The 56,476-nt window shown below is 69.0% G+C and carries 54 protein-coding genes and 1 pseudogene (2 of these 55 only partly in view); 25 read left to right on the plus strand and 30 right to left on the minus strand.

Annotation, left to right across the window (positions count from 1 at the left end; all coding sequences use genetic code 11):
- A protein-coding gene (locus MX571_RS06545) for a dihydrodipicolinate synthase family protein (RefSeq protein ID WP_247414782.1) crosses the window boundary here: on the plus strand, positions 1-111 show its 3' portion. Its footprint begins 756 nt before the window's first position; only the last 111 of its 867 coding nucleotides appear in the window; its start codon lies beyond the left edge, outside the window; it ends in the stop codon at positions 109-111.
- Positions 112-151: 40 nt separating this feature from the next.
- Here the strand turns inward: MX571_RS06545 and MX571_RS06550 are convergent, their stop codons facing one another.
- A complete protein-coding gene (locus MX571_RS06550) occupies positions 152-901 on the minus strand; it encodes a TOBE domain-containing protein (protein ID WP_247414783.1) in 750 nt (249 codons plus the stop codon).
- Positions 902-1,054: 153 nt separating this feature from the next.
- Between MX571_RS06550 and MX571_RS06555 the strand changes: the two genes are divergently transcribed.
- The 4 genes from MX571_RS06555 (at position 1,055) to MX571_RS06570 (ending at position 5,078) form a co-directional block, all read left to right on the plus strand.
- Positions 1,055-2,137: an extracellular solute-binding protein gene (locus MX571_RS06555; protein ID WP_247414784.1), complete on the plus strand. Its 1,083-nt coding sequence runs from the start codon at positions 1,055-1,057 to the stop codon at positions 2,135-2,137.
- A 36-nt stretch (positions 2,138-2,173) separates the two neighbouring features.
- The gene (locus MX571_RS06560; protein WP_247414785.1) at positions 2,174-3,433 is read left to right on the plus strand and encodes an ABC transporter permease; all 1,260 of its coding nucleotides are present in this window, start codon (positions 2,174-2,176) and stop codon (positions 3,431-3,433) included.
- Positions 3,430-4,389 carry an ABC transporter ATP-binding protein gene (locus tag MX571_RS06565; protein WP_247414786.1) on the plus strand — a complete coding sequence of 320 codons (960 nt, stop codon included), beginning with the start codon at positions 3,430-3,432 and terminating at the stop codon, positions 4,387-4,389. The genes MX571_RS06560 and MX571_RS06565 overlap by 4 nt, the downstream gene beginning before the upstream one ends.
- 176 nt (positions 4,390-4,565) lie before the next feature.
- Positions 4,566-5,078 carry a DUF7384 family protein gene (locus MX571_RS06570; protein WP_247414787.1) on the plus strand — a complete coding sequence of 171 codons (513 nt, stop codon included), beginning with the start codon at positions 4,566-4,568 and terminating at the stop codon, positions 5,076-5,078.
- Between the two features lie 22 nt (positions 5,079-5,100).
- Here MX571_RS06570 and MX571_RS06575 read toward each other — a convergent pair whose 3' ends face one another.
- Both MX571_RS06575 and MX571_RS06580 read right to left on the minus strand, forming a co-directional pair.
- Positions 5,101-5,757 carry a non-canonical purine NTP pyrophosphatase gene (locus MX571_RS06575; RefSeq protein WP_247414788.1) on the minus strand — a complete coding sequence of 219 codons (657 nt, stop codon included), beginning with the start codon at positions 5,755-5,757 and terminating at the stop codon, positions 5,101-5,103.
- A gap of 176 nt (positions 5,758-5,933) precedes the next feature.
- Positions 5,934-6,197: a DUF5808 domain-containing protein gene (locus tag MX571_RS06580; RefSeq protein ID WP_247414789.1), complete on the minus strand. Its 264-nt coding sequence runs from the start codon at positions 6,195-6,197 to the stop codon at positions 5,934-5,936.
- An 87-nt stretch (positions 6,198-6,284) separates the two neighbouring features.
- Between MX571_RS06580 and MX571_RS06585 the strand changes: the two genes are divergently transcribed.
- The 3 genes from MX571_RS06585 (at position 6,285) to MX571_RS06595 (ending at position 10,290) form a co-directional block, all read left to right on the plus strand.
- Complete coding sequence (locus MX571_RS06585; protein ID WP_247414790.1) at positions 6,285-7,508, plus strand: CDP-glycerol glycerophosphotransferase family protein; 1,224 nt, start codon at positions 6,285-6,287, stop codon at positions 7,506-7,508.
- A gap of 96 nt (positions 7,509-7,604) precedes the next feature.
- Positions 7,605-8,480: a glycerophosphodiester phosphodiesterase gene (locus tag MX571_RS06590; RefSeq protein WP_247414791.1), complete on the plus strand. Its 876-nt coding sequence runs from the start codon at positions 7,605-7,607 to the stop codon at positions 8,478-8,480.
- A gap of 250 nt (positions 8,481-8,730) precedes the next feature.
- A complete protein-coding gene (locus tag MX571_RS06595) occupies positions 8,731-10,290 on the plus strand; it encodes an HAD-IIA family hydrolase (RefSeq protein ID WP_247414792.1) in 1,560 nt (519 codons plus the stop codon).
- 45 nt (positions 10,291-10,335) lie between these two features.
- Here MX571_RS06595 and MX571_RS06600 read toward each other — a convergent pair whose 3' ends face one another.
- The 9 genes from MX571_RS06600 to MX571_RS06640 all read right to left on the minus strand — a co-directional run bounded on the left by MX571_RS06600 (position 10,336) and on the right by MX571_RS06640 (position 16,277).
- A complete protein-coding gene (locus MX571_RS06600) occupies positions 10,336-12,030 on the minus strand; it encodes a bifunctional N(6)-L-threonylcarbamoyladenine synthase/serine/threonine protein kinase (RefSeq protein WP_247414793.1) in 1,695 nt (564 codons plus the stop codon).
- 5 nt (positions 12,031-12,035) lie between these two features.
- Entirely contained in the window at positions 12,036-12,182 is a 147-nt protein-coding gene (locus MX571_RS06605; protein ID WP_247414794.1) for a 30S ribosomal protein S27ae, read from the minus strand.
- A gap of 1 nt (position 12,183) precedes the next feature.
- On the minus strand, positions 12,184-12,504 hold the full coding sequence (locus MX571_RS06610) for a 30S ribosomal protein S24e (RefSeq protein ID WP_247414795.1): 321 nt from the start codon (positions 12,502-12,504) through the stop codon (positions 12,184-12,186).
- A 93-nt stretch (positions 12,505-12,597) separates the two neighbouring features.
- The gene (locus tag MX571_RS06615) at positions 12,598-13,095 is read right to left on the minus strand and encodes a hypothetical protein (protein ID WP_247414796.1); all 498 of its coding nucleotides are present in this window, start codon (positions 13,093-13,095) and stop codon (positions 12,598-12,600) included.
- A gap of 170 nt (positions 13,096-13,265) precedes the next feature.
- Positions 13,266-13,790 carry a GTP-dependent dephospho-CoA kinase family protein gene (locus tag MX571_RS06620; protein ID WP_247414797.1) on the minus strand — a complete coding sequence of 175 codons (525 nt, stop codon included), beginning with the start codon at positions 13,788-13,790 and terminating at the stop codon, positions 13,266-13,268.
- A 52-nt stretch (positions 13,791-13,842) separates the two neighbouring features.
- On the minus strand, positions 13,843-14,040 hold the full coding sequence (gene spt4 / locus MX571_RS06625; protein WP_247414798.1) for a transcription elongation factor subunit Spt4: 198 nt from the start codon (positions 14,038-14,040) through the stop codon (positions 13,843-13,845).
- A gap of 2 nt (positions 14,041-14,042) precedes the next feature.
- Entirely contained in the window at positions 14,043-14,609 is a 567-nt protein-coding gene (locus tag MX571_RS06630) for a DNA-directed RNA polymerase (RefSeq protein ID WP_247414799.1), read from the minus strand.
- A gap of 2 nt (positions 14,610-14,611) precedes the next feature.
- The gene (locus MX571_RS06635) at positions 14,612-14,968 is read right to left on the minus strand and encodes a type II toxin-antitoxin system VapC family toxin (protein ID WP_368409041.1); all 357 of its coding nucleotides are present in this window, start codon (positions 14,966-14,968) and stop codon (positions 14,612-14,614) included.
- A gap of 28 nt (positions 14,969-14,996) precedes the next feature.
- Positions 14,997-16,277: a translation initiation factor IF-2 subunit gamma gene (locus MX571_RS06640; protein WP_247414801.1), complete on the minus strand. Its 1,281-nt coding sequence runs from the start codon at positions 16,275-16,277 to the stop codon at positions 14,997-14,999.
- Between the two features lie 871 nt (positions 16,278-17,148).
- Here MX571_RS06640 and MX571_RS06645 point away from each other — a divergent pair.
- Both MX571_RS06645 and MX571_RS06650 read left to right on the plus strand, forming a co-directional pair.
- Positions 17,149-17,403, plus strand: a complete 255-nt coding sequence (locus MX571_RS06645; RefSeq protein ID WP_247414802.1) for a hypothetical protein — start codon at positions 17,149-17,151, stop codon at positions 17,401-17,403.
- 43 nt (positions 17,404-17,446) lie between these two features.
- Complete coding sequence (locus tag MX571_RS06650) at positions 17,447-18,394, plus strand: DUF5787 family protein (protein WP_247414803.1); 948 nt, start codon at positions 17,447-17,449, stop codon at positions 18,392-18,394.
- 54 nt (positions 18,395-18,448) lie between these two features.
- Here MX571_RS06650 and MX571_RS06655 read toward each other — a convergent pair whose 3' ends face one another.
- The 4 genes from MX571_RS06655 to MX571_RS06670 all read right to left on the minus strand — a co-directional run bounded on the left by MX571_RS06655 (position 18,449) and on the right by MX571_RS06670 (position 23,370).
- Positions 18,449-18,955 carry a phosphoribosyltransferase family protein gene (locus MX571_RS06655; RefSeq protein ID WP_247414804.1) on the minus strand — a complete coding sequence of 169 codons (507 nt, stop codon included), beginning with the start codon at positions 18,953-18,955 and terminating at the stop codon, positions 18,449-18,451.
- Positions 18,956-19,046: 91 nt separating this feature from the next.
- A complete protein-coding gene (locus MX571_RS06660; protein WP_247414805.1) occupies positions 19,047-19,871 on the minus strand; it encodes an MBL fold metallo-hydrolase in 825 nt (274 codons plus the stop codon).
- Positions 19,872-19,873: 2 nt separating this feature from the next.
- Positions 19,874-21,307, minus strand: a complete 1,434-nt coding sequence (locus tag MX571_RS06665; RefSeq protein ID WP_247414806.1) for an ATP-binding protein — start codon at positions 21,305-21,307, stop codon at positions 19,874-19,876.
- Between the two features lie 95 nt (positions 21,308-21,402).
- Positions 21,403-23,370, minus strand: a complete 1,968-nt coding sequence (locus MX571_RS06670) for a flippase activity-associated protein Agl23 (protein WP_247414807.1) — start codon at positions 23,368-23,370, stop codon at positions 21,403-21,405.
- A gap of 298 nt (positions 23,371-23,668) precedes the next feature.
- Between MX571_RS06670 and MX571_RS06675 the strand changes: the two genes are divergently transcribed.
- From MX571_RS06675 to MX571_RS06695, 5 genes are all read left to right on the plus strand, one after another.
- A complete protein-coding gene (locus MX571_RS06675; RefSeq protein WP_247414808.1) occupies positions 23,669-23,875 on the plus strand; it encodes a hypothetical protein in 207 nt (68 codons plus the stop codon).
- Positions 23,876-23,949: 74 nt separating this feature from the next.
- Entirely contained in the window at positions 23,950-25,083 is a 1,134-nt protein-coding gene (locus tag MX571_RS06680; RefSeq protein WP_247414809.1) for a thiolase family protein, read from the plus strand.
- 247 nt (positions 25,084-25,330) lie between these two features.
- Complete coding sequence (locus MX571_RS06685) at positions 25,331-26,272, plus strand: ferritin family protein (protein WP_247414810.1); 942 nt, start codon at positions 25,331-25,333, stop codon at positions 26,270-26,272.
- A gap of 143 nt (positions 26,273-26,415) precedes the next feature.
- The gene (locus MX571_RS06690) at positions 26,416-27,639 is read left to right on the plus strand and encodes an outer membrane protein assembly factor BamB family protein (protein ID WP_247414812.1); all 1,224 of its coding nucleotides are present in this window, start codon (positions 26,416-26,418) and stop codon (positions 27,637-27,639) included.
- A 57-nt stretch (positions 27,640-27,696) separates the two neighbouring features.
- Positions 27,697-28,695: a BtrH N-terminal domain-containing protein gene (locus MX571_RS06695; RefSeq protein ID WP_247414814.1), complete on the plus strand. Its 999-nt coding sequence runs from the start codon at positions 27,697-27,699 to the stop codon at positions 28,693-28,695.
- Positions 28,696-28,732: 37 nt separating this feature from the next.
- Here the strand turns inward: MX571_RS06695 and MX571_RS06700 are convergent, their stop codons facing one another.
- The 3 genes from MX571_RS06700 to MX571_RS06710 form a co-directional block, all read right to left on the minus strand.
- Positions 28,733-29,164: a PaaI family thioesterase gene (locus MX571_RS06700; RefSeq protein ID WP_247414816.1), complete on the minus strand. Its 432-nt coding sequence runs from the start codon at positions 29,162-29,164 to the stop codon at positions 28,733-28,735.
- A gap of 88 nt (positions 29,165-29,252) precedes the next feature.
- Complete coding sequence (locus tag MX571_RS06705; RefSeq protein WP_247414819.1) at positions 29,253-31,169, minus strand: cation:proton antiporter domain-containing protein; 1,917 nt, start codon at positions 31,167-31,169, stop codon at positions 29,253-29,255.
- Between the two features lie 267 nt (positions 31,170-31,436).
- On the minus strand, positions 31,437-32,348 hold the full coding sequence (locus tag MX571_RS06710) for an MBL fold metallo-hydrolase (protein ID WP_247414821.1): 912 nt from the start codon (positions 32,346-32,348) through the stop codon (positions 31,437-31,439).
- A gap of 639 nt (positions 32,349-32,987) precedes the next feature.
- On the opposite strand from MX571_RS06710, the gene serS reads away from it, so the two are divergent.
- The 4 genes from serS (at position 32,988) to MX571_RS06730 (ending at position 38,422) form a co-directional block, all read left to right on the plus strand.
- Positions 32,988-34,370, plus strand: a complete 1,383-nt coding sequence (serS, locus tag MX571_RS06715) for a serine--tRNA ligase (protein ID WP_247414824.1) — start codon at positions 32,988-32,990, stop codon at positions 34,368-34,370.
- 142 nt (positions 34,371-34,512) lie between these two features.
- Positions 34,513-34,935 (plus strand): hypothetical protein, encoded by a 423-nt coding sequence (locus MX571_RS06720; protein ID WP_247414826.1) that lies wholly within the window; start codon positions 34,513-34,515, stop codon positions 34,933-34,935.
- Between the two features lie 341 nt (positions 34,936-35,276).
- Positions 35,277-37,463: an alkaline phosphatase PhoX gene (locus tag MX571_RS06725; RefSeq protein ID WP_247414828.1), complete on the plus strand. Its 2,187-nt coding sequence runs from the start codon at positions 35,277-35,279 to the stop codon at positions 37,461-37,463.
- Between the two features lie 173 nt (positions 37,464-37,636).
- A complete protein-coding gene (locus MX571_RS06730; protein ID WP_247414830.1) occupies positions 37,637-38,422 on the plus strand; it encodes a YihY/virulence factor BrkB family protein in 786 nt (261 codons plus the stop codon).
- A gap of 44 nt (positions 38,423-38,466) precedes the next feature.
- Here the strand turns inward: MX571_RS06730 and MX571_RS06735 are convergent, their stop codons facing one another.
- The 3 genes from MX571_RS06735 to MX571_RS06745 all read right to left on the minus strand — a co-directional run bounded on the left by MX571_RS06735 (position 38,467) and on the right by MX571_RS06745 (position 40,734).
- Entirely contained in the window at positions 38,467-39,252 is a 786-nt protein-coding gene (locus MX571_RS06735; protein ID WP_247414832.1) for a formyltransferase family protein, read from the minus strand.
- Position 39,253: 1 nt separating this feature from the next.
- Entirely contained in the window at positions 39,254-40,183 is a 930-nt protein-coding gene (locus MX571_RS06740; RefSeq protein WP_247414834.1) for a polysaccharide deacetylase family protein, read from the minus strand.
- A gap of 176 nt (positions 40,184-40,359) precedes the next feature.
- A complete protein-coding gene (locus tag MX571_RS06745) occupies positions 40,360-40,734 on the minus strand; it encodes a nuclear transport factor 2 family protein (RefSeq protein WP_247414837.1) in 375 nt (124 codons plus the stop codon).
- Positions 40,735-40,845: 111 nt separating this feature from the next.
- On the opposite strand from MX571_RS06745, the gene MX571_RS06750 reads away from it, so the two are divergent.
- From MX571_RS06750 to MX571_RS06760, 3 genes are all read left to right on the plus strand, one after another.
- Positions 40,846-41,367, plus strand: coding sequence for a DUF367 family protein (locus MX571_RS06750; protein WP_247414839.1), 522 nt, complete (start codon positions 40,846-40,848; stop codon positions 41,365-41,367).
- Positions 41,368-41,428: 61 nt separating this feature from the next.
- Entirely contained in the window at positions 41,429-42,721 is a 1,293-nt protein-coding gene (locus tag MX571_RS06755; protein ID WP_368408991.1) for an MFS transporter, read from the plus strand.
- On the plus strand, positions 42,718-43,569 hold the full coding sequence (locus MX571_RS06760; RefSeq protein ID WP_247414842.1) for a bactofilin family protein: 852 nt from the start codon (positions 42,718-42,720) through the stop codon (positions 43,567-43,569). The genes MX571_RS06755 and MX571_RS06760 overlap by 4 nt, the downstream gene beginning before the upstream one ends.
- Before the next feature lie 37 nt (positions 43,570-43,606).
- Here MX571_RS06760 and MX571_RS06765 read toward each other — a convergent pair whose 3' ends face one another.
- Positions 43,607-44,065 (minus strand): luciferase domain-containing protein, encoded by a 459-nt coding sequence (locus MX571_RS06765; protein WP_247414844.1) that lies wholly within the window; start codon positions 44,063-44,065, stop codon positions 43,607-43,609.
- Positions 44,066-44,165: 100 nt separating this feature from the next.
- A complete protein-coding gene (locus MX571_RS06770; protein ID WP_247414846.1) occupies positions 44,166-45,200 on the minus strand; it encodes a hypothetical protein in 1,035 nt (344 codons plus the stop codon).
- An 85-nt stretch (positions 45,201-45,285) separates the two neighbouring features.
- Between MX571_RS06770 and MX571_RS06775 the strand changes: the two genes are divergently transcribed.
- Positions 45,286-45,435, plus strand: a complete 150-nt coding sequence (locus MX571_RS06775) for a 50S ribosomal protein L40e (RefSeq protein ID WP_247414848.1) — start codon at positions 45,286-45,288, stop codon at positions 45,433-45,435.
- Between the two features lie 263 nt (positions 45,436-45,698).
- Here MX571_RS06775 and MX571_RS06780 read toward each other — a convergent pair whose 3' ends face one another.
- The 5 genes and pseudogenes from MX571_RS06780 to MX571_RS06800 all read right to left on the minus strand — a co-directional run bounded on the left by MX571_RS06780 (position 45,699) and on the right by MX571_RS06800 (position 51,584).
- Positions 45,699-46,682 (minus strand): AbrB/MazE/SpoVT family DNA-binding domain-containing protein, encoded by a 984-nt coding sequence (locus MX571_RS06780; RefSeq protein WP_247414850.1) that lies wholly within the window; start codon positions 46,680-46,682, stop codon positions 45,699-45,701.
- A pseudogene (pstB, locus tag MX571_RS06785) lies at positions 46,682-47,533 on the minus strand (phosphate ABC transporter ATP-binding protein PstB); the annotation flags it as partial. The gene MX571_RS06780 and the pseudogene pstB, both read right to left, overlap by 1 nt.
- A 130-nt stretch (positions 47,534-47,663) precedes the next feature.
- On the minus strand, positions 47,664-49,253 hold the full coding sequence (gene pstA / locus MX571_RS06790; RefSeq protein WP_247414854.1) for a phosphate ABC transporter permease PstA: 1,590 nt from the start codon (positions 49,251-49,253) through the stop codon (positions 47,664-47,666).
- Positions 49,250-50,332, minus strand: a complete 1,083-nt coding sequence (gene pstC / locus MX571_RS06795) for a phosphate ABC transporter permease subunit PstC (RefSeq protein ID WP_247414856.1) — start codon at positions 50,330-50,332, stop codon at positions 49,250-49,252. The genes pstA and pstC overlap by 4 nt, the downstream gene beginning before the upstream one ends.
- Positions 50,333-50,378: 46 nt before the next feature.
- Positions 50,379-51,584 (minus strand): PstS family phosphate ABC transporter substrate-binding protein, encoded by a 1,206-nt coding sequence (locus MX571_RS06800; RefSeq protein ID WP_247414857.1) that lies wholly within the window; start codon positions 51,582-51,584, stop codon positions 50,379-50,381.
- 351 nt (positions 51,585-51,935) lie between these two features.
- On the opposite strand from MX571_RS06800, the gene uvrB reads away from it, so the two are divergent.
- Positions 51,936-53,990: an excinuclease ABC subunit UvrB gene (uvrB, locus tag MX571_RS06805; RefSeq protein WP_247414859.1), complete on the plus strand. Its 2,055-nt coding sequence runs from the start codon at positions 51,936-51,938 to the stop codon at positions 53,988-53,990.
- Between the two features lie 21 nt (positions 53,991-54,011).
- Here the strand turns inward: uvrB and MX571_RS06810 are convergent, their stop codons facing one another.
- Positions 54,012-54,491, minus strand: coding sequence for a hypothetical protein (locus MX571_RS06810; protein WP_247414861.1), 480 nt, complete (start codon positions 54,489-54,491; stop codon positions 54,012-54,014).
- Positions 54,492-54,716: 225 nt separating this feature from the next.
- On the opposite strand from MX571_RS06810, the gene MX571_RS06815 reads away from it, so the two are divergent.
- Positions 54,717-56,476, plus strand: the 5' portion of a protein-coding gene (locus MX571_RS06815) for a ribonucleoside-diphosphate reductase subunit alpha (protein WP_247414863.1). The gene runs 742 nt beyond the window's last position; 1,760 of the gene's 2,502 nt are visible here — the first part of the coding sequence; it begins with the start codon at positions 54,717-54,719; the stop codon falls past the right edge of the window.

Raw genomic sequence — 56,476 nt, forward strand, 5'->3', positions numbered from 1 at the left:
CGCGACCGGGGCGCGCCAGCGGGCTACCCCCGGTCGCCGTTCGAGGACGTGGACGACGAGACGCGAGAGCAACTGACGGAACTCGTCGACGACGTCCTCGTGCTGGTCTGAGGCGGGTCGCCGGAGCCGTCGTCCGACCGTCGTTGCGACGTCACCGCTCGGGTGCGGGCGTCGCCCGCGTCGCCGTCGCCTTCAGCGTCGCGACGACCCGACTCCCTGGCTCCAGTCCGAGTCGGTCGACGCTGTCGACGGTGACCAGTGCCGCGAGGGTAGGCTCTTGCTCAGCGTCGCCGTCCGTGTCGTCGCTCGCTTCGCTCTCCACGTCGCCGCTGTCAGTCTCCGCCTCGACGGAGACCGTGACCAGTGCGACGGCCTCGCCACGGTCGACGCCCGTCACCCGCGCCTCGAACCGGTTGCGTGCGCTCGTCCCACCCGCTGCGGGAGCGTCGTCCGGGGCGTGGAGCGTGACGCTGTCGGCGCGAATCGTGACCTGCACGCGGTCGGTCTCCGGTGCGAGCGCCCGCATTCGCCCGGCGGCCGTCTCGACGGTGGCGAGTTCGCCGTCGCGGTCGACGACGCGGCCCGTCAGGATGGTCTCCTCGACGGCCGCCGTCCCGGAGAGCGCGCTCTGGAGTCGGTCGAACCGGGCGAGCAGGTCGCGGGCGTTCTCGGTGAGGTGACTCCCACCGCCGCCGGCACCGCCGCGCTGACGCTCGACCAGCGGCCCGAACGCAGCCTCCAGGTCGTCGAGTCGCTCGTGAGCGCGGGCGTACGACCGGCCGAGGGCGCTCGCCGCGGCGTTGAGCGACCCCTGCTCGTCGACCGCACGCAGGAGCGTCGCGTCGCGCTCGTCGAACGTCGTCCCGGCCTCGCGGAGTCGAGCGTCGAACCCCGGGTCCATGGCCGAACTGCGTCGTCCTGGGGGAAAAACCACCCGGCGCGACCGACGGGCCGGGGTGGCTGTCGGCCCGCTGCCGACGGTCAGTCGTGACTGTCGGCCCGTCGTGACCGTCGCAACCGTTAAGCGACTCCTCCGAGAACCACCGATATACCGATGAGGGAACAACGGACGGCGACCCGTCGCCGCGTGCTGGAGGCGGCCGGCACTGTGGGCCTCGCGAGCGTCGCCGGACTCGCTGGCTGTCTCGGCGGTGCCGCGCCGCAGGGTGAGACCGAGAGTCTGGCCAGTGGAGCCGGGACGGGGTCCGACAGTACGAGCGGCCGCGGCGGACGGGACTCGCTGACCGTGTTCCACGCCGGGAGCCTCTCGCCGCCGTTCTCGGCCGTCGAGGACGCGTTCGAGGCCGAACGCGGGGTCGCGGTCGACCGCGAGCCGAAGGGGTCGGTCGGGTCGACGAAGAAGGTGACCGAGCAGGGCCGTTCGGCGGACGTCCTCGGCGTCTCCGACTACCGGCTGCTGCGCGACGTGCTCGTCCCGGAGTTCGGCGACTGGTACGCCATCTTCGCCACGAACGCCCTCACCATCGCCTACACCGACGACTCGACCGGGGCCGACGAGATCGGTCCCGACAACTGGTGGGAGGTGCTCGCCCGCGACGACGTCACGTTCGCCCACAGCGACCCCGCCGTGGACCCGAACGGCTACCGGTCGGTGATGGCGATGCAACTCGGCGCGGTCGAGTTCCGGGGCGAACGCCTGTTCGACGAGTCCACCTCGAAAGCACTCCGCGAGAAGGCGCTCGTCCCCACCGGAACCGAGACGGAGCTGTTCGGACAGCTCCGGTCGGGGAAGCTGGACTACGCCTGGCAGTACCAGTCGGCGGAGGCGAGCCGGGACGTGAACACCGTCGACCTCCAGCCGGCGGTCGACCTCTCGGAGGCATCAGCCGAGTACGCCGACCACTACGCGAACGCCGCGGTCGAGGCCGGCGGCACCACCTACACCGGCGCGCCCATCGCCTACGGCGTCGCCGTCCCGGGTACCGCCGAGGCTCCCGACCTCGGCCGGGAGTGGGTCGAGTTCCTCGTCTCGGAGCCGGGACGCGAGATACTGGCCGAAAACGGGTTCTCGCCGGTCGCCCCGGCCGTCGTCCCGTCGTCGGTCGAGGGCGCGGTCCCCGAGAACGTGCTGGCGCACGCCGAAGCGCGCGAGACGCTCGGCCCGCTCCGGTTGTGAGATGAGACGGACGGCAGCGCCGACGAGGTGTGGGAGATGACCGCGACGGCCACCGGGAGTGGTGGGGCGGGGTTCCTCGGTCGCGGGTCGGTCGTGCTCGGCGTCCTCGCGGTCCAGGTCGTCGCGTTCGTCGCGGCGTACGCCGTCGACCGCCCGACGCTGTACGCGCTGTTCGCGCTCGGGAGCGCCGCCGCTCTGGTCGGGGTACAGGCCGGGTGGCGCGGGTTCGCAGCGGCTCTCGTCGGGACGGCCCTCGCGGGCCTCGTCGGCCAGCAGTTCGGGAGCGTCTGGATTCTCGTCGCGGGTCCGGTCGCACTGACGGCGGCCGTCGGGCCGACGCTGGCGGGCGACGCGTGGCGCGGCCTCGCGTTCGCCGTCGGCGGGACGGCCGTGCTCGCCGCCGCCGCGTCGCTGCTCGGGTCGCTCGTCCTCCTGGTGGCCGGCCCCGTCGTCCTCGCCGCGACCGTCGTCAGCGTCGACGGCGAGTGGGTCGGCGTCGCCGGGGCGACCCTCGGCACCGTGTTGCTCGTGGCGCTCGGACTCCCGCTGGCGCTGTTCGTCGCCGACCAGAACCCCGACCTCGTCGTCGAGCAGGCGCTCGACCCGGCGGTCCACACGATGCTCTATCTGACCGTCTACGCCCCGCTGCTGGCGGCGCTGTTCACGCTCGCCGTCGGCGTCCCGCTGGCGTACCTGCTGGCGAAGGGGTTCCCCGGCCAGAGCCTCGTCGAGACGCTCGTCGACCTCCCGCTGGTGGTTCCCCACTCTGTCGCGGGACTGCTCGTCCTGTTCGGCTTCGGCGAGGGGGCGGTGTTCCCCGACCTCCCGATTCTGGGGGCGATGCCGGGGCTGATTCTGGCGATGGCGTTCGTCAGCGCGCCGTTCGCGGTCAACGTCGCCCGCGAGGCGTTCGAGTCCGTCGACGCCCGACTGGAGTACGCCGCGCGGGTCCACGGCGCGTCGGGTGCGGACGCGTTTCGGCGCGTGACGCTCCCGCTGGCCGGTCGGGGCATCGTCACCGGCGGCCTGCTGGCGTGGGCGCGGGCGGTCTCCGAGTTCGGCGCGGTGGCCGTCGTCGCGTACAACGTCCGGTTCGACTTCCCTCTCCCGATAATCGGGACGCGGGAGACGAGCAGCCACGCGCCGGTCTACGTCTTCCAGACGTACACCGGCGGGTCGCTCGCCGAGTCGAACGCGGTCGGCTTCCTCCTGCTCGTGGTGAGTCTCTGTCTCTTCCTGGCCGTGCGGTGGCTGGCGTACGGCGGCGAGAGCGCCGCGTCGAGGGCGATGCCGTGAGCCTCGACGCCACCGTTCGGACGACGTTCACCGCGCCCGGTGCCGAGCCGTTCGTCGTCGACGCCGACCTCACCGTGCCGGACGGCGAGACGCTCGTCGTCCTCGGCCCCAGCGGGAGCGGGAAGACGCTCGTCCTCGAGACGGTCGCCGGCCTCCACGAGAACGGCGGTAACGTCGCACTCGACGGCCGCGACCTGACGGGCCTGCCTCCGGAGAAACGCGGGTTCGGCTTCGTCTTCCAGGACTACGCGCTGTTCCCGCACATGACCGTCCGGGAGAACGTCGCGTTCGGGACGCGCTACCGCGACACCGCACGCGACCCCGACGACCTGCTCGACTCGCTGGGCGTCGCCCACCTCGCCGAGCGCACGCCGCGGACGCTCTCCGGGGGCGAAGCCCAGCGCGTCGCCCTGGCCCGAGCGCTCGCGGTCGACCCGCAGGCGCTCCTCCTCGACGAACCGCTGTCGGCGCTGGACGTGCCGACCCGCGAGTCACTGCGCCGGGACCTCGCGGGCGTCCTCGACGGCGTGACGGCCGCGTACGTCACCCACGACCGGACGACGGCGCGGGCGCTGGCCGACCGCGTCGCCGTGATGCGCGACGGGAGGGTCGTCCAGACGGGCACCGTCGAAGCGGTGTTCGAGCGCCCCGCGACGTCGTTCGTCGCGCGGTTCACCGGCGCGAACGTGCTCCCCGCGTCGCTGGTCGGGGATGGCGACGAGCAGACCGGAGGCGAGTCGCGGTCGGTCGCCGTCCGTCCCGAACACGTCCGTCTCGACGGTGGCACCCTGAGGGCGACGGTGCGGAGCGTCGTCCGCGAGGACGGCGCGACGCGCGTCACGCTCGCCGCCGACGGCGTCGAGTTCGCCGCGTACACCGACGACCCGCCTCGGGTGGGGGCGTCCGTCGGGGTCTCGGTCCCCGAGGAGCGACGCGTCGTGCTGGACGACGCCTGACCCTCGCGTGCGGTGCCGACGGGCAGACCTGGCGTGCGCGGACGACCGGAGTGACTTTTCCTCGGGCCGTCCCAGTGAGCGTATGGAGTCGTGGGCGGCGCTGTTCGAACGGGCGGCCGAGTTCGGGGTCGACGAGGGCGAGGTACGGGAGACGCTCGACGCACTCCGGGACGACGATGAGTGACGAAGCGGCCGGTGCCGGTGAGAAGAGCGGGCCGCCCGAGAGCGTCCACGCCACCCGCGTCGTCGCGGACGCCGACGTGCTGGCGGCGGACCTGCTCGTCGGTGGGCCGTCGCGGGAGGCGCTGGACCTCGTCAGAGCGCACTCGTGGGTCGACCTCGTGGCGAGCGACGCGCTCCTCGCCGACGCCGAGGCGGTCGTCGCGGACCTCGCCGACGGGTCGCTGGCCGCCGACTGGCGCGAGCGGTGTGAAGACCTCCGCGTGGTCGTCGACCATCCCGACGGCGACCACCCGGCCGTCGCCTCGGCGCACCACGGCGACGCCGCCCACCTCCTCTCGCTGGACGAGGGTCTCCAGAGCGCGAGGGCGGGAGCGGCTATCCACGCTCACGTCGAGACGAGCGTGAAAGCGCCCGACGCGTTCGTCGCGCTGTTCGACCCCGAGTCGCTGTACCCGGCGCTGTTCGACGCGCCGTATCCGGGGCCGGACCGCGACCCGCGAGGGTAGTCGTCCCAGTTCGCTCCGGTCGCTACCGTTCGGCGTAGAACTCTGCGAACGTGGCCAGTGCCCGACCACGGTGGGAGATGGCGTTCTTCTCGGCGGCGCTCATCTCCGCGAGCGTCGTCCCGTCGTGCTCGAAGATGGGGTCGTAGCCGAACCCGCCCTCACCACGTGGTTCGACGATGCGCCCGCGGACTCGCCCCTCGAACAGTTTCACGGGGACGTCCCCGGCAACGACGGAGTCGGTGGTGCTGGCCGTCGCGCGGTCGTCGGCCGAGAGGTCGTGACCCCGTCGGTCGCCGTAGTCGACGGCGTCGGGCGTCGCCGCGAAGTCCTCGCCGTCGCAGTACGCGATGGTGCACTTGAACTGCGCCCGTGGCGTCTCGCCGGTCTCTTCGGCCCGGTCGCGCGCGAGGTCGCCCACTCGCTCGACGCCCAGCGTCTCCTCGACGTACGCGGAGTACGGGCCGGGGAAGCCGTCGAACCCGTCGACGAACAGTCCCGCGTCGTCGACGAGGACGGGGTCACCGACGTGAGCGTACGCCTCCCGCGCGCCGCGGGCCGCGATGGGCCCGAGGTCGTCGGCCTGGACCTCGGTGTAGTCGAAGTCGACCGCCCGGACCTCGTCGAGGTACTCCTCGGCCTCGCGGACCTTCCCCTCGTTCGTCGTCACGTAGTGGAGCATACGCGCCCTGCGGTCGGGGGGAGAAAAGCGGCGTCGATAGCCGACGCCCCCGACGCGGTCGACGTGCGCCGGGACGGTTCCCGCCGGCGGCGACGCTCGGCGGTGGCCGGTGGTCGACGAAGTAGAAGTACAGCGACGTACGCGTTCGGTCGCGTCCTGCCCGTCTCTCGGCGGCGTCAGTCGACGATGACTTCGACGGGTTCGTCCTCGGGCATCTCGTCCTCGCCGCGGCGCTCGGTGTACAGGAGGACGCCGGCGACGGCGAGGACGACCCACGCCCGCCAGTTCGAGAGGTTGAGGGTGTAGCCGATGCCGAACGGCTTCTCGACCAGCATCCCTTCGCCGGGCTGCCAGTACGAGGAGAACATCCGTCCGATGCTCGGCCGTTCGAAGTTGTACGGGACCCCGAATATCTCGCCAGTCTGTGACCTGTCTGCCATGGCGGCGTTACGGTGGGCGACGTTAAACCGTTTGCCACGAGCGCCGCGGGCGACGACCTACTTATTCACGCGTCACCTCTATAGGGTATGGCTGCCCGCCGCCGACGTTGGCTGGAGTACGCCCTCACTAGCATCGGCTCCCTCACCGTCCTCCTCGGCTGTCTCGGACACGCACTGACCGCCCGTCTCACCCGAATCCTCGGCCGGGACGACGACTGCTGGGTGTTCGGCGCACGGCGGGGGAGTGGGTTCGTCGACAACAGCCGCTACCTCTTCGAGTACGTCGCCGAGGAGCGCCCGGAGGTACGGGCGGTGTGGCTCTCGACGGACCCCGAGACCGTCGCCACCGTTCGCGAGCGAGGCTACGAGGCGTACCACGCGCGTTCGCTCAGGGGACGCTGGCTGACGCTCCGGTCCGGCTGTGTCGTCGTCACGCACGGTCTGCGCGACGTGTCGCTGGCGCTGACCGGCGGCGCGTTCGTGGCGAACCTGTGGCACGGCGTCCCCCTGAAGACCATCGGGTTCGACGCGGAGCTGGGCGAGCAGTCCTGGCTCCGCCGCCGTGCCCACCGCTTCGTCGCTGCTCGGAACGACCTCGTCGTCTCCCCGTCGCCGATGGCCGTCCACCAGATGGCGACCGGGCTGGGGGTTCCCCGCGACCGGGTTCGGGTCCTGCCGTACCCGCGCTACGACCCGCTCGTCGTCCCCGAGGCGGTGGAAGGGGGCACCGTGGACGCCGACGCCCACGAACGCCTCGCGGAACTCCGTGCCGAGGGCCGACTCGTCTTCTACGTCCCGACGTTCCGCGAGGAGGGAGCGGACCTCGGCGAGCGCGTCGACTTCGCCGCGCTGGACGGACTGCTGTGCGAGCAGGACGCCCACCTCGTCGTCAAACCCCATCCGTACGAACGGCTCGACCGAGCCACCGACCTCGACCGGGTCACGGTGCTCGACGCCGTGGACGACCTGTCGGCGGTGCTGCCGTTCGCGGACGTGCTGCTGACCGACTACTCGTCGGCGTTCGTCGACCACCTCCTCCTCGACCGACCGCAGGTGTTCTACGCTCCGGACCTCGACGAGTACCGCGCGGAACGGGGGTTCTACTACGACTACGAGTCGCTCGTTCCCGGCCCGGTCGCACCCGACGACGGGGAACTGGTGACGTCGCTGGAGGAGGCCCTGACCGAGGACCCGGACGCCTCGCGACGCCGTGCGCTTCGCGAGACGTTCCTGACGGACACCGGCGTGCGACCGTCGACGGTCGTCTTCGCGGCGATTCGGGCCGGACTCGACGACGGCGTGGTTACATAGCGCTCGGTACGTCACTCGACCACAGCGCTGGGACACGTAGTCGAACGTACATTAGATGGAGAAGATTAATATTCTGGACGTGTAAGGAGACACCAGATGCAGCGAGGCCGCTCGACGGCGGTACCGGAGTCGGTGGGAGAGTCCATCGCCACCAGCGGGACGGACGTCATCGCCCACCGTGGGTTCGCGGACGTCGCCCCCGAGAACACCCTCGCGGCGCTGGAACGTGCCACCGCGGCCGGGGACGAGGGACGACCGGCGATGGTCGAACTGGACGTGATGCCGTGTGCTAGCGGCGAACTCGTCGTGTTCCACGACGCGACACTCGACCGTCTCACGGACCCGCCCGCGGCGCTCGCCGGCCGGTCCGTCTGGGAGACGCCACTGGAGACGCTCCGCGGCCTCGACGTACTGGACAGCGGCGAGCCGATTCCACTCCTCCGCGAGGTGTTCGACGTGGTCCCACCCGACGTCGTGCTCAACGTCGAGTTGAAACACCCCGGCGTCCCGCCCGGGCCGACCGGTATGCTCACGCCGGAGGGCGTCGACCGGGAACGGGCACGCTGGCGACCGTTCGTCGAACGGGTCCTCGACGTCGCCGCCATCCACGACCACGACCTCCTGGTCTCCTCGTTCTTCGAGGGAGCCATCGCGGCGGTCCGGGACGTCGATCCGTCGGTTCCGGTGGCGAACGTGTTCCACGACGCCATCGAGGAGGGGTTCACCGTGGCCGACCGCCACGACTGCGAGGCGGTCCACGCGCCCTGGAACATGATCTACGGGACGCCCATGTTCAACGAGGAGTACGTCTCCGGACCGTTCGACTCCATCGACCTCGTGGGTCGCGCCCACGACGACGGGCGGGCGGTGAACGTCTGGACCGTCGAGACCGCAGAACAGGCCCGCTCCCTCCGCGACGCGGGCGTCGACGGCATCATGGTCGACGACCCGGCCGTCGTCGCGGAGAACTGACGCCCGGCCGGCCCGCCAGCTTTCGACACCCCGCCGATTCTCATCGGAGTCATTCACGAACGTTGTGTGGGGACGGGAACTGTGAGCGAGTATATGGAGATTGTCTCCGGATTTCCTGCCTTACTCCCGAATCTGACTCTCATCAGCGACTGATTATATCTATTTCTACGAATTCTCTATATAGCTGTATAGCAGGCCATATGCCTAAGGATACACATCCGTTTCGTCCGGGTGGAGGACGAGACCACACATGAACCACGCCGTCATCTTGGCCGCGGGTATCGGCTCGCGGCTTCGACCGATCACGTTGAGTGTTCCGAAGGGGTGCGTACCGGTCGCCGGGCGGCCGATTCTCGCCCACCAGCTACACGCCTACGCCGACGCGGGCGTCGAGAACGTCACCGTCGTCGCGGGCTACCTCGCCGACCAGACGCGGTCGTGCTGCCGGGCCGTCGCCGAGGAGCGCGACGACCTCTCGGTGAGCGTCGTCGAGAACGAACTGTACGCCAACACGAACAACCTCTACTCGCTCAACCTGCTCAGAGAGCGCCTGGCGGGCGAACCGTTCCTGCTCAGCAACGGCGACGTGGTGTTCGACCCGGAGGTCGTCGAGCGACTGCTCGCGGCCGACGGCAAGTCGGCCATCGCCTGCGACTACACGACGTACTCGGGCGAGGCGATGAAGGTGACCGTCGACGAGACCGACCACGTCGACCACATCGCCAAGGACGTCGAGCGAGGGGACGCCCACGCGACCTCCATCGACCTGTACCGCTTCTCCGGTGCGTTCTCGGCTCGCCTGTTCGACCGGGCCGAACGGCTGCTGGACGCGGAGTACGACGCGTGGACGGAGGTGGCCATCGACGACCTGCTCGACGAGTCGGCCGTCGTCCCGGCCAGTATCGGCGGGTCCGACTGGGTCGAGATCGACGACCACGACGACCTGCAGGTCGCGGACCGGACGTTCGGCGACGTCGCCCTCGACACGTTCGAGGCGGTGTTCTTCGACCTCGACGGCACGATCTACCTCGGCGACTCGCTGGTCGACGGCGCCGCGGAGGTCGTCGAGACGCTCCGCCGACGCGGCGTGAGCGTCTCCTTCCTGTCGAACAACTCCTCGGCGTGGAAGGACGACTACGTCGAGAAACTCGAGGCGCTGGGCATCGACGCGACGACCGACGACGTGGTACTGTCGACGGACGGCGTCATCGCCTACCTCGACGAACGGGACGCGGCCGAGACGTACGTCGTCGGCACCGACGCGATGCGCGACGCCATCGCCGACAGCGGGGTCCCCCTCGCAGCAGACGCGAGCGACGACCCGGAGTACGTCGTCGTCGGGTTCGACACCGACCTCACGTACGAGAAGGTCCGGGAGGCGACGCTCGCCATCCGGAACGGGGCGGAGTTCCTCCTCGCACACGGCGACACCGTCTGCCCGACGGCGGAGGGGTTCGTCCCCGACTGTGGCGCAATCGGTGCGCTCGTCGAGACGGCCGCCGGGCGCCCCCCGAAGCGCGTGTTCGGCAAGCCCGACCCGGAGATGCTGACGCACGTCCTCGCCGACGAGGGCCTTGACCCCGAGGACGTGGTGGTCGTCGGCGACCGACTGGAGACGGAGATTCGCCTCGCCGACACGCTCGGCTGTTCGTCGGTCTGCGTCCTGACGGGCGACGCATCGCGCACGGACGTCGCCACGAGCGAGGTCCAGCCGTCGGCGGTGGCCGTGACGGTCGGCGACCTCCGCGACTCGTTCCGAGGAGCGCCCAGGAGCGACGAGCGCGGTGAGTCCGTCAGCTACACCGACTGACGGCTCGCGTTGGAGGAGGGTAGACGTCGAACCGTTCGTCTCTTCTTACTGATACCGGCCACGGCCCTCGACGTCCCGCAGCTGCGCGAGCACCGCCTCGCCCGCGTCGCCGCCCGCCTCGCGGTACGCCGTCTCGAACGCGTCGAGCAGCGGCGCCGGTTCGTCGGCCGTCCCGACGACCGACCCCTCGAACACGTGGAGGTCCATCGCGTAGTCCTCGGCGTCGTCCGAGTGGTAGCCGAGGCCGAAGTCGACGAGCCACGTCCGCTCGCCCGTCCCGCCGTCGGGGTGGGTGCCGTCCTCCGCTCCCGTGCCGTCCGTCGGTCCAGCGCCGTCGGCCGCCGGGACCCTCACGTTCCGCGTCGTCGGGTCGCCGTGGACGAGCCCGGCGTCGTGCAGCGTCGCCAGGTGCCGACCGACGCTGGCGACGTGCGCCGGGTCGAGTCGGCCCGCGAGGTCCGTCCCGCCCACCCGTTCCATCGTGATGGCGGCGTCGCGCGGGTCCACGTCGCGGACGACGGGCGTCGAGACGCCCAGTTTGCGGGCGTCGTGGAGGAGGCGGGCCTCCGCCCGCGTGCGCTCGCGGCGGAGGCGAGCGTCGAGCGACGGGTGGCGGTACGTCTTCGGGTTCCGTGATTTTTCGACGACGTCGCCGAGCGTGACCGTCGCCTCGGCTCCGCGCTGGGTGGTCCCCTCGCGGAGCGCCGCGGTCCGCGACACGTCCTCGTCGCTGCGCCAGGTGACGGGCACGTCGTCGGGCCGCCAGTTCGGGCGCACACGGGAGTCCTCGACGGCAGTCGTGTCGCCCGCCGCGGCCATCGTCGCGCCGAGGACGGCTATCATCCCCGCGTTGTCCCTGAGGAACCGCGGCTCCGGGGCGTGGAACGACGCGCCGCGCTGGTCGCACATCTCGGAGAGCATCTCGCGAAGGCGACCGTTCTGGCCCACGCCGCCGCCGAGGACGAGTTCGTCGCTGCCCGTCAGCGACAGCGCCCGCTCTGCCACCTCGGTGAGCATCCCGAAGACGTGCTCCTGCAGCGAGAAGCAGACGTCCTCGACGGGTACTCCCTCGTCGACGGCCTGCTTCGCGGCGGACATGATGCCGGAGAAGGAGAACTCCATCCCCTTGACGACGTACGGCAGGTCGACGTACTCGCCGTCTTTCGCCGCCTCCTCGACCTTCGGGCCACCGGGATGCGACCAGTCGAGGTGGCGGGTGAACTTGTCGATGGCGTTGCCGACGCCGGTGTCCATCGTCTCGCCGAGCATCCGGTAGCGGCCGCCGTGGTAGCCGAGCAGGTGGGCGTTCGCGCCGCTGGCGTTCAGACAGACCGGCGAGGAGAACCCGGCCGACGCGCGCCCGATCTCGAGGTGGGCGAGCATGTGGTTGACGCCGACCAGCGGCACGTCAAGTCGCTGGGCGACGGTCCGGGCCGCGGTGGCGACGATACGGAGACAGGGGCCGAGCCCCGGTCCGCGAGAGAACGCGACGGCGTCGACCGGCGGACTCGGCGACTCGTCACCCTCCCGGTCGTCGGGTGCCGTTTCGCGGGCGTGGTCCAGCGCTTCGGCGACGACCTGCGGGACGGCCTCGCGCATGTGTTCGGCCGCCTCGCGCGGGTGGATGCCGCCGCTCTCTGGTTGGTAGGCGTCGGTGAAAATCCGCGTGGCGTCGGTCCCGGTGTCGTGGACGGCCGCGCTGGCCGCCCACGCGGTGCCTTCGATGCCGAGGACGCGCACGCTCCCTACTCGTCGTCCGTGTTCCACTCGGTGTAGCCGCACTTCCCGCAGTGGACGCGGTCGGAGTGCTCCGCGAGGAACGTGTCGCCACAGCGCGGGCAGGTCTGCTTGTCGGTGGTGCCGTCGTCGTTGTAGTAGGTGTTGCGTGCCATCTCAGGCCTCCTCTGCCTCGGCGTCGCCGTCGGCGTCCTCGTCGGCACCGATCTTGTTGCGGTCGAGCATGTACTCCTGCTCGACGTCGCTGGCTGCGTCGGCCGTCTCGTAGACCTTCGCGTAGCCGGCGGTCTTGCGCATGCCGAACTTCGTGTCGAGTTCGTGGACCACGACCTCGTCGGCGTCCTTGTTCAGTTTCGCGGCGAGCGAGTCGCGCACGGAGAGGCGCGACGGGGTCGCCTCGTCGTGGACGACCTCGAAGCGCACGTCGGAGCGGTGCAACATCGGGTTGCTCTCCTCCGAGATGACGTTGATTTCCATGGTTACGTTGTTCGACAATGCTCCTGTCGCGGCTAAAAGGATTTCGAGTCGGATAGCCCGCGAGGAGGACGGCCCTGCCAAGACGGCGACGCCCTACAGGAACAGGCGGATGTCGTCCAGCACGTCGTTGTCCTCCTCGTCCGGCAGGTCGAGTGTCGCGGGGTCGCGCCACGCGGCGGTCCAGTCGTGCCCGGCCTCCGGGTCGAGGTCGGTCGAGTCGACCGGTGAGGCGGCGAACACCACGTCGTGACTCGTCGTCTCCTCGCCGTCCTCGGAGCGATAGGTGCAGCGGCGAACCCGGCGGACGTCGTCGATGGTCGCCTCGACGCCGGTCGACGTCTCGACGATGTCGCGCGCCCCGGCCACGTAGTCGTCACCGGGGTCGACCACTGTGTAACACAGCGCCGGGAGGTCGACCGCCTCGTGTTCGAGGAGGCAGACGCGACCCGCATCGTCCGTGAGGCCCGCGATGGTCGTCCCCGCGGCGGACTCGAACAGGTCGTAGTGGTGCTGGTGGACTTCGGGGGATTTCTCGACGTACTCCACGTCGTCGCGGTCGCGCAGGGTCTCGGGGTCGGTGAGTGCGTCCATGGTGCGTGCGGTCACTCTCGACCCAGCCAGAAGTCGCCTGGAACGGCCGTCGAGAGCGCCGCCGCTATCGATTGCGTCAACTCGTAGAAGTATCCTCCGATTTTGTTTCGTCGGAGTTTTCTATGTAATAATTCGGATGCTGCCCACTTAACCGTTCCGGCGAGTGGGGGTCAGAGTCCGAGGACGTCGGCCGCACCGTCCCGGTCGCCCTCCATCTTCGCGAGGAACTCGCGCATCGCGGCACGGGTGTCCCCGTCGACGCGGACGTGGACCATCCCCTCGTCGGGTTGGCCGTAGACGACGCTCGCGCCGTCCGGTGCGACGGCGATGGCCGGGACCGCCGCGAGGTCCTCCTCGCCCTCGACGAGGATGAGCGTCGAGGTGTCGGTCTCCAGTGCGTCGGCGAGCGCCGCGAGGAGGTCCCGCGAGAGGGTCGCCGCGGGGTTCTCCACGTGGACGACGCTGTCGAACGCCTCGCTCTCGACGCGTTCGTCGGCGGGCAGCTCCGCCCGTTTCGTCTGGCCGTCGACCAGCGCGACGTCGGGGGTCGTCTCCCGCAGGAGGTGGTTCGTGACGACGTCGCCGACTGCCACGAGCGGCCGCCCCGCGTCGGTCAGCAGTTCCGCCGGGTCGGTGTGGAGCGGGCCGACCGGCTCCTTCAGTTCCGTCCGCAGGGCCTCCGGAAGCTGGAGCATCGTCAGGCCACCTCGGCCCGGTTCGTCCGGACGGCGGTGGCGCGGGCCACGGTCAGCGCACCTTCAGCGCGTACGCGCCGGGTTCGGTCACGCCCATCTCCTCGGCGATCTCGGAGCTCTCGGGGTGGGCGATGACGACGTAGCCCGCCCAGTCCTCGGTGAGCGAGGTCGAGCCACAGACCACACAGGACTGCTCCTCGCCGGCGTCCTGCACGCGGTGACACTCGCGGCAGACGAGTCGTGTCGCCATCCTCACTCACCCGCCGTGGCTTCCTGCTCGCGTTTCTCGCGGAGCCAGCCGTGCTTGCCGAGACCCGGCTGTTTCGCCGTCAGGCCGATCTTCGAGTCCCGCGGGTTGCGCTCGTCGATGCTCTTGGTGACGATGCGCGCCCGGACGGCGTCGCCGACGCCGAGCGTCTGGTTGGACTCGCGGGAGGCGAGCTGCTGGCCCTCCTCGTCGAACGCGAGGTACTCGTCGGAGATCTGGGAGACGTGGAGCAGCCCGTCGACGGGACCGATGCCGACGAACGCCCCGAAGTTGACGACCTCGACGACCTCCCCGTCGACGACCTCCTGCATGTCTGGGTCGAACGTGATGGCGTCGAACTCGGCCTGGTAGTAGACGCCCGGCTTCCCGGGGAGGACCGAGCCGTCGCCGATGTCGACGACGTCGACGACCGAGACGACGGAGCCGACCTGTTCGTCCATCCGGCCTTCGAGCTTGTCCTGCAGCAGTTCCTTCACCAACTGGTCGGACACGTCTGCGAGGAACCGTGGCGGCACCTCGACCGTGTCGCGGAGTCTGACCCTCTTGTACATGTTCAGTGGGTTGCGAGTTTGTTTCGGCCCCTTATACCGATTGCCTTGCCGGGAAGACGGTCACGGAGGGGGCCGTCTCTCGTGACCACGTACGCCACCGCGTCGCGCTCGGCCAGTTCGACCAGCGCGTCGTCGGCGTAGTCGGCGTCCGTCTCGACGACGCTACACCGCTCGACGAGGTCGCGGCCGACCGACGCGGCGGTCGCCTCCTTCCCGTTGCCGTCTGCGAGCTTCTCGAGTTCCATGACCACCGCACGCGGCGCGACGAGGTCGTACGCGCCTGCGCCGACGATGCGGTCGAGTTCGTCGAACACGCGCACGTCGCACTCGACCGGCATCATCAGCGCGCTGGTGTCCATGGCGACCTTCATGTCCCGTGTTCGTCCGTCACTCGGTGAGCGTCCCGACGCCGATGAGTCGCCAGCGCGTCCCCACGCGGCGGTTGATGGCTATCTTCGCGCCGACCTCGGCGCAGACGGGTCGCTTGAGGTTCACCTCGGCTTCATCCTCGCGAGCGCTCGTCACCGCGCCGACGGTTGTCGACGTCCCGACGGTGAGCATCAGCGGCTCGCCCGTCGATATCTCCTCGATCTCTTCGCCGTTGTCGAGCGGACCCTGTCCGCTCGACCCGCCCGCGGAGCCCTGGTTCACGCTGCCGACGAGTCGGTCGAGCAGTTCGACGTCCATCGTGAAGGAGTTCCACGTCGGCGGGAGACTGCCGGGCGGTCCGGCGACCTGCCCCGCCAGCGCGTCACCCTTCGTCAGCGACGGGTCGAGGCCCGTACCGACGCCGAGCAGACCGCCCGGTCCGACCTCGTCCACGATGTCGCCACCGGCCTGGAGCGAGCGGACGGTCGTCCGAATCTCGTGGTACTCGGCCTGGCCGCCCTCCTCGATACGGCGACCCGGCTGGAGTTCTATCTCGTCGCCCTTCTCCAGGCGGCCCTCGACGAGACTCCCTCCGAGGACGCCGCCCATCAGGTCCTCGAACGTCGTGCCGGGGCGGTTGATGTCGAACGAGCGGGCGACCTGCATCCGCGCGTCGGCGTCCGGGTCGCGCTCGGGCGTCGGAATCGCCTCCTCGATGGCCTGCATGAGGAGGTCCATGTTGACCTCCTGCTGGGCCGAGATCGGCACTACGGGTGCGTCCTCGGCGACGGTGCCCTCGACGAACTCCTGTATCTGTTCGTAGTTGTTCCGGGCCGTCTCGCCGTCGACGAGGTCGACCTTGTTCTGTGCGATGACGATGTTCTCGATGCCGATGATGTCGAGCGCCATCAGGTGCTCTGCGGTCTGTGCCTGTGGCACCGGTTCGTTGGCCGCCACGATGAGGACCGCGCCGTCCATCATCGACGCGCCCGAGAGCATCGTCGCCATCAGCGTCTCGTGACCGGGAGCGTCGACGAACGAGACGGTGCGAACGGGTTCGCTCTCCTCGCCGTTGTCGCACTCCTCGTCGACGGTGTAGCACTCCGGTTCGTCCATGCCAGGGCACCGACGGAACGTCGCGTCCGCGTACCCGAGGCGGATCGAGATTCCGCGCTTCATCTCCTCGGAGTGCTGGTCGGTCCACTCGCCGCTCAACGCCTGCACGAGCGTGGTCTTGCCGTGGTCGACGTGGCCGACCAGACCGATGTTCACCTCCGGTTGTCGGTGGTTCCCTGTCATATCGAGAGTAATACCGTGTAGTCCTGTCGTCGCGGATTTAAAGTTGCTGTTCTGGGGACCCGGCGGGTCCCCAGAATCAGTGAGACGAACGACAGTGAGTCTCACGTGATTCACGCGAAGAGCGAGTGGAACGAGCGATGAGTGTGAAATAGACCGGTCCGTAGAGCAGCCAGGACCGAAGGTCCCGCCCCGTTCTGGGGAGCGACCGAGCGAAGCGAGCGAGCGACCCAGAACCAGCGAGACGCGCCCGCAGGAGCGCGTCTCGCGCGGTTCCACGGAACGAGCGAGCGAAGCGAGCGAGTGACGTGAGCGTTGTCACGACACTCCCCAGAATCAGTGAGACGAACGACAGTGAGTCTCAGGCGACACACACGAAGAGCGTGAAACGAGCGATGAGCGTACGTCAGCGAATCGGTGGTTCGATAGCGTGATGAGAGCGACCGAGCGTCTCGCGCGCGATACCCGTGAGGGAGCGACCGAACGAGTGGCAGTGACTGTCTCAGTCAGACGACTTCTCGTCCAAGCCGTCGACGACTCGCGCCCCGGACAGGTCCACGTCGGAGAGCGAGTGAGACGGCCGTCGAACGCCCGTCAGACACCTCCACAACGCCTTTCACGGCGGTATCCGAGACGGCGAGTATGCCACCGCTGCGACCGCTGGCAGTGTTGCTCCTCGCCAACGTCACCGACGTGGTGGGCCGGGAGGAGGAGGACCTGCCCGGCGAGGAGATACCCGTAAGCGAGGAGTGACACGGCGACGAACCTGACCGAGACGTTCACCCGAGCGGACAGAAGAACAGTTTAGTTGGTCGGGCTACAGAAATGTAGTTCAGATAACAGCTTTTGTCGGGTACTGCGTACGCCTACCTGTATGAGTGCCCCAATCAGTCTCTCGGTCGCGGTCGGCAGCGAGCGTGGTACCGCCTTCGAACGGCGGGTCGTCGTCCCCGGTCAGGTCGTCGCGGCGGCCCTGCGGCTCCTCCAGTTACTGGCGGTCCTGCTGGTCCTCGTGGTCGCGCTGGCGGTCGTTCCGCCCGTCTTCGTCGGCATCGTCGCACTGGCGCTGCTGTTCACCCTTCCCGCCGTCGTCGCGACGCTGTTCGCCCGGTGGGCGGGTCGGCTCTGAGGGCGTCCACACGGTTTTTCTTCGACTCACACCAACGAGCGGTGTGCGCGAGTTCGGCTTCGAGATGCGCCTGTGTGCCCGGCTGGAGAGCGAGGGCCACCTCGTGAGTCGCCAGCTCGGAACCGGCACCCGGAGCAGGCGCATCGTCGACGCCGTCCTCGTCGACCCCGGCCCGTCGTTCGAGGAGCGGACACGCATCACCGACGCGACGATTCCCGCGGCGGCCATCGAGGCAGATGTGGGGACCGGCACGGCGCGCTACTGGCGGGACGTGCTCGACGACTACCACCCCGAGTTCGCCCGCGAGGTGGTCGAGGAGGCCGTCGAGGCGGGCTTCTTCGAACGCGAACGCCGGGGCGGCCGCGAGTACGTCCGGCAGACGACCCGCTACCCCGGCGACTGGTTCTCGCGACTCGTCGGCGTCGAGAACAAACCCGACCTCTCGCGACCGGGCGACCTGGAGACCCAGTTACGGAAGGACGTCTCGCTCGGCCTGCTGGACGAGATCGTGCTCGCGACGGCCTCGTACGTCACCGGCGCACACCTCAACCGCATCCCCGAGGAGGTCGGCGTCTGGCGCGTCGACCCCGACGACGGCCGGTACGAGGTCGTCCGCGAACCGACGCCGCTCGACCCGAGCGTGCCCGGCGTCGAGGTGGTCGAGGAGGGGCGAACGGAGACGCGCGTCGAGGTCGTCGACGCCGCCGAGAAGGCACGCCTGCGCCGTCGCGTCGCCGAGCGTGCCTACGGGAAGGGCTGGCGCGTCCCGGTTCCGGACTGCCCGCACGTCGAACTCCAGACGGTCGGCGGCGTCGGACCGGTACCGTTCTGCACGCGAGAAGAACGCGTCGTCGGCCCCGGTCGCGGCTGCCCGTGTGCCGAGGGCGTCCGCGACGTCGCACTCGACGACTACCGGGCGGCGACCTCGCCGTGGGTGCGCGACCCGCCGGGTGTCGTGCGACGGCAGTCCGGGCTCGACCGATTCCGCTGAGTCGTCCACACGGCTCGGGGGGAGAGGAGCGCCGTGAGGGAGAGCAGCCGTCGGCTACCTGACCGTCGAGACGTCGTACTGTTCGAACAGGTCGCGGGTCCGTTCGTCGCGATGGGCGTTCAGGACGCTCACGCCCGTGACCGACGCACCGGTCTCCTCGACGAGTTTGCACGCCGCCCACATCTGTCCGCCCGTCTCGATCCAGTCGTCGACGAGGAACACGCGGTCGTCCGGGCCGACGAGCTCTCGGGCGAGTTCGAGCGTCTTCGTCTCGCCGGAGTAGTCGGTCAACTGCCGTCGGTGGAGCTCCTCGTCTCGCAGCGGGAACTTCCCGCCCTTCCTGACCGGGACGAACCCACAGCCGAGGTCACGGGCGACTGCCGACCCGAGGACGAGCCCGAGCGCCTCGACCCCGCCGACGTGCGTGCAGTTCCCCGGCGCGGGTCGCCCGAGGTCCGTCACGAGGTTGTCGAACGCCTCCGGGTCGGCGAACAGCGGCGTCACGTCGTACCGACCCACGGCGTCGGTGTTCAGTCGACGGTGGTAGTACCCGTACTCCATACTGCCCTCTCGCGCTCGACCGTAAGGTTCGTTTCGGCCACAGAGGGGCGCTCGACGGGAGGAAACGGCAGTTCTCGCCGCAACGCCACCCCTACAGCGTGAACTGCTCGCCGTCGACCGCGACGTCCTCGGCGAACGCCTCCTCCGGCGTCGGGAAGTGCGAGACGTGGACGAGGCGGTACGTCTCGGGGGCGAGTTCCGCGGCCAGCGCCCGTGCGCCCTCGAACGTCATGTGCTTGGTGCCGAACGTCCGCGGCGTCCCGTCGTCGTCCTCGTGGGTGCCGCCGTGGGGGTGGTACTCGCAGAGCCGCGCGGGGACGATGCCGTCGACCAGCAGCAGGTCGGCGTCGGCGAGTTCCGCCCGCGAGTCGTCGGGGACGGCGTAGGAGGTGTCGCCGCTCACCGCGAGCGTCGCGCCCGTCTCGGGGTCCCGGACGGTGAGGCCGTAGCAGACCAGCGGCGGGTGGTCGACGGGGACGAGCGTCACCTCGAACCCGCAGGTCTCGAACGTCTCGAACGGCGACTCGGGATGGACCGTCACCCGGTCGAGGTAGTCGAACTTGCTCGACACGGTGTCGGCGACGCTCTCACCGGTCGCTGGGTCCGTCTCGTCGGCGGCGTAGACGGGCAGCGAGTCGAGCAGGCGGTAGGCGTTGCCCAGGCCGTCGAGGTGGTCGAAGTGGATGTGCGATATCACGGCCGCGTCCGGTAGGTCGACGTCGTCCCGGAGGAACTGGTGGCGGAAGTCCGGCGAGCAGTCGACGAGGAGCGACTCGCCGGTGCGTTCGTTCTCGACGTGGACCGAGAACCGAGAGCGCTCGACGTCACGGCTCCTCGCCGCCGAACAGGTGTCGCAGTCACACCCGACGGTCGGGGTCCCCGTCGTGTCGCCGGTACCGAGCAGCGTGACCTCCACGGTCAGTCGTCGGCGTGGTCGTGGGCGTGTTCCTCGTCGGCGTGGTCGTGCGAATCGTGGTCGTGCGCGTCGTCGTCCGAGTGGTCGTGGTCGTGACCGTCCGCGTCGACGCCGTTCCCGGCGATGAGGTCGGAGCTGTCGTCCATCATGTCGAGGTTCTTGAGGTTGTCGCGCTCCTCGAAGTCCGTGACGGCGTCGAGCAGGTCCTGCTGGGTGAGCGTCGTCCGCTCCTCGGTGAGCGCTTCGAGCACCGCCTCGCGGAGCACGAGTCGGAGGTCGCTGCCCGTCAGCCCCGACGTCTCCCTGGCCAGCGCATCGGGGTCGAAGTCGACGATGTCCATCTCGCGGGTGATGACCCGGAGGATGTCCGCACGCATCTGGTCGTCCGGCTTCGGGAAGTTGACGATCTCGTCGAACCGCCGCCACGCCGCCGAGTCGAGCTGGTTCGGGTGGTTCGTCGCCCCGATGAGCAGCACCTCGTCGCGGATGAGCGAAATCTCGTCGATGGACTTCAGCAGCGTGTTGACGGCGCGCTTGATGGCCGCGTGCTCGTCGGAGGAGCGCGTCTTCGCGACGAAGTCGAACTCGTCCATGAAGAAGATACACGGCGACAGGCGCTTGGCGACCATGAACGCCTTGTCGACGTTCTTCGCCGTCTCGCCGAGGTACTGGCTGGTGATCATCGACAGTTTCACCTCGACGAACGGCAGGTCGAGTTCGTGCGCCAGCGCTCGGGCGATGGAGGTCTTCCCGGTGCCAGGCGGGCCGACGAACAGCAGTTTGCCTATCTCGCGCAGGCCGATCTGGGCGAGGTAGTCGCGGTGTTCGATGGCCTTCACTATCTTCCCGATCTCGCCCATCTGGTCGTCGGTGAGCACGAGGTCGTCGAGGGTCATCTCGACCTCCTCGGGCGCGCGGACCTCCACGAGGTCGAGCATCTCCTCGTCGTCCTCGTCGAACATCTGGTCGAGCAGGCTGTCTATCCACACCCGGTCGGCGTGGACGGGGCGGTTGTTCGCGCGGGCGGCCTCGTAGTCCACGTCCTCGAACTCCTCCTCGAAGTACTGCGCGAGCGTCGGGTTCGCCATGAGACGCTCGTCGTCGGCACGTTCGGTGAACCACTTCTCTGCCATCCCCGTGTCGGTGAAGCCGATGGTCCCCGAGAACTCCTCGCGCTCGGTGAACATCAGGTCGGAGACGGCCTCCCACGGGTGGGCGAGGTCGGTCGCCTCGGCGACGGCCGTCTCGGAGGTCGAGAGCGGGCGTTCGATGCCGCCCGGTGCGGGGCGGCCGGTGGACTCGTCGGGCGTCGCGTCGGCGCTCCAGAAGGCGCGTCGATACGACGGCGGCAGGTCGCCCGGGTCGAGTTCGCGGTTCTCGCTGTAGACGTGCGCTGTCAACAGCAGTTCGACGACGTCGAGCGCCGGGGCGGTCATTTCCCGGAGAGTTACGTCTTGACCGCAATAAGACCGTCGGAGAGCGCCTGTCCTGCCGCCCGCACCGAACTCCTACACGTCGGCCGCAGCCGCCCTCAGCCGTACACCGGGTCGTCGAGCGACGGATGCCCCGACGACGCACTCAGCGACCCGTCCCCCGACGACGGGTCGAGTGCGTCGAAGACGCGCGACTCGACGTCGGCGTACTGCTGCCAGTCCTCCCGGACGAAGACGACGAACTCGCTGGAGTAGCCGTAGCGCTCGAACGTGTGCTTCTCGTAGCCGTCGAGGTACTGCTCGATGTCCGAGGCGTTCCCGCCGTCGTTGCCCGACCGGTTGGCCAGCGTGATGACGACGGGCGGGAGCGCCGACGGGTCGGTACGGCCGACGTCGTTCGCGCGGTGGCGACTGGTGACGCTGACGCCCGGCGAGCCCCGCCCCTCGGCGTACTGCTGTTGCTCGATGTACCACGCCATCGGGAGGCGGTCGAACCACTTCCCCGTGTTCCCCGGCTGGTTCGCCTGCGACTCCCGCGCCATGAAGAACTCCTTGCCGAAGTAGAGGACGTCCGTCCCCGCGTTCTCCCGAGTGATGGTCGCCACCTCGCCGTTCAGCAGCGTCTTCATGTCGCCCGTCGACGACTGGGCGTACTGGACGAGCTGGTTGTTCGTCGACTCGTGTTCGGGGACGTACACCTGCGTCCCGGTGGCGTAGCCGACCTGTGCGACGACGAGCAGGCAGACGATGGCGGCCAGGGCGACGCCCTCCCGGTCGTCGTCCGCGAACGCCTCCGCGCCCCAGCGAGCCACCAGCGCGAGGCCGACGGCGGCGGGGATGGCGAGGGCGACGACGGCGTGGACGGCCGCCCAGGGTGCCTTGATGTCCGTGGCGATGGGGTAGCCGAGCACCGAGAAGACGCCCCAGAACACCCCGAGCATGACGAGCGGCCGCGGGCCGCCCCCGCGGTACCGGTCGGCGAGGGTTCCGACCACCGCGAGCGCGGACACCGCCAGCGCGCCCGCCTCCATCGTCTTCAGGTAGTGTTCGAGGTACGGCAGGAACGGGTGGTCGTGGCTCTTCCCCCACTGGTTGGCGAACGACTCCCACGCGCCGAACGTCGCCTCGTCGAGGACGGCGACGAACGGGCCGGGGTCGCCGCCCACGAGCGACCCGAGCGACGAGTACAGGTCGAGGCCGCCGGCGCTGTACGGCGGCCCGTACCCGCCGCCACGTGGCGCGTAGAAGAACACGATGACGACGAAGAACCAGAGGACGAGTCCGACTGCGACGACGAGTGCCCGGCCGCCCCACCGGTCGATTCCTCCGAATCGGTGCCGGATTCGCTCGTCGTCGTCTTCGCTGATTCCGGCCACGCCGCGGCCGAGTCGAGCGAGCGTCTCCCGCGCCCGGACGCCGCGAGCGCGGTCCCTGAGGAGCATCGCGTCGAGGAGGAGGACGCCTGCGGCGAGCCAGCAGACGGGGTAGAGCAGCGCGTTCTCCTTCGCGGTCAGCGCGAGCGCCATCGTCCCGACGGCGACGAACAGCCAGCGAACGCGGCGCGTGTCGTACGCGCGGACGAACCCGCCCAGCGCCACGAGCATGAACGCCGCGACGAGCACGTCGCTGCGCATGAACCGCGAGTAGTAGAGCAACAGCGGGTTGAACGCGAGCAGAGCGGCCAGCGCGACGATTTCGGAGTCGCGAAGGCGCGTCCTGAAGAGGAGCGCCGCGAGCGGCATCGTGGCCCCGACCAGCGCGACGACGAGGCGCGCCGAGAAGTCCGTCGGGCCGAGCAGCGTGAACAGCCAGCCGTCGACGATGGGGAGGAACGGCCCGTGGATGATGGCCCGGTACTCGAACGTCCCCGTCTCGGCGAACCGGAGCGTCCAGTACGCGACCCGCGCCTCGTCCTGGTGGGCGATGCGGTTCCCGAGCCAGACGAGGCGCGCGACCAGTCCCACGACCACGATGAGGCCGACGGCGAGGAGCGCCGCGTTCGCGGGCAGTCGGTCCGTGATGGCTCCGTAGCGGTTCTCCCGGGTCGTCGCGGTGTCCGTCGCCATCGTCAGGGGTCACCTCGTGGGAGGGCCGGGGCGACAGCGGAGGGGACGTCTATCATGCCAGACCGTTTCACTCACCTCGGCAAGAATCCTTCTACATACCGTGGGTGCTCGGTTCGGCCGTCGCTGCGCGGACGCGACTCGTCTGCGCCGCGCCGACTGCTCGCTAACCGACCGGGTACCGACCCGGTTGCTACGAAGAAAGCTATACGTGGCATCGGACCGATAGCTCCGCCATCGAGACTGTCGGATGCCCGTGACGGCGGTCCTCGTGAGCGACCGACCAGTCGACAGCCCCTCTATGGCAGACAGAAACCGAGCGCTGCTCCTCTCGACCGTCAGCACCCTCGTCATGCTCCCCTGGTTGCTCGACGGCGTCGTCGACACCAGCGAGTTCGGACTGCTGGTCCCCGGCGTGCAACTCGTCGGCGGGCTGGTGATGGTCGCTATCTCGCTCTCCCTCTTCCGGGACGCCTTCGCGGACGACTCGTCGCGCTCCGAGCGCTGAGTCCCGAGTAAACTCCGGACGAAACAGCCGGAGTTCTGCCGCAATTTAAGTGTGAGACTCGCCTGCATTCCGGTATGGCCGACACGACACCCGTCGTCGTCAGAGCGTATCGAACTCCCTTCGGGAAGGAAGACGGCGCGTTCGCCGACGTGCGAAGCGAGGACCTGTCGATCCCGCTCATCGACGAGATTCTGGCCGACACCGGACTCTCCGGTGACGACGTCGACGACCTGATGTGGGGCTGTGCCCAGCAGCGAGAGGAGCAGGGCAACAACATGGCGCGCATCATCGCGCTCCTGTCGGACCTCGGCGAGTCGGTGCCGGGGACGACCATCAACCGCTGGTGCGCGTCGTCGGCGCAGGCCGTCGCCGGAGCGAGCGACGCGATTCGGGCGGGCCAGCGCGACGCCATCATCGCCGGCGGCGTCGAGAACATGTCGCGGGTCAAGATGGGCGCGAACACCCAGATGCACCCGCGGATGAACGAGGACTACAACCTCGCGGCGCTCCAGATGGGGATGACCGCCGAGGAGGTCGCCGAGCGCTACGACGTCTCCCGCGAGGACCAGGACGACTACGCGTTCCGGAGCCACCAGCGCGCCAGCGAGGCGACCACGTCCGGTCGCTTCGACGACGAGATCGTCCCCGTCGAGACCGAGGAGGGCACCGTCTCCGAGGACGAGGGCATCCGTCACGACGTCTCCCGGGAGAAGATGGACGAACTGCCGACCATCTTCAAGTCCGACGGGAGCGTCACGCCCGGCAACGCCTCCCAGATCACGGACGGCGCGAGTGCCCTTCTCGTCACGAGCAAGGCGTTCGCCGAGGACCACGACCTGGAGGTGCTGGCCGAAATCGGTAACAACAGCGTCGCTGGCGTCGAGCCCGAGGTGATGGGCATCGGTCCCATCCCGGCCGTCGAGGACCTGCTGGAGCGCTCCGGCCGCGACATCGAGGACTACGACCTCGTCGAACTGAACGAGGCGTTCGCCAGCCAGTGTCTCTACTGCCAGCGCGAACTCGGCATCGACGACGAGAAGTACAACGTCAACGGCGGCGCTATCGCGCTGGGCCACCCGCTCGGCGCGACCGGTGCCCGCCTCCCGGTCACGCTCGTCCACGAGATGATCAAGCGCGACGCCGAACGCGGCATCGCCACCGAGTGCGTCGGCTTCGGGCAGGGCATGGCCATCGAGTTCAGCCGGTAAGGCCTCGCTCCGACGCCTGCGCTGTCGCTCGCGACGACGACCATCACCGCCCTTCTTCGAGCGAGACCGTCGAGCGCCACCGACTGCACCACCCGCCGTCGAGCGCCACCGACGACCGACACGATTTTGTCACCACTGGTGGCTGAAACATCAATGCCCGACCGATTCACGTAAAAACGGCCTCGAATGCGCGGCGACCCACTCAATCACGGCCCCTGCGAGGTGTCGGGATGGTGCGTGACCACACATGACGAAAGTAGAGGACGCCACGCGGAACCTCCGACTCGACCGGGACGCGAAGGCACAGCAGTTCTTCGAACACGGCGTCTACAACCACTGGGACCCCTACCACGACATCGCCCAGGAGACCATCGAACGGGACCGTCAGACACTCGTCGACTACGACATCACCGAGGAGGAGTTCGAGGAACTGATGCTCGCGCTGGCGCTGTTCGGGGCCGGTGAGGAGGCCGTCACCGAGGACGTCGCCCCGCTGCTGCTCGCCCTCGACGACGTCGACAAGCAGATGTTCGTCGCCTCGCAGATATACGACGAGGCGAAGCACACGCAGTTCTTCGACCGAATCTGGCGCGAGATTATCGTCCCCGCCGCGGAGGCCCACGGCTTCGACGTGACATACCCGACGAACCAGCGCTTCTTCAACGACGAGTACGTCGAACTGTTCGACCGGACGGAGACGGCGATGGAGCGCCTCCTGACCGACGACACGCCCGAGAACCGCGTGAAGGCGTACTGTCACTACCACCTGGTCGTCGAGAGCGTCCTCGCCCAGACGGGCTACTACGGCCTCCAGTCGGCGCTGAGCGACCGCGGCGACGACATCGCTGTCGGGGACTTCCCGAACTCCGAGAGCGTCGTCACCGGTATCGGCTACATCCGCGCCGACGAGGGCCGTCACGTCGGGTTCGGGATGCACGAGATTCGGACCCACGTCCACGACGACGGCGTGGACGAGCAGGTCGTCCACGACACGCTGATGGACCTGATGCCGCTCGTGGCGAACACGCTCAGTCGGTTCGGCGCGGCCGTCGACCCCGTCGCCCTCGTCGACTACTCGCGCACCAGGTTCACCCGTCGGATGGAGGTGCTCACGGACGCGGAGGCGGAGATTCCCGACATCGAGACCCTCGTCGACCTCGACACCCAGGACTCCATGGCCGCCGACTGACCGCTCGACGGTCCTCCTTCGACCGACGCGCACCGCTCCGCTACCGCTTCGGCACCGCTGCTCGCGTCGGCCCTCCCGTCCACTGGCGGAGTGGGGCGTGTCGGAACGAAACGCCGAACTACGTCGGCCGAGAGACGATAGCCGTGCAGCAGTCCCTCCTCGACCCGGCGCGACGACCCGTCTCGCGGCGCGCGTTGCTCGCCGGGACGGCCACGGTCGCGTCCAGCGCGCTCGCAGGCTGCGCCGCGCTCGGGAGCGACGACCCCGTCGAGACGTACCGGAGCAGCCCCGACTGGCGGTTCGCGCGCCACGACACGTACAACAGCGGACACGCTCCCGTCGAACTCGGCAGTCCCGACGAGCGCTGGCGACTCTCCCTCGACGGGGCCGTGCGGACGGTGACGCTGGTCGGCCCCGACGGGTTCGTCGGCACCTCGGCCAGTGCCGAAGACGGCCGTTCGTGGGTCGGGAACGTCGGCCTGGGCGACGGCACGCGCTCGTGGACTCGCCCCGCCGACGGGCGTCCGCTCGGCACCGCCTACACCCACGACACGCTGTACGTCGCCACGCGCTCGGACGCCGCCAGCGGCGTCGCCACGGCGTACGTCCCCGAGGACGGGGAACTCCGGTGGCACGAGGACCTCCGCGCGGCGAGCGGCGCGCCCGTGGTCGGCGGCGGACTCGCGTACTTCCCGACCGACACCGGCCTCCGCGCCTGGTCGTCCGGCGAGGGGACCGAGCGCTGGCGACTGGCGTCGTCGGCCGCGACGTTCGCCCCCGCACTCACCACGGACGGCCTGTTCGTCGCGGCCGCGGACGGCCCCCTCGGCGCGTTCGACGCCGACGTGGTCGACGAACTCCTCTCCGACGCGGACGCGCCCACCCGTCGGTGGCGCTCGGACGTCGCCGCCGTCACGCCACCGGTGACGACGGACGAACGGGTCCTCGTCGGCACCGCGGCCGACGAACTCCGGGGGTTCTCCCACGAGGGCGACCCGGTCTGGACCGAGTCGCTGCCCGGCCGCCCCGCGCCGCCCGTCGACGCCGACGGGACTGCGGTCGTCGCCACCACGGCGTCCGACGGGGTGGCGATTCGAGCGCTCGACGTGGGTTCCGGCGACCGGCGGTGGGAGCGCTCGCTCGACGGGTCGCTCGCCGCTCCGCCCGTCGCCACCGACGACGCGGTGGTGCTCCCGGTGACCGGCGGCGAGAACGGCGAGCGACACTCGATTCGGGCGCTCGCGGTGACGGACGGGTCGTCGCTGTGGGAGCGCCCGCTTCCGTCCCCGGCGAGCGCCATCGCGGTCAGCGACGACGCACTGGTCGTCGGCACCGAGCGGCACCTCCTCGCGTTCGGGTCGGAGTAGACGGACGACTGGAGGAAGGGACGGAACCGTTATCGGCCGCCCGCGACAGCCTCCGATATGAAACTCTCCGGCTACGACCACGCCACCGGTCGGCACTGTGGCTCGACGTCGTTGGCGAACCTCGCGCGGTTCTACGACTGGGGGCTGGACGAGGAGACCTGCTTCGGCCTCGCCTCCGGTCTCGGCTTCACCTTCTTCGAACTCGACGACTCGCCGCACCGCGCGTTCATCGGCCGCCCGCTCTCGCTCGAACGGGCGTTCTTCCACACGCTCCAGATTCCTCACGAGGAACACGAGGGCGGCGACTGGGACGAGACGTGGGCGGACGTCCGCGCTCGCCTCGACGACGGCCACCCGGTGCTGCTGTTCGCGGACATCTACGACCTCGACTACTTCGACACCGACACCCACTTCGCACCTCACTCGCTGCTCGCGGTGGGCTACGACGACGAGGGCGTCTACCTCTCCGACAGCGAGTTCGAGGAGGTGCAGCACCTCCCGACTGACCGCCTCCGCGCTGCCATGTCCTCGCGGGCGTTCGTCCCCCTGAAGAACCGCTACCTCACGGTCACGGACCCCGAACTCGGCACCGACCTCGACGTCGCTATCGAGGAAGCGACCGTCGAGATGGCCCGCTCGATGCTCCGCCCCGGCGGCGGTCGGTTCGACCCCGGTCCGGTCGGCGTCCACGGCCTCGCGGGCATCCAGCGCCTCGTCTCCGACATGGCGTCGTGGACGCAGCTCCCCGACCCGGCGTGGACGGTCCGCTTCGCCTACCAGAACGTCGAACGGCGCGGGACGGGCGGCGGCGCGTTCCGCGGCCTCCAGCGCGACTTCTTCCGGACCGTCGACCACCCGTTCGGCGACGAGGTCACCGAGGAGATGGCGGCTATCGCCGACGACTGGTCGGCCGTGGGCGCGACGCTGAAGGACGCCAGCGAGGCCGACGACGGCGGGGAACTGCGCGACGGCATCGACACGGCGGCGGGGGAGATTCGACAGCTCGCCGACCGCGAGGCGCGGCTCTACCAGTCGATCCTCGACGCGACGAACTGAGCGCTCGACCGAGAGAGGCGCTGTTCTGTGGTACTCGCTACTCCCGTCCGCCGCCGGTCCAGGGGTTCTGTCCCGGCGCGCCGGCCGTCTTGTAGACGCCGCGAGCGGTCGCGACGGCCGTCCCCTCGCCGTCCTCGACGTCGACGGTGACGGTGGCGACGTTGTTCCCGTTGCGGGTCACCTCGGCCTCCGCGACCAACCGCTCGCCCGTCGCCGGCGCGAGGTAGTCGATGCGCATGTCGATGGTCGGCGTCACCGTCTCGTTGAGGTCGACGACCGCCGCACCCCCGATTGTGTCCGCGAGCGAGTAGGCGACCCCACCGTGGGCGATCATGCTGCCCGGATTCGAGGAGTGCTCGTCGCGCAGGTCCACGTGGCCGACCGCGTGGCCGTCGCCCACCTCGTCGAGTTCGATGCCGAGGTGGTTGGCGAACGGAATCGAGTCGAAGAAGGCGTCGACGATGCTCATACCCGGTGCTCGACCGGTGTGCGCAAGGGCGTGTCGGAACGCCGGAAAACGATGGACGGGTTGTCCTCGGTCGGGGCGCTCGCCAGCCTCACTCGGGGTGGCAGAACGTCATCGCCTCGCGGACGGAGTTCCGGTCACCGATGATGGTGATGCGGTCACCGTACTCGAGTTCGTAGTCGGCGTCGGGCACCTGCACGTCCCCGTCGCGCGCGACCAGCGCGATGAGACAGCCTCCCGGAAGCTCCGGCCCGACCTCCCGGACCGACCGGCCGACCAGCTCCTCGGAGGTGACCTCTATCTCCTGGACGTCGCCCGTCTCGCCGATACCGGAGGTCCACTTCGCCAGCGCGGGGCGTTCGATGAGGTTGTCGATGGACTGCGCGGTGGCGGTGGTGGGGGCGACGGTCCGGACCCCGAGGTCCTCGAACGCGTCGACGTTGTTCGCGTTGTTCACGCGCGAGATGACCGTCTCGACGTCGAACCGCGAACTGGCGAGCTGGGCGACCAGCAGGTTCACGTCGTCGTCGCCGGTCGCGGCGACGAGCGTGGTGGCCTTCCCGGCCCCCGCCGACTGTAGCACGTCGATGTCCGTGCCGTCACCCTGGAGCACCGTGTGGCCCTCGTTGCGGGCGATTTCGAGCATCTCGACGTCCTCTTCGACGATGACGACGTTCTCTCCACGGTCTTCGAGGCGGTCCGCGAGCGCACGGCCCACGGTACCGGATCCGATGATGATTGCACGCATTGGTATGATATCGAGGTATTCGGCGATGTAGCGGGCGAGGCCGGCCTCGAACACGACCGTCGCCATGATGACCAGGAAGACGGTGCCGACGAGCAGCGTGGCGGCCGCGTCGAGCTGTGCCGCTTCGGCCGCGGTGCCCGCGATGTCGCCGGCTCTGATGCCCTCCGCCTCCGCTCGCAGTTCGACCGCGAACAGCGTCGCCACGGACGCCGGGATGATACCGCGCGGGCCGACGAAGCTCATGAACAGCTTCTCGCCCGTCGTGAATCGTTGACCGACGGTCGAGACGAACACGAGCAGCGGCCGGATGACGAGCGCGACGACGGCGACGACGACGAGTCCGCCGATGCCGAGGTCGATGACCTCCTGTGGCTGGAGCAACGCGGCCAGCGCGATGAACACGAACGACAGGACGATGAGCGTCACGTCGCCCTTGAAGTCGGTGATGTCCTCCTCGTAGGGCAGGTCGACGTTGCCGAGCAGGATACCCGCGGTGGCGACGGCGGGCAGTCCGGCCTCGGTGGCGAAGTAGTCCGCCGCCCCGTAGGCGACGAGCGCGCCCGCCAGAACGAGCAGCCGGGCGTTCTGCGGGGCGTTCTGGGGCGAGAGGTCGACGTACCGGATGGCGTAGTACAGCACCCCGGCGACGAAGACGCCGACCAGCATGCCGATGCCGAGCCGTTCGACGAACCCGGCGACGATGCCCCCTTCGCTGGCGTGCCCGATGACCACCTCGAAGACGACGATGGCGATGATGGCCGCCGTGACGTCGTTGACGATGCCCTCCGTCTCCAGGGCCGCCTCGACGCGGTCGCGGGCCGGGACGACCTCCAGGATGGGCGCGATGACCGTCGGCCCGGTGGCGACGAGCAACGCACCGATGAGGAACGAGATGTCCCACGCCGCGTCGAGTGCGTATCTCACGACGATGGCCGTCCCGACGAGCGCGATGACCGCGCCGACGGTGACGAGTCTGATGGTCTCGCGCGGCGCCTCCCGGAGTTTGTCGATCTTGAGGTGGAACGCCCCCTCGAAGACGATGATGGCGACCGACAGGCCGACGATGGCCGACAGGCCCTCGCCGAACGTCGCCTGCGAGACGATGGGTTCCTCGAGGACGAACCCCGAGATGGGTCCGAGTATCAGCCCCGCGACGATGAGGAAGATGATACTCGGGATACGGAAGCGGTCGCCGAGCACTTGCGAGACGACGCCGAGTGCGATGATACCGGCGACGAGAGGGATGAGTTCACTGGCCACTGTTGCGGGTCCTCGCCGGGGACGTGGGGCGCGACTACTAAACTCCCACCGGTTCCGTCGAGCGATTTCGACCCACTGCCGACGACAGAGTGGTCGAACGTCCACCGACAGTACGGACTGCCCCCGTTCTGTCGTCCCATCGCCCGTGAAATATCCCCTCGAACAGTCGACTCGTTGGCATGCTCCTCACGGGGCGTTCCACTTCCCGCTCGGTTGTACGAGGGTCTCACTCGCTCCGTCCGTGACTGGCGGTCACGAGAGGTACGGTCACTCCTCGCGCTGGTCCAGGTAGACCAACACACCGTCGACGTTGAGTCGCGTCTCCAGTTCCGACTGCTCCTCGCCCCACAGGTCGGCCGTGTCGGCCCGTTCGACGAAGTGGTCCGCGACCGCGTCGTCGTCGTCGAGGCGTTCGCGGGCCGCGCGAATCGACTCGACCCACGCCTCGATGGTCTCGGCGTACTCGTCGAGGCGGTCGGCCGTCGGTGCGGGGCCGAAGTGACCGTAGAGGAGCGTCTCGGGGTCGATGTCGCGGATGGTCTCGACGTCCGCGAGCACCTGTTCGAGGTCGAAGTTGACGGGCGGACTCGTCGGCTGGACCTCGTCGCGACTCGGGGCGTAGATGCCCGCCGCGTCGGCGGTGAACACCGCGTCGTTGGTCGGGTCGTGGTAGACGACCTGGTGTGGGGCGTGACCCGGTGCGTGGTGGACGCGGAGTTCGTGGTCGCCGAGGTCGACCACGTCGCCGTCGGTGACGACGGTCAGTCGCTCCTCGTCGATGGGGAGCGGGTCGGCGTAGTGCTGCCAGCGCGCGCCGACGACCTGTTTCGTCCCCGCGACGAGGCGCTCGGGGTCGGCGAGGTGCCGTGCGCCGCGTTCGTGGACGGTGACGGTCGCGTTCTCGCACTCGCGAGCGAGGTAGCCCGCGCCGCCCGCGTGGTCGAGGTGGACGTGCGTCACCGCGATTACGGCGAGGTCCTCCGGGGCGATGCCCACCTCGGCCATCGCGTCGAATATCAGCTCGCGGTTCGCGCCGGTGCCGGGGTCGACGACGGCCGGGCGCTCCGCGTCGAGGATGTAGACGCTGCCGTACTCGGGCGTCCCGTACAGTCCCACGTCGACGTAGTAGAGGTCCTCACAGCCGCCCGTCTCGACTTCGCGGAGGTCGCCGATTGCCATACGTGGGTCTTGCTTGTGGCCGTGAAAAGTCAGTCGCCTCTAGCAGTGTGGGTCATCACTGGTCGAGTCGTTTTCGACGGCAACGCTGTGACTACCTCGAAAGCCCTCAACGGGAGGACTCGCGCGCCCCACGCTGCGCGCGCTCCCTCGCCATGCTCGGTCGCGTGCTTGCGGGGTCGGGCATAGTCCTCCCGGTTCGCCCTTTCAGTCCACCAGGGCCAGCACCGCGCCTACCGTTCCCGTCGGCCGCGCCTGAACGCGCGGCCAGCCGTGGTGCTGGGCCGGGAGCACGTCCGCGAACGAAGTGAGCGGCGTGCGACCCGGGGAAGGGCAGGGCTGCCGTGTCCGGGTGTTCCCGCGAGCGAAGCGAGGGGGAACTCGCTGGACGAGTGGAACGAGTCCAGCGTGGGACTGAAAGGGGCCGGCGTCTCGACGCTGGCGCGGACGGGTGAGCACCGCAGGGAGCGAAGCGACCGAGGAGCGCGCCCGCCGCACCGAGTCGAGATGCCGGGGGCTTTCGAGTTGTTCGCAACCACTCCGTGTAGAGCGCCACCCGAACGACCGACACGCGCTCCAGACACTGCTAGTCCCGACCACGGATGCGACACGCCTTTTGCCGGACCGGCAGAACCCGAGACTATGCTCAGCAGACAGTTCGTCCGGGAGAACCCCGACGTGGTCCGCGAGGCGCTCCAGAACAAGGGCGTCGACGACGTGGACCTCGACCACGTCCTGACGGTCGACGAGGAGTGGCGAGAGCTCAAGGCGCGCGGCGACGACCTGCGCCACGAGCGCAACGAGGTGAGCCAGCGCATCGGCGAACTCAAACGCGAGGGCGACGACGAGGCCGCCCAGGAGGCCATCGACCGGTCGAGCACGCTGAAAGACGAACTGGAGACCGTCGAGGACCGCGCCGACGAACTGGAGGGCGAACTGGAGGCGGCACTCCTCGAACTACCGATGATTCCGGACGACTCGGTGCCCGTGGGGGCGACCGAGGAGGAGAACGTCGAGCGCCGACGCGAGGGGTTCGACGACCTGCGCGCGGTGCCCGACGACGTGGTCCCCCACTACGACGTCGGCGAGGACCTCGACATCCTCGACTTCGACCGCGGCGCGAAGGTGACCGGCGGCGGCTTCTACTTCTGCAAGGGCGACGGCGCGCGCCTCGAACACGCCCTCGTCCAGTTCTTCCTCGACGTCCACCGCGAGCAGGGCTACGTGGACGTGTTCCCGCCGGTCCCGGTCAACTCGCGGTCGATGACCGGGACGGGCCAGTTCCCGAAGTTCGTCGACGACGCCTACCGCCTCGGCGAGGCGAACACCGAGGCGTACGACGACTCGGACCTCTGGCTCTGCCCCACCGCGGAGGTGTCGGTGACGAACATGTACCGCGACGAGATACTGCTGGACGACGACCTGCCCCTCAAACACCAGGCGTACTCGCCGAACTTCCGGCGGGAGGCGGGCGAACACGGGACCGAGACCAGAGGAATCGTCCGCGTCCACCAGTTCAACAAGGTCGAGATGGTGCAGTTCGTCCGGCCCGACGAGAGCTACGAGCGCTTCGAGGAACTGCTCGACGACGCCGAGGAGGTGCTCCGACGACTGGACCTGCCCTACCGTATCCTGGAGATGTGTACGGGCGACCTCGGGTTCACGCAGTCGAAGAAGTACGACATCGAGGTGTGGGCACCCGCGAACGACGAGGACGACGGCCCCGAGGAGGGCGGCCGGTGGCTCGAGGTCTCGTCGGTGTCGAACTTCGAGGACTTTCAAGCGCGTCGTGCGGGCATCCAGTACCGCCCCGAACGCCACGAGAGCGCCGAGTACCTCCACACGCTCAACGGGTCGGGGCTGGCCCTGCCGCGCGTGATGGTCGCCATCCTGGAGTACTACCAGAACGACGACGGCACGGTGACGGTTCCCGAAGCGCTCCGGCCGTACATGGGCGGCCAGGAGGTCATCGAGGGCCACGAACCGGTCGGCGAGAGCGCGCTGGGCAGCGGCGAACGCGAGTAGTCGAACGACGGTGCGCGGTCGTGAGGGGAGCGCTCCGGAGCGCAACGTACCGCTATTACGAACGGTTAAGCGACGGACGGGGGAGCACTCCTCCAGCGACGTGACCGACTCCCGATGGTCGGTCGCCGCTGTGACTCCCACCATGTCGACATCGCACGACGCGACGGCGGACGGGGAATCGGTGTACGTCGAGTACGTGCTCGGCGTCCGAATCGTCGAACTGGACCGGACGGCCCCGGACGGCCCGCGCTATCGCTTCGAGGCCCCACAGCACCAGGGCATCGCGTTCGAAACCTCCGAGATGGCGACGCTGTACGCCGACGTCTACTTCGACGTCAACGGGTTCGAGGAGGCCGGGACGGGCGACCGCGGGGTTCCGCCGGAGATAATTCAGGCCGGCCGGGATACGCTCGCGGCGTACATGCTCACCCAACCGTACGCCGACACGAACTGGGTGGCGTCGTTCTACGGCGTGAAACCCGAGCGCGTCGACCGGTACGTCTCGTGGGTCCGGGAGCGCGCCGAGGAGATCCGCACCGGCGCTGCCGAGCGGGGGATGGAGTAACCCCCGACGTGGGGTGGCTTCGCCACGGAATCGCTTCACATCACGGTGGGTTCTGACCGGTTCGATACTCACCACCGCTGGATGCCGTTTTGCCGTCGTTCGTGACCTGTAGCCCTCCGTCTCTCCAAACCAGGTCGACCACCTGTTGTGCGCCCATCGTCCGCACCGAACTCGTCCGAGACCGTCCGCTGGATGCGGGTTCGACGTACTCGACGCTCTCCGAAACTGACCAGTTGGGGAACGTAGCCCAACGTCGTCTCCGGTCGGAGTCGGAGCGATTCGTGCAGCGCTATATCCCCATTACAAATCTACTTTTACCGAATCTGCGGGGGTCCACGTGCATGGTCGAGTTCACTCGACGGAACCTGATGAAGACGTCAGTCGCGGCCTCGCTCGGGGCGAGCGTGGTCGGGGCGGCGCACGCACAGTCGGACGAGGACGTGGACACCCCTCACGCACCCATCGTCAAGGACGGGACGCTGGAGCGGTTCGCGTGGACGGCACTCGGGGCGGAGGTCACCGGGCCGGAGGTGACGAAGAGCGGATCGCTGTTCTTCAGCGTCCAGCACCCGAGCCGGGGGAACCCGGCCCCGTTCAACAAGGGCGGTATCGGCTACGTGAGCGGCTACGACTTCACCGAGGACAGCGAGTTCGACACGGTCGGCATCCCGAACACGAAGGAGAAGCAGGGCCAGGTGCGGGTCGGCAGCGGCGAGTTCACCGTCCTCGCACAGGAGGGCGACAACATCGGGGACGACCACGACCTCGGCTACCCGGTCACGCCCGACGGCCTCTCGGTCAGCGAGTACGAGGGCTCGCGGTACGGCAACTTCGGCTACAACCCGGACTGCAACCGGTTCGTCCCGACGAACGACGAGGAGACGGAGGGCTACCTGTTCACCAACTTCGAGCAGAGCCCCGGCGACGTCTCCCAGATTCCCGTCTCGCGTGACGACGACGGCGAGTGGTCGGCGGACATGGAGAACGCCCAGAACCTCTCCGACACCGACGCCCTCCGCGAACTCGGCGGGACCCGCATCAACTGCTACGGCGACACCAGCCCGTGGAACACCTACCTCTCCGCCGAGGAGGAGTACTCCCACACGCGGGTCGGCCCGTACGTCAAGACCAGCGAGTTCGGCGAGAACGAGGGGCCGAACCAGCGCGGCGGAGCGCAGTTCTACAACCGCCCGAACCCGACCGGCATCGCCGCGGCCGTCTCGGAGTACTACGGCGAGGACGCGTGGTACCCGCAGGGCACCTTCGCGCTGGCGGGCCTCGAACTGCAGGCGTACTACCTGGGCGCGGCGGCGGTCGGGCAGGGCGACGACGCGACGCCCATCGAGGGGCCGTACCCCAACCCGTACCGCTACGGCTACATCGTCGACTTCCGGGACTCCGACACCGAGGAGCCGGAGGCGACGAAGTATTACTGCATGGGTCGGGCCGCGTGGGAGTGCCCGGACTTCCAGGCCGACGGGCAGACCGTCTACCTCTCCTCCGACGGCGAGAACAAGGGGCTGTACAAGTTCGTCGCCGACGAGCCGATTCCGAGCTACGACGACCCGATGGACGTCGAGGGGACGCTCCACGCCGCGAAGGTGACGAACCAGGACGCCGCCGCTGGCAAGCCGCCCGCCGAGGCCGACCTCGAACTGGAGTGGCTGGCGCTCAGCAGGGCGAGCAACCGCGAGGTCGCCGAGTGGATCGCCCAGTACGACGGTATCGACCAGGTCGACTACCTCGACTCCCACGCCGACACCGACTGGCGGGAGGACATGGAGGCTGCCATCGAGGAGGCTGACCGAGAAGTGGTCGAGAACGGCAACGCCGACTACGTCTCGGACGAGGAGATTACGGAGTGGGCCGAACTGTGGAGCGAGGACCCCGAGTCGACGGTCGACGACCGTGGTCGCCCCGAACTCCGCAAGGTACCGTTCCTGGAGACCCGCGCCGCGGCCAAGGAGATCGGTGCGACCGTCGAGTTCCGCAAGAGCGAGGGCATCGACAGCAAGGACGACGCCGGTCCGGGCGACTACATCTACCTCGGCATCTCCGAGGTCAACACCGGGATGAGCGACGACGTGGGCGACATCCAGGTCGACCGCGTCGACGGTGGCCTGGTCTACCGCGCCGTCATCGAGGAGGACTACGACATCTCCACGCTCGAACCGGTCATCGTCGGCCCGGACGCGACCGACACGGCCGACGTGGCGAACAGCGCGCTCGTCAACGTCGACAACGTGTTCGTGATGAACGACGGCCGCGTGCTCTGCTGTGAGGACGCCGACCAGTTCGGCCGGTCGTACCCCAACGACTGCCTCTACGTCTACACGCCCGACGAGGCGACCGTCGACGAGGGCAGCGACGACGTGGACAACGACGGTGACGGCCACGTCGACGAGGACGACGAGTCGATGCCCGGTCCGGCGAACGACGACCTGGACAACGACGGCGACGGCGCGGTCGACGAGGACGACGAGTTCGGCTACGAGGGCGACGACGGCGAGGACGGAGACGAGGAGTGACGGCACTTCACTGAGCGATTCCCCCGCGGGCTTCCGGCTCCCGCGTCCCCGCGGTCTGCCACCCATCCTCCGTCTCTCTCCCGAGCCGACCCGACGGTGAGGAGCGACAGCACACCACAGCGACGCTGTCTGCAGGGGCCAGCGATTAGTGCGTGCCCGCTGTCGAACCGACGATGAACGCAACCTCGACGGTGAAGGCCGTCGTCGGCGTCGCTCGGGACCGGAACCTGACGCTGCTCGCGGCGGGGTTCGCCTACTACGCATTCGCCTCGGCCATCCCGCTGGTCGTCCTGTTCCTGATTATCGGGTCGATAGTCGGCGGCGAGGCGTTCACCTCGTTCGTCATCGAGCAGGTGGGGTCGTTCCTCTCGGGGAGCGGCGAGGAGGTCGTCCAGCAGGCGCTGTCGAGCGGTGCCGGACGGACCGGTGCGGGCATCGTCGGGTTCCTCCTGGTGCTCTGGAGCGCCATCAAGGTCGTCCGCGGCCTCGACGTGGCGTTCGCGGAGATATACGCGACCACGGAGGACCCGTCGTTACTCGACCAGGTCAGGGACGGTATCGTCACCCTGGTCGGCGTCGTGTTCGCCATCGCGCTGATGGTCGCCGTGGGTGCCGTACTCCGTGGGGCGGCCCTGTCGATGCTCCCCTACCCGAACCTCGTCGGTGCGCTGGCGTTGCTCGCCGGACTCACCGTCGGGTTGCTCCCCATCTACTACGTGCTGCCGGAGACGGAGATGACGGTCCGACGGGCGCTTCCTGGCGCGGCGTTCGCCGCCGTAGGCTGGCTCGTCCTCCAGTTCGTCTTCCAGGCGTACCTCGCCGGGTCCGGGAAGTACGCCGCGTACGGGTTCCTCGGCGCGGTGTTGCTGTTCGTCACCTTCCTCTACTTCGCGGGTATCCTGCTGCTCGTCGGAACGACGCTCAACTACGTCCTCGGTCCGCGGCCGGTCCGGGCCTGAGGCGACGGACGCAGTCCCGTCGCTGACCGACGCGCCCCGCCGACCTACGCTCCTTCGAGGAAGTGCCCCCACGCATTCTTGACGGCGAACGTCAGGACCGGACGACCCTTCGGGAGCGTGTAGAGGTCGCCGAGGTGGTCCGGTTCCCGGACCGTCCCGTCCCTGAGCGACTGGACGGCGGTGGCGAGCATGTCCTCCGACTCCTCGAGCAGTCGCCGCTTGACGGCCTCCCACGTCCTGAGGTCGCAGATGTCGACGGTCTTCGACGCGGCGACGCCGCCGCCGTCGAGCGTCTCGGTCAGCTGTTGAACCGTGATGCCCGCGGTCTGCCGGCCGTGGACGAACTCCCAGAACCCCATCGGCTGGCCGCGGTACTCGGTGAGGTCGCCGTGGTGGTAGCTCAGCACGCCGTGGTCGAGTTCGGAGAGGACGGGACCGACGAGGAAGCCGAAGCCGAACCTGATGGCCACGTCGACGTCGTCGCAGAACTCGTCGACCGTCTCCGCCGGAATCCGCTGTTTCCACCCGTCGACGATGGTCGGGTGGACCGACAGCTCCCGCACCGCGTCGCGGTCGACGAGCGTGTCGATATCGACGTAGCCACGCTCGCGGCCGGTCTCGACCAGCAGGTTGTTCAGCGTGGCGACGGCCGCCCACTCGCGGAGTTCGACGGCCCGCCGGAGCGTCTCCAGGGCCGTCGCGTCGTTCTCGTACTCGTTGTAGACGATAGCGGTCACCTCGACGTCGTCGTCGGCATCGAGGAGGTACGCGAGCGCCGCGGCCTGCCAGTCCCGGACCCGCGGGCCGTTCAGGAGGAGTGCGACGTCCATCTCACTCCACCACCAGTTCCTCGGGGAGGTCCCGCATCGTCCGGATGCGCAACTCGTCTTCCGGGACGGTCGAGAGGTACTCCAGGTACGCGTCGAGCACCTCGAACTGGTGTGCGTTGCTGAGGTCGAACAGGTGACACCAGAGGTGGAGCGCCGTCCCCGACTCGATGGCGCGCCGCGTCGAGCGAATCAGGTAGAACAGGTGCACCCGCTTGCGCAGGTCGAGTGGGAACGGTCGGAACGCGGGATGCGAGCGCTCTCGCTGGCCGACCGGGAGCGACCGCGCGGTCAGCGACGGGTACGTCGTGCAGTACGTCTCCAGGACGCCGTCGACGACGCGCGGCTCCCACTGCGGGTGGGGCGCGGCCGTCAGTTCCCAGAACCGCCCGAGTCGGGACGACGACTCCCTCGTCTTGGCGTACCGGGCGGTCCGAATCCCGTTGCGCCGCAGGACGTGGTTCTCGGGCTGGGAGTGCCGCGGCGGGACGAACGAGGTGACCGGGCCGTCGAGCGCCCCGTGGAGGTCCTGGACGCGTTCGAGTTCGACGTCGACGAGGCCCTCGGCGGCCCGCCGACAGAGGAGGTGGGAGAAGGTGTGAGTACACAGTTCGTGGTCGACCCGCGACGCCAGGATGCGGTCGGCCATGTCGGGGGCGTAGAACAGCGGGTCCTCCTCGACGCCGGTGCCGGGGTCGGCGTCGTACCAGCCCGGCTCGTACGGCCCCTCGTGCGTCCCTCGACAGCGGTCGAGCAGGAGGTGGCCGACGATGTCGAACGACATGGGCACACCGCAGCGCTCGGTCGCCGACAGCAGCCGTTCGAGGTACGCCCGCTCGGGCGTGCCGTCGTCCGAGAGGTGGTCGTCTTTCGGCATGTCGTGGACGCCCCACCCGAGTTCCACTTCGACGCTCATGGTCAACACGCCCGTCATGGCTCCTCCGACCCGGTATCGGATGGGCGAACGGCTCGTCGCCACCCCTCGTTTCGACGCGTGAGTCTCACTATCATCTGAACGACATGACAACACTAGCTCACTTATTCTTGTCGCCAGCTCCGGTCGCTTCGGTCGCGCTTCACCGAGAATGTCGGGTGAGGGGGCTACTCGTGTCAGTGCGTGTACGTTCGCAGGTGGGCGAGGTGGCCCTCTTCCACGGCGAACACGTCGACGAAGCCGAACCAGACGCTCCCGTCGGCACGGCGAAGTCGGCCGCGGACCGCCACCTCCGTGCCTCCGGACGCGGAATCGTCACTACTCGTCTCGTCTGCTGCTTCGCCGTCGAGGACGTACACCGCGTCCAGGTCGTGGCTGGTGTCGGTCTCCGGGCGTTCCTCGCGCATGAACCGGACGAACCGGTCGCCGCCCTCGATGGACTGGTCCGGCCGGTCGTGGGCGAATCCGGGCGCGAGCAGGTCCGCCAGCGCGTCGTAGTCGGCGTCGTCGATGACGCGATAGTACTCGCGGGCGAGAGCGACGGCGTCCATGTCCGGACCTCGGCGCTCGGACACAATAACGGCGGTGACACGCGACGAGCGGGCGCGGACCGTCTGACCGTCGAGCGCGTCGCTTTTGCCGACCCGCCGGGTAGAGAGCGCGTGGACCTGCACGTCCGGTACGAGGGCGACGACGACCCGACGAAGTGCAGCGCCCGGAAACTGGCGCGCTTCGACCTCGCCGCGTTGCACCGCTCGGCGCGAGCGACGCCGACCGGCATCGTGCTGAACCCGTTCGCCGAACAGGCGCTCGCGCCGGGGGACGCGAACCCTCCCGATGGCGACGGCTTCGACGCGCTCGTCGCCCTCGACTGCTCGTGGGAGACGGCCGAACGCGAGGCGTTCGACCTGCGTGGCCGTCACCGCGCGCTCCCGTTCCTCGTCGCGGCCAACCCCGTCAACTACGGGACGCCGTTCCAGTTGAACACCGTCGAGGCGTTCGCGGGCGCGCTCTGCATCCTCGGCGACCGCGAGCACGCCGAGGCCATCCTCTCGAAGTTCCGCTGGGGGCACACGTTCCTCGAACTCAACGAGGAACCGCTCCGGCGCTACGCGGACTGTACGAACTCGGAGGAGGTGGTCGCCGTCCAGCAGGAGTACCTCGACGCCGGCGAGGGGGCGTAACCGTCGAACGGGCCGTGACTGCGGCCGACCCCGCCGACCAACGTTTATCACTCGCGTCGTCGTGTCACGTCGCGTGCAGCTGGTCGAGTTCGCCCGCGACGGGGACTGGTCGGTCGTCGCCGGCGCGGGGCTGTTCGTCGCGCTCGCGGCTGGCGGGTACTACTACAACATCACGTTCGTCCAGCTGGGTCTCGTCGACCTCGGGACGACGGTGGTGGGACTCGACGGCGACACCGTCTCGACCTGGATGGCAGGGTTCGCGCTGCTCACCGTCGCCGTCGCGGTGGCGACCGGGTGGACGATGGACCGCCGGGGCTGGAGTCGGTCGGTCCTCACGAAACTCCGTCTCGTGACGCTCACCGTCGCCGCGCAGTTGCTGCTCGTGGTCGTCGCACCGCTGGTCCGCTCGCCCGCCGGGTTCGGCGCACTCGTCGTCTGGTGTTCGCTGTCGCTCGGCGTCGCCGTCCCCGCGACGTTCGCGCTCGCGGTCGATCTCGTCCCGGTGCCCGACCGCGGGGCCGTCGGGGCGGCGGCGACGGCCGGCGCGTTCGGCATCGGCGCGGTGTACCCGCTGGAGTGGGACGTCGTCGCGTTCAGTCGGGTGATGGCCGTCGCCATCGTGCCTGCGCTCGTCGTCCTCGGAACGCTGGCGGTCCGGGAGAACGCGCTGGTCGCGCGGTGGGACCGCCAGCGGGAACGGTTCGGCGTCGGCAGATTCCGCCGAACCGAGGACGTCACGACCAGGACCTTGACGTTCTGGGTGCTCGTCCTGCTGCTGTTCGGAGCGTTCTTCGTCGACAGTCTGGGGTTCCTGCGCATCGTCGAGACGCCGTCGCTGGTCGGCGGGTCGTGGCAGTCGCCCGACGTCGGTGTCCGGGTGGCCATCGCCGCCAGCCACGTCGCCGGGGCGATAGCCGCCGCGGTCCTCTATCGGAACTTCGGGCGTACCTGGCTGTTCTGCTGGGTGTTCGGGACGTTCGCCGTCACGCACCTGCTGTACACGTTCGCCGTCCGGTTCGACACGGGCGGGTCGGTGCTGGCGATGCCGCTGTTCTACGCGCTGGCGGTGAGCCTCTACACGACGTTCAACTTCGCGCTGTGGGCGGATCTCTCGACGCCCGCGGACGTGGGGCTCCACACCGCCGTCGGCGTCGGCGTTGCCGGGTGGACGGCGACGTTCCTCAGCACGGCGCTGGCGCTCTCCTTCGAGGCGCGCGGCGTCACGCTGCTCGCGCATCTCGAACTGGTGAACGCGCTGGCCGTGGTGCTGACGCTCGTCGTCGGCACGCTGCTGTACGTCCGGTGGGCACTGGCGGGCCGGGAGCGGGACCGGAGACGGGAGGTGCGACAGTGAACCTCACTCCCGTCACCGTGTTGCTCGTCGTCGCCGTCCTGCTGGCGGCGGCCGCGGGCGGCGAGGACGTCGATTCGATGCGCGTCGTCCTCGACGAAGAACACGTCCTCGACGGCCCGACCGAGACGGTGCTCGTCGCCGGCGGGGCGGTGACGACGGACGGGCCGGTCGACGGGTCGGTGTACGTCGCCGACGGCAGCGTCGACGTCGCCAGCACCGTCCGCGGCGACGTGGTGGTGCTGGGCGGCGACGTCCGAATCGCCCCGTCCGCTACGGTCACCGGAACGGTGCAGGCCATCGGCGGGGACGTCACCGTCGCGGAGGGGGCGTCGGTCGGGAGCGTCGAGCGCGGCGTCCCCGCCGAGGAGGCGGGGACGAGTCCGGTCGGCTTCGCCCTCCAGACGCTCGTGCTGGCCGCTGTAGGAGCGCTCCTCGCCGACAGACGGCCGCGACTGCTCGGCACCGTCGGGGACGCCGCCACCACCCATCCACTCGTCAGCGGCGTCGTGGGAGCGCTGTCGACGCTCGCCGCCCTCGCGATGACCGTCCTGCTGGCGTTCACCGTCGTCTTACTCCCGGTGAGCGTGCTGGCGGTCCTCGTCGGGGCCGTCGTCGTCGGCTACGCCGTCGCCGTGTTCGGTGCCCTGCTCGGACGGCGACTCCCCGTCGACAGCCGACCGGTCGCGGCGGCGGCGGGCGTCGTCGGCGTCGAGGCACTGCTCGTCGTCCTCCCGCGTGTCCCCGTCGTCGGGTCGCTCGCGGCGCTGGCGCTCCTCGCGGTCGGCGTCGGCGCGGTCCTGGTAACGGGGTTCGGGCTCCGGCGGTTCGAACCGCCAGCCCTGGAGTGAGTCGGCGGTACGTGGCGTCCACCGTCCGTGGCGGCGCTCAGGCGTGGGAGTCGGCGATGGCGGTCAACCGGTCCCGGACGGTCCACGGCGGCGCGATGTCGTCGAGGTCGGTCTCCAGTTCGAGGGCTGCGAGCGCCTCGCGACCGGCGGTCGTGTCGGGCCGCGAGAGCGCGTGGTAGACGTACGAGAGGCGCAACAGTGCGCGAGCGCGTTCGACGTCGGTGTCCCCGTGAACGCGGAACACGGTCCGGCCCGAGGCGGGGACGAGCGGGTCGGGCGTCGTCCAGTCCGCCTCCACCAGCGGGTCGTGGAGTGCGCGGCCGAACGTCACCGTCACCTGCCCGCCGAACGTCGCCGTCCCGACCTCGCGGGTGCCCAGCGAGAAGACGCGGCCACCGGCGCGACCCGGTTCGACCGTCACGCCGGGCCACCTGCTCACCTCGTCGACGAGGGACTCCATGCGGAGGGACGTGTCTGATTCGGTACGAGAACTCATACCACAACTACGTCGCGAGAGATATTTAAGCTACACTCAGAGAACGGCGGTGAGAGGGCTTCTCGGGCCGGCTCTCCGTCGTCTCGGCAGGTGCCCGCTCTCACCAGCGGAACCCCCGGCCGTCGCCGGGCGAGAGCGGACTGGTCGGCAGACCGTCGGGGACGTCGGGGTCGTTGTAGCCGCCGGGGGCGACGTCGTTCGGGCCGTCGGGGTAGAACACCGACGCTAACCGCTGAATCTGGCCGCGGCCCACGCCGAGTTCGAACTGGCCGCCGCCGTACAGCGTCACGTCGCGGCCGAGCGCGTACTCGACGCTGTCGAGCAGCGACTCGACGGTGCCGAACCGCGAGGGCTTGACGTTGAGCCACGACGGTTCGAACGACAGCGTCCGGATGGAGTCGACGCCGGTGATGGGCGCGTCCCAGGAGATGCGGTCGGCGGCGGCCTCGACGATGGGCCGCGTCTCCTCGGTCAGCGCCGGGTCCTCGATGGTCGCCTCGGGGAAGCCGTCGACGACACGCTCGTAGAGGTCGGCGTCGGGGTCCTGGTCGACCTCCGTCCCGTGGTACTGACCCTTCAGGTCGAGGATGCGGATGGGGTACTCCGCGAGGTCCGCGACCAGTGCGTCGTCCCACTCGCTGGTCGGGTCGAGTTTGAACTCGGTGTCCGGGTACGCGTCGAGGATGGCGTCGAGCCGGTCGGTGCTCGGGTCCTCGCCCAGGCGCGTCGAGACGACGAACCGCATCGCCTGGCTCTCGCGGTCGAGGGCGCTCGCGAGGTCGGTGTCGGCCTGCCGGAGTGTCAGATCGAGCGCCGCGCTCTCGAACGCCCAGCGGCGGTAGTGGTGGGACGCCTCTCGCTCGGGCGGTTCGGGGAACAGGTCGAGGTCGGAGAGGTGCTCGGAGAACGACGCCAGCGTGTACTCGCCCGCGAGGTCCAGGTCGTGCCCGACCAGTCGCTCGTGGTCCTCGGTGTCGTAGGTGACGTCCTCGCCCAGTCCCGTCTCCCCGTCGCCCGACAGCGAGACGGTGGTCGTCGTCCGGTCGAACCCAGAGGAGGTGGCGCGTTCCTGCGTCGAGCGCTCGTGACCCTCGATACGCAACGACAGGTCGGCGAGACGGTCGTACAACGGCATATGCCCACAACGCGACCCGTGGCCTTAACGCTCATCGCCGTCCGCTACTCGCAATCCTTAACCGCGCCGGCCCAGAGAACCGAACATGGCCAGTTTCGAGGAAGCGGAAAACCGGATGCTCAACAAGATGATCTGTATGCGGTGTAACGCCCGCAACTCGCCCGAGGCGAACAAGTGCCGCAAGTGCGGCTACAAGAACCTCCGCCCGAAGGCGAAAGAGCGCCGCGCGGTCTAAACCCACCTTTTATCCACGCGCCGGGGTCGCTCCGCGACCCCGGCAGTGTAAAAGCTGGACCAAAAGGATTCCCTCACCCTCGCAGTCGCTACGCTCCCTTGAGGGATTCGGTCACCCCGCTCGCTCACTGCGTTCGCTCGCGGCAGGGTAACTAGGCGTAGATAACTCGGTCGAGCATGAGGATTCTGCCTCCGAGCTATCGGTGAATACAGTGGCACTCAGTTCGAGCGCTGACGATTCGTCGGCGTTCGCTTTCCACATAGCTACGACGACCCGTCCCAGTAGGCCGCCTCGACTGCGACGTCGGCCACGCCGGTCGCGGCCGCGACCGTACGGTGGAGGCTGCCGGTCGCGCGGGCGGCCGTCGTCGCCGACGTGCGCTCCGGGACGGTGGGAACGCGGTCGGCCAGTCGCTCGCAGGTCGCGGCCGCCCGGTGGGCACGCTGGCGGTCCGCCATCTCGACGGGGAGCGCGGTCCTGACCGTCGTCTCGAGCACCGACCGCGACTCGCGGGAGAGGTCCCCGAACGCCGCCGCCCAGCCCTCGGGCGGCGCGTCCGTCTCGGCGGCGAGGGCGACGAGCGTCGCGGCGGCCCTCGCGACCGCCTGGAGGTGGCCGGCGACCCGTCGGGACGCCCAGACGGTGTACCGCGAGCGAATCGCGTCGTCAGTGTACGAGCAGGGGCGGGCGGCCCGACTCGCGTAGCGGTCGACGAGCGCGAGTTTGGCCGCGATGTCGGCCCCGTCGTCGACCATCAACTCGGCCGTCTCCGGGTCGCCCTCGACGAACGCGTCGGTCGCGTGGCGGTGCATCGACTGGACCGACTGGTGCATCCCGGAGACGACGCGGTCGACGGGGAGTCGGTCCATGTCCAGCAGCACCTGCAGTCGAAGCTCCGTCGGCGACTCCTCGACCGTCTCCAGTCCGCGGAGGCCGCGCGATGCCTCCGCGGCGGCGTGCGTGCAGTCCCCGTCCAGTCCGCCGTCGTCGACGAGCGTGAACTCGTCGTAGCCGAGGCGGTACAGCGCTCGGACAGTCCGGGCGACGGAGGACGGGTCACACGAGCGAACGTCGACGCGTCGGCCGTCGTCGCTGGTCGGGTTCGGGTCGACGACGAGACGTCCGTCGTCGTCCGGTCGGAGCGTGAGCCGCTCGCCCACCTCGATGCCCTGCTCGGCCGCCCACTCCTTCGGCAGCGACACGGTGAACGTGGACCCGCCGCTGAGCTGGACCTTTCGCTGGACCATTACCCGAACTTCCCCGAGATGTAGTCCTCGACGCGCTGGCTCTCGGGGTTCTCGAATATCTTCTCGGTGTCGTCGTACTCGACGAGTTCGCCGCCGGTGAGGAAGACGGCCGTCTGGTCGGAGATGCGGGCGGCCTGCTGCATGTTGTGCGTGACGACGACGACCGTGTACTCCCGAGCCAGGTCCTCGACGAGGTCCTCTATCTTCGAGGTGGCGATGGGGTCGAGCGCCGAGGCGGGTTCGTCCATCAGGATGACCTCCGGGTCGGTGGCGAGACACCGGGCGATGCAGAGGCGCTGCTGTTGCCCGCCGGAGAGGCCGAGCGCGTTGTCGCCGAGGCGGTCGCTCACCTCCTCCCAGAGCGCGGCGCGCCGGAGCGAGCGCTCGACGAGTTCGTCCTCGCTCTCCGAGTCGTCGTCGCCCAGCAGCCGCGACAGGAGGCCGGTGTCGATGTCGCCGTGCTTCCGCGGCCCGTACGAGACGTTGTCGCGGATGGACTTCGGGAACGGGTTCGGCGACTGGAACACCATGCCGACCCGTTTGCGGAGTTCGACGAGGTTCGTGTCGTCGTCGTAGACGTTCTGGCCGTCGAGTTCGACGCTGCCGTCGACGCGAGCGGTCTTGATACGGTCGTTCATCCGGTTGAGACACCGGAGGTACGTCGACTTCCCGCAGCCCGACGGCCCGATGAGCGCGGTGACGCTCCGCTCTGGAATCTCCATCGAGACGCCCTTGAGCGCGTGTTCGTCGCCGTAGTAGACGTCGAGGTCGGTGACCGAGAGTTTCGACTCCCCGGCGAACTCGTACGTGACCCACTCGGGACGGGTCCGTTCGTCCGTCTCGCCGGCGACCGTCTGCTCGGTCGCGTCGCCGGTTCGGCTCGTGGACTTACTCTGTGTGGTGGTCGCCGTCGCCGTCGACGGTGACGCGTCGGGCCGGTTCCCGCCCTGTTCTCGCTCGGTCTCCGAATCGTTCGTCGTCTCAGTCATGGGATAGTTTCCGTCTGAAGTACGTTCTGGTGGCGATGCCGACGACGTAGAACGACAGGACGACGAGCAACAGCACGAACGCCGTCGCCCAGCCGAACGCCATCCCGTCGTCGATGTTGGGAGAGCTGAGCCCGGCCGTGATGGCCGCGTACAGCTGGTAGGGGAGCGCCGAGGAGGGCTGGAACAGCGCCGGGTTGGCGATGTCGATGAACGGCGGCGACGTCACGACGCTCACGTCGAACCCCGAGATGACGCTCGGCGCGTTGCGCTTCGAGGGGAAAATCTCTCCGGCGGTGACGAGCAACAGCGGGGCGGTCTCCCCGGCGATGCGACCGACACCGAGGATGACGCCCGTCACGACCCCCGGCATCGCGGCTGGCAGGACCACGCTCCGGATGGTCTGCCACCGCGAGACGCCCAGCGCGGCGCTCGCGTCGCGGTACTCGTCGGGGACCGCCTTCATCGCCTCGCGGCTCGTGATGAGCACCAGCGGCAGGAGCATGAAGCTGAGGACGAGGATGCCCGCCAGCAGCGACTTCCGGTTGGCGAGTCGCGGGACGAGGAACGCGTAGCCGAACAGCCCGAACACGACGCTCGGGGTGCTCCAGAGACCGTTGGTGGCGACCTCGACCAGTTGCGTGAACCGACCCTGCTCGGCGTACTCCGTGAGGAAGATGGCCGCACCGACGGCCATCGGGACGGCGAGCACGACGGAGCCGACGACCAGCCAGACCGTCCCCATCATCGCCGGGAAGATGCCGGCCGAGTCGGCGAGGAGCGAGACGCCGCTGGTGAGGAACGGCCACTCGATGCCGACGTCCGGTCCGACGTCGAACCCCTGGAACGCCCGCGGTGCGCCCTTCATCGTGACGAACGCGAGCAGGGAGAGCAACACGGTGAGGACGAGCCCCGCGAGCAGCCAGATGAGCAGGAACGCCGCGCGCTCGCGTCCCTGGCTTCCGAATCCGCCGTTGGCCTTCGCGGCGGCCCAGGACGTGACCACGCTGACGGTGACGGTCACGACGGGGACCACGACCGGTGCGGTGAACGACGCCTGGAGGTCCGGCGGCGACCACGTCCAGCCGGCCCCGATGACGCCGGTCAGGAAGACGACCCCGGCGAACAGCGACAGCGCGCCCGCGGGCAGCGTCGACCCGATGTCTTCGGGGGTGAGTACGGTGACCACGGCGGCGACCAGGCCACAGGCGAGCGCGGCTGGCAGCCAGCCGACCAGTCCGAGGCCGACCGTCTGCGAGGCGACGAGTCCCCCGACGGTCGCCCAGAGTACGCCGAACACGGCTGCAGTGACGAGTCCGGCGCTCCGGTCGTGGGACGTCGTCACCACGCCGCTCGCCGAGGCGACGCCGAGGAGGACGACCGCACCGCCGAGGACGGTGAGGAGTCCCCCGAACAGCGTCGGTGCCGCGACGCCGGCGACGCCGTCGTCGAACGGCACCAGTTCGGCGAGCACGACGAGACACAGCGCGAAGGTGAGGACGCTCAGGCCGACGGCGGCCGCCGCGGCCGTCTCGTACCCCGACGTGTCCGAACCGACCAGTCTGCTCCGCGTGTCGGTGCTCACTCGTTCCCACCCAGTTTCCGCTGCATCCGCGCCTCGATGTACTGGGAGGCGATGCTCAGACACATCACGGTGACGAACAGGACGACGCCGGCCGCGAACAGCGCGCTCTCGTGGAGCGGGCGACCGGCGGCGCTCCCGTACTGACTCGCGATGGTCGCGGTCAGCGTGATGGTGTTGCCGAACACGTCGTACAGCGGGTCGGGGAACGCGGGAATCTTCCCGAGGATGACCGTCGCGGCCATCGTCTCGCCGATGGCGCGCCCGACGCCGAGCAGTATCGCGGCGGACAGCCCCGAGAGCGCCGTCGGCAGCGTGACGCTCTTCATCGTCTGCCAGTCGGTCGTCCCGAGCGCGAGCGACCCGCTCTTCATCGACTCGGGCACGCTCGCGATGGCGTCCTCGCCGACGGAGACGACCGTCGGCAGCGCCATGAAGCCGATGACGACGCCAGCGAGGAACAGGCTCCCCTGCCCGGGCAGTCGCAACGTCTTCGTCAGGTAGGGGTTGAGGACGGTGAACCCGATGAAGCCGTAGACGATAGAGGGGATGCCCGCGAGCACTTCGACGGCCGGCTTGATGATATCTCGGACCGACCGGGGTGCTATCTCGCCGATGAACAGCGCTCCGGCGACGCCGAACGGGGCGGCGATGGCCGTGGCGATGAGCGTCGTCACGACCGTCCCCCAGATCAGCGGTAACAGGCTGTAGACGCCGGCTCCCGGCTCCCAGAGCGGGGATTGCATCCGCGTGAGTATGTCCGGGCCCATGTGGGAGATGGCCGGAATCGATTCGACGACGATGTAGACGGTGATCAATCCGAGGATGCCGACCGTCGACACCGTCGCGACGAACGTCAGCGTCCGGGCGGTCTCTGCCTGCCGTGTGACCCAGCCGTAGGCCATGACGACGACGAACCCGAACAGCAACGGGAACGTGTACGGCATCGACAGCAGGAAGCTCGCGAACGCCCCGGCGAGACAGACGAGCCCGACCGCGCTGACCGCTACGCCACCTCTCGTCGCGTTGTCGAGTACCCCCGTCACCCCCGATGATTGATTCGTTTCTGGAACTTCTGACATTGTTGGAAAAACTGCGAGGTCTGTGGTCCGACGCGGACCGCGGGCCTCAGTTCGACTGCGAGGCGAGCTTGCTCCGCTGTTCTTCGATCTCGCTGGAGGGGAGCGGGAAGTAGTTGTTCCCCTCGACGAAGATCTTCTGACCCATCTCGCTGTAGATGAAGTTGAGGAACGCGGACTCGCGCTCGTCCGTGTCCTTCCACGTGTACATGTGGAGGTCGCGGTTCAGGGGGTACTCGGCGGCACCGAGGCCGGGGTCCTCGCCGAGTTCGTACGTGGTCCCGTCGAACGTCAGCGCCACCGCCGGCACCTGGTCGGTGACGAACGCGAGCGCCATGTACGCGATGGCGTTGTCGGACTGCGCGACGGTCGTCTGGACCTGCTGGTTCTGCCCCTGGCGCGTGTCGACGCCGGGCATCTCCGCGTCCTCGGCACCGAGCATGTTGGTGCGGAACGCGGTGTCGGTGCCCGACCCCGTGGCGCGGCCGACGGCGTAGATCTCCTTGTCGTCGCCGCTGTAGCTGTCGACCTCCGACCAGTTCGTTATCTCGCCGCGGTAGATGGCACGCACGGTATCCGCGTCGAGTTCGGTCACGCCGGCGTCGTAGATGGCCTTGCTGACGACGATGGGCTGGCCGTCGCGGCCGACGACGTGGTCGACGAAGTTGCCGAGCACCTCCTCGCTGGCGTCGGGGAGTTCGGCCTCGACCGGCGCGCTGGCGTCCCCGAAGTCGACCTGCTGGTTCTTCAGGGCCGTCACGCCCGTCCCGGAGTGACTGAGACCGACCGTGACCGGGAACGGCGGGTTCGAGACCTCGCCGGTCGTCTCGAACCCGTAGAGGCTCGCCCAGTAGTCGGCGAGGTTCTTGTCGGTCTGGATGTTCGACCAGCCGGGGACCGACCCCTCGCTGTTCTTGCCCCAGTACTCGCCGTCGTCCGGCGGTGCGTTGGAGTTCCAGTAGGACGCGGCGGTGTTGGCGATGGGGTAGACCGTGGAAGAGCCCTCCGCGGAGAGGCGGGAGGCTTCCGCGCCGCTCTCGGTGCCCGACTCCGTGTTCCCCTCTGCGGGGGCGTCGGTCCCTTCACCGCTGGTGGTTCCGGCGGTGTCGCCGCTCGTCGAGTCGGCCGTCGTCCCGTCGCCGTTCCCGTCCCCGCCGGTGCAGCCGGCGAGGCTGGCGAGGCCTGCTGCACTGGCGGTGATGATGAACCGCCGTCGCGATGCGTCCGTCCCTGGACCGTCCGAGTCTGGCGTCATGCAGGCGGGAAAACAGGGTTCCACACAAAGGAGGCTGCTATGAAGCGACTGTACGGGTACCTGTCGCTCGGTGGGTCTGTGCAGTCGTCAGAACCGTACGCCCAGGAAACACGAAACTATAGCACTACTGAGGAGTACGAAGGCGTCCGGACCGCCCTCCCGAGACTTGCGGGCGAGTATCGAGAGTGACCGGTGATTGGGGTCGTCGACGTCGGACGAGCGGGGCTGGCGAGAGGGTTCGCGACGAGAGTGGCGTACAGTGGAGGTGCGGAACGTGCGAGCGAGGCCGCTTCCCTCCACTTCCACTCCGCTGGCGTGCGCCTCAAGTACGTCCGTCTCCTGATTCGACCAATGAGTGACGCTGGTTCTCCGTTGCAGCCAGACCGGCCGGGGAGAGAGCGACCGTTCCGCGTGGAGGCGCCGTTCGACCCGGCGGGCGACCAGCCGGAGGCCATCCAGCAGTTGGCCGACGGCTACCGGCAGGGGATGCGCGAGCAGACGCTGCTCGGCGTGACGGGGTCGGGGAAGACGAACACCGTCGCGTGGACCGTCGAGGAGATTCAGCAGCCGACCCTCGTCATCGCGCACAACAAGACGCTCGCGGCGCAGCTCTACGACGAGTTCCGGAACCTGTTCCCGGACAACGCCGTCGAGTACTTCGTCAGCTACTACGACTACTACCAGCCCGAGGCGTACGTCGAGCAGTCGGACACCTACATCGACAAGGACGCCTCCATCAACGACGAGATAGACCGACTGCGCCACTCGGCGACCCGGTCGCTCCTGACGAGGGACGACGTCATCGTCGTCGCCTCGGTGTCGGCCATCTACGGGCTCGGTGACCCGCGCACGTACGAGCAGATGGCGCTGCGCCTCGAACGCGACCAGTCCATCGACCGCGACGAACTGCTCAAGCGACTGGTCGACCTGAACTACGAGCGCAACGACGTCGACTTCACGCAGGGGACGTTCCGCGTGCGCGGCGACACCGTCGAGGTGTTCCCGATGTACGGCCGGTACGCCGTCCGCGTCGAGTTCTGGGGCGACGAGATAGACCGGATGCAGAAGATTGACCCGCTGGAGGGCGAAGCGAAGGGCGAGCAGGACGCCGTCCTCATCCACCCGGCGGAGCACTACTCGCTGCCCGAAGACCGGATGGAGGAGGCCATCGCGGAGATAGAGGACCTGATGCACGAGCGCGTGAGCTACTTCGAGCGCTCGGGAGACCTGCTGGCCGCCCAGCGCATCGAGGAGCGCACGACGTTCGACGTCGAGATGATGCGCGAGACGGGCTACTGCTCGGGCATCGAGAACTACTCGGTCCACCTCGACGACCGCGAACCCGGCGACGCGCCGTACACCCTGCTCGACTACTTCCCCGACGACTTCCTCACCGTCGTCGACGAGTCGCACGTCACGCTCCCGCAGGTGAAGGGACAGCTCGCGGGCGACAAGTCCCGGAAGGACTCGCTCGTGGGGAACGGCTTCCGCCTGCCGACGGCGTACGACAACCGCCCGCTCAGCTTCGAGGAGTTCGAGGAGAAGACCGACAACCTGCTGTACGTCTCGGCGACGCCGGGCGACTACGAACGAGAACAGTCCGAGCAGGTGGTCGAACAGATTGTCCGCCCCACGCACCTCGTCGACCCGAAGGTCGACATCTCGCCCGCCGACGGACAGATAGACGACCTGCTCGACCGCATCGACGGGCGCATCGAACGCGACGAGCGCGTCCTCGTCACGACGCTCACCAAGCGGATGGCCGAGGACCTCACCGAGTACCTCGAGGAGTCGGGCGTCGCGGTCGAGTACATGCACGACGAGACGGACACGCTCGAACGCCACGAACTCGTCCGCGGCCTCCGCCTGGGCGACTTCGACGTCCTCGTCGGCATCAACCTGCTCCGGGAGGGACTGGACATCCCCGAGGTGTCGCTGGTCGCCATCCTCGACGCCGACCAGCAGGGGTTCCTCCGCTCGGAGACGACGCTCGTCCAGACGATGGGACGTGCGGCGCGGAACGTCAACGGCGAGGTGGTCCTCTACGCCGACGACACGACCGACGCGATGGCCGCCGCCATCGACGAGACCCAGCGCCGCCGCGAGATTCAGCGGGAGTTCAACGAGGAACACGGCCACACGCCGACGACCATCGACAAGGAGGTCGGCGAGACGAACCTCCCGGGGAGCAAGACGGACACGGAGAACGTCGCCAACGTCGACCCCGACTCGCCGGAGGAGGCCGAGGAGTACGTCGCGGACCTCGAACGACGGATGGAGGAGGCGGCCTCGAACCTGGAGTTCGAACTCGCCGCGGACATCCGCGACCGCATCCGGCAGGTGAGCGAGGCGTACGAACTCGACCGCGAGGAGGAGAGCGTCCCCGCACCGGCCGAGGAGTTCTGAGGGGTCGACCGAGCAGGCTCGTCAGTCCTCGCCGTCGTCGCCGTCGTCACCGTCGTCCGCGCTGCTCTCCTGGTTCCCGTCTCCGCCGTCGCCGTCGCTGTTCTCGCCGCCGTCGCCGTCGCTGTCCTCGCCGCCGTCGGTCGCGGCCTCGGCCGACCTGATGTCCTCCTCGTCGAGTTCACCGTCGCCGTCGTAGCCGTCGTCGAGCAGTTGCTCGCGAGGCGTCGTCCCCTTGTCGTCGACGTACATGTCGGCGTACCCCTTCTCCATGCGGATGCCGTGCCACTTCACGCCCCACTCGGTGAGGTGGGCGACCGTCTTGTTGGCGGCCTCCCACGGCCGGGCCGTCCAGACGACGATGGTGTGGCCGGCGTCGTACTGCTGGTTCACCCAGTGGACCATCTCCTCGTCCGGGTTCGGGTCGTCCGTCGTGCGGTCGTCCTCTTTCCCCTCGGTCAGCGTCGCGTCGAAGTCGACCGCGATGTGCTTCTGCTCGCTCATCTTCTGTCGAGTGCCTCTCTCGGCCCGTACATGAGTCTGGGGCAGGCGTAGCGTGCAACTGGTTCCGCCCACGCTCAACCGAGCCCGTCCACTAAGACAAATTAAGTTGTACTACTCCAACCAAGCTTGGCAAACTTTATGGACGGTCACGGGCAGGAGGGAGACACGGCAGACGCCGTCTCGGTGTCGAGAGACCGCCGGAGACGGCCAGTGGCGACACTACCCATGAGTCAACACACCACCGACACCGACGAACGCGACGAACTGCGCTCGGTCATCGACCGGGCACGTACCGACCACGAGGCGGTCGTCGACGACACGGCGGCCGCCGAACTCGTCGACGCCGTGGAGCGGAACCTCCCGAGGGACGCGGACGCGGAGACGCGAGACGACGCCCTCGTCGATGCCGCGAGCGCTCGCATCGAGCGGGACCCGGCCTACGAGCGAATCGCGGCGCGGGTCGCCCGCTGGCGCTACTACCGTCGCCTGCTCGGCGAGGTCCCAGAGGACGACGCGGCGCTCGCCGCCGCCTACGGCGAGTCGTTCCGAAGCCACGTCGAACGCGGTATCGCGGCCGAACGCCTCGACCCCCGGATGGACGAGTTCGACCTCGGTGTGCTGGCCGACACGCTCCGGCCCGAACTCGACGAGCGACTGGGGTACGTGGCGATGGAGACGCTCGTCCAGCGGTACTTCCTGCGCGTCGACGACGAGCCCTCCGAACTCCCGCAGGTGTTCTGGATGCGCGTGGCGATGGGCCTCGCGCTGGCGGAGGACGACCCGACGGAGCGCGCCGTCGAGTTCTACGAGGCGATGGCCCGTCTTCGGTTCGTCCCGTCGACGCCGACGCTGTTCCACGCCGGGACGACCCACCCACAGCTCTCGTCGTGCTACCTGACGACGGTCCCCGACGACCTCGACGCCATCTTCGACGCCTACGGCGAGCACGCGAACCTCTCGAAGTGGTCGGGCGGCCTCGGCACCGACTGGACGCCGATTCGCGCCTCGGGGGCGACCATCGAGTCGACGGGCGTCGACTCCACCGGCGTCGTCCCGTTCCTGAAGATATCGAACGACGTGACCGCCGCCATCAACCGCTCTGGGAAGCGCCGCGGCGCGGCGTGCGCCTACCTGGAGTGCTGGCACCTCGACTTCCCGGCGTTCCTCGACCTGCGGCGCAACACCGGCGACGAGCGCCGTCGCACCCACGACATGAACACCGCGGCGTGGATTCCCGACCTGTTCGTCCAGCGGGTGCGAGACGACGGCGAGTGGACGCTGTTCTCGCCCGACGAGGTGCCCGACCTCCACGAGACGTACGGCAGCGAGTTCGTCGAACGCTACGAGGCGTACGAGGAGCAGGCCGACGCGGGCGACATCGAGCAGTTCGAGCGGGTCGACGCCGCCGACCTCTGGCGGACGATGCTTACGCGCCTGTTCGAGACGGGGCACCCGTGGCTCACGTTCAAGGACGCCTGCAACGTCCGCTCGCCGCAGGACCACGCGGGCGTCGTCCGCTCGTCGAACCTCTGTACCGAGATCACGCTCAACACGTCGTCCGAGGAGACGGCGGTCTGCAACCTCGGGTCGATCGACCTCTCGCGGCACGTCGTTCCGGCCAGCGAGGACGACGAACCGGCCGGAGCGGTCGGCGACGCTTCGCCGACCCTCGACCGCGAGCGCCTCGCCGACACCGTCGAGACCGCGATGCGGATGCTCGACAACGTCGTCGACCTGAACTTCTACCCGAGCGAGAAGGCCGAGCACTCGAACATGCGCCACCGACCGGTCGGCCTCGGTGTGATGGGGTTCCACGACGCGCTGACGGACCTCGGCGTCCCGATGGCGAGCGAGGAGGCGGTCGACGTCGCGGGCGAGCTGCAGGAGCGGGTCGCCTACCACGCGATTCTGAACTCCTCCCGACTGGCCCGCGAGCGCGGCAGCTACGAGAGCTACGAGGGCTCGAAGTGGGACCGCGGCGTCTT

This window comes from Halomarina salina (genome assembly GCF_023074835.1).
GTDB lineage: Archaea > Halobacteriota > Halobacteria > Halobacteriales > Haloarculaceae > Halomarina > Halomarina salina.

Excerpts from the sequence above, each read along its gene's own strand:
- MX571_RS06725 (WP_247414828.1), top strand. The coding sequence starts at position 35,277 with ATGGTCGAGTTCACTCGACGGAACCTGATGAAGACGTCAGTCGCGGCC.
- MX571_RS06580 (WP_247414789.1), bottom strand. The coding sequence starts at position 6,197 with ATGGCAGACAGGTCACAGACTGGCGAGATATTCGGGGTCCCGTACAAC.
- MX571_RS06700 (WP_247414816.1), bottom strand. The coding sequence starts at position 29,164 with ATGAGCATCGTCGACGCCTTCTTCGACTCGATTCCGTTCGCCAACCAC.
- MX571_RS06810 (WP_247414861.1), bottom strand. The coding sequence starts at position 54,491 with ATGAGCGAGCAGAAGCACATCGCGGTCGACTTCGACGCGACGCTGACC.
- MX571_RS06595 (WP_247414792.1), top strand. The coding sequence starts at position 8,731 with ATGAACCACGCCGTCATCTTGGCCGCGGGTATCGGCTCGCGGCTTCGA.
- MX571_RS06655 (WP_247414804.1), bottom strand. The coding sequence starts at position 18,955 with ATGGAGTACGGGTACTACCACCGTCGACTGAACACCGACGCCGTGGGT.
- MX571_RS06800 (WP_247414857.1), bottom strand. The coding sequence starts at position 51,584 with ATGACGCCAGACTCGGACGGTCCAGGGACGGACGCATCGCGACGGCGG.
- uvrB (WP_247414859.1), top strand. The coding sequence starts at position 51,936 with ATGAGTGACGCTGGTTCTCCGTTGCAGCCAGACCGGCCGGGGAGAGAG.
- MX571_RS06670 (WP_247414807.1), bottom strand. The coding sequence starts at position 23,370 with ATGGCGACGGACACCGCGACGACCCGGGAGAACCGCTACGGAGCCATC.
- MX571_RS06575 (WP_247414788.1), bottom strand. The coding sequence starts at position 5,757 with ATGCTCCACTACGTGACGACGAACGAGGGGAAGGTCCGCGAGGCCGAG.
- MX571_RS06680 (WP_247414809.1), top strand. The coding sequence starts at position 23,950 with ATGGCCGACACGACACCCGTCGTCGTCAGAGCGTATCGAACTCCCTTC.
- MX571_RS06640 (WP_247414801.1), bottom strand. The coding sequence starts at position 16,277 with ATGACAGGGAACCACCGACAACCGGAGGTGAACATCGGTCTGGTCGGC.
- MX571_RS06720 (WP_247414826.1), top strand. The coding sequence starts at position 34,513 with ATGTCGACATCGCACGACGCGACGGCGGACGGGGAATCGGTGTACGTC.
- MX571_RS06635 (WP_368409041.1), bottom strand. The coding sequence starts at position 14,968 with ATGGACACCAGCGCGCTGATGATGCCGGTCGAGTGCGACGTGCGCGTG.
- MX571_RS06765 (WP_247414844.1), bottom strand. The coding sequence starts at position 44,065 with ATGAGTTCTCGTACCGAATCAGACACGTCCCTCCGCATGGAGTCCCTC.
- MX571_RS06550 (WP_247414783.1), bottom strand. The coding sequence starts at position 901 with ATGGACCCGGGGTTCGACGCTCGACTCCGCGAGGCCGGGACGACGTTC.
- MX571_RS06555 (WP_247414784.1), top strand. The coding sequence starts at position 1,055 with ATGAGGGAACAACGGACGGCGACCCGTCGCCGCGTGCTGGAGGCGGCC.
- MX571_RS06780 (WP_247414850.1), bottom strand. The coding sequence starts at position 46,682 with ATGGTCCAGCGAAAGGTCCAGCTCAGCGGCGGGTCCACGTTCACCGTG.
- MX571_RS06585 (WP_247414790.1), top strand. The coding sequence starts at position 6,285 with ATGGCTGCCCGCCGCCGACGTTGGCTGGAGTACGCCCTCACTAGCATC.
- MX571_RS06605 (WP_247414794.1), bottom strand. The coding sequence starts at position 12,182 with ATGGCACGCAACACCTACTACAACGACGACGGCACCACCGACAAGCAG.
- MX571_RS06695 (WP_247414814.1), top strand. The coding sequence starts at position 27,697 with ATGAAACTCTCCGGCTACGACCACGCCACCGGTCGGCACTGTGGCTCG.
- MX571_RS06710 (WP_247414821.1), bottom strand. The coding sequence starts at position 32,348 with ATGGCAATCGGCGACCTCCGCGAAGTCGAGACGGGCGGCTGTGAGGAC.
- MX571_RS06685 (WP_247414810.1), top strand. The coding sequence starts at position 25,331 with ATGACGAAAGTAGAGGACGCCACGCGGAACCTCCGACTCGACCGGGAC.
- MX571_RS06560 (WP_247414785.1), top strand. The coding sequence starts at position 2,174 with ATGACCGCGACGGCCACCGGGAGTGGTGGGGCGGGGTTCCTCGGTCGC.
- MX571_RS06630 (WP_247414799.1), bottom strand. The coding sequence starts at position 14,609 with ATGTACAAGAGGGTCAGACTCCGCGACACGGTCGAGGTGCCGCCACGG.
- MX571_RS06730 (WP_247414830.1), top strand. The coding sequence starts at position 37,637 with ATGAACGCAACCTCGACGGTGAAGGCCGTCGTCGGCGTCGCTCGGGAC.
- MX571_RS06665 (WP_247414806.1), bottom strand. The coding sequence starts at position 21,307 with ATGACCGCCCCGGCGCTCGACGTCGTCGAACTGCTGTTGACAGCGCAC.
- MX571_RS06615 (WP_247414796.1), bottom strand. The coding sequence starts at position 13,095 with ATGGACGCACTCACCGACCCCGAGACCCTGCGCGACCGCGACGACGTG.
- serS (WP_247414824.1), top strand. The coding sequence starts at position 32,988 with ATGCTCAGCAGACAGTTCGTCCGGGAGAACCCCGACGTGGTCCGCGAG.
- MX571_RS06735 (WP_247414832.1), bottom strand. The coding sequence starts at position 39,252 with ATGGACGTCGCACTCCTCCTGAACGGCCCGCGGGTCCGGGACTGGCAG.
- MX571_RS06675 (WP_247414808.1), top strand. The coding sequence starts at position 23,669 with ATGGCAGACAGAAACCGAGCGCTGCTCCTCTCGACCGTCAGCACCCTC.
- MX571_RS06590 (WP_247414791.1), top strand. The coding sequence starts at position 7,605 with ATGCAGCGAGGCCGCTCGACGGCGGTACCGGAGTCGGTGGGAGAGTCC.
- MX571_RS06610 (WP_247414795.1), bottom strand. The coding sequence starts at position 12,504 with ATGGAAATCAACGTCATCTCGGAGGAGAGCAACCCGATGTTGCACCGC.
- MX571_RS06740 (WP_247414834.1), bottom strand. The coding sequence starts at position 40,183 with ATGACGGGCGTGTTGACCATGAGCGTCGAAGTGGAACTCGGGTGGGGC.
- MX571_RS06620 (WP_247414797.1), bottom strand. The coding sequence starts at position 13,790 with ATGCTCCAGCTTCCGGAGGCCCTGCGGACGGAACTGAAGGAGCCGGTC.
- MX571_RS06770 (WP_247414846.1), bottom strand. The coding sequence starts at position 45,200 with ATGCCGTTGTACGACCGTCTCGCCGACCTGTCGTTGCGTATCGAGGGT.
- MX571_RS06645 (WP_247414802.1), top strand. The coding sequence starts at position 17,149 with ATGAGTGCCCCAATCAGTCTCTCGGTCGCGGTCGGCAGCGAGCGTGGT.
- MX571_RS06745 (WP_247414837.1), bottom strand. The coding sequence starts at position 40,734 with ATGGACGCCGTCGCTCTCGCCCGCGAGTACTATCGCGTCATCGACGAC.
- spt4 (WP_247414798.1), bottom strand. The coding sequence starts at position 14,040 with ATGGCGACACGACTCGTCTGCCGCGAGTGTCACCGCGTGCAGGACGCC.
- pstC (WP_247414856.1), bottom strand. The coding sequence starts at position 50,332 with ATGTCAGAAGTTCCAGAAACGAATCAATCATCGGGGGTGACGGGGGTA.
- MX571_RS06775 (WP_247414848.1), top strand. The coding sequence starts at position 45,286 with ATGGCCAGTTTCGAGGAAGCGGAAAACCGGATGCTCAACAAGATGATC.
- MX571_RS06570 (WP_247414787.1), top strand. The coding sequence starts at position 4,566 with ATGAGTGACGAAGCGGCCGGTGCCGGTGAGAAGAGCGGGCCGCCCGAG.